General features: G+C 72.0%; 43 protein-coding genes (1 of these 43 running past the window's edge). 17 read left to right on the top strand and 26 right to left on the bottom strand.

Annotation, left to right across the window (positions count from 1 at the left end):
- The 3 genes from QOZ89_RS37315 to QOZ89_RS37305 all read right to left on the bottom strand — a co-directional run.
- A protein-coding gene (locus QOZ89_RS37315; protein ID WP_071047945.1) for a nuclear transport factor 2 family protein crosses the window boundary here: on the bottom strand, positions 1-127 show its 5' end (the start). It extends 293 nt beyond the left edge of the window; the window shows 127 of its 420 coding nt (coding positions 1-127); the start codon lies at positions 125-127; the stop codon falls past the left edge of the window.
- A 224-nt stretch (positions 128-351) separates the two neighbouring features.
- Positions 352-2,289: a CocE/NonD family hydrolase gene (locus QOZ89_RS37310; RefSeq protein ID WP_083418380.1), complete on the bottom strand. Its 1,938-nt coding sequence runs from the start codon at positions 2,287-2,289 to the stop codon at positions 352-354.
- A gap of 317 nt (positions 2,290-2,606) precedes the next feature.
- Entirely contained in the window at positions 2,607-3,878 is a 1,272-nt protein-coding gene (locus QOZ89_RS37305; RefSeq protein WP_131803870.1) for a PucR family transcriptional regulator, read from the bottom strand.
- Positions 3,879-4,350: 472 nt separating this feature from the next.
- Between QOZ89_RS37305 and QOZ89_RS37300 the strand changes: the two genes are divergently transcribed.
- Positions 4,351-4,833 (top strand): potassium channel family protein, encoded by a 483-nt coding sequence (locus QOZ89_RS37300; protein ID WP_312628646.1) that lies wholly within the window; start codon positions 4,351-4,353, stop codon positions 4,831-4,833.
- 77 nt (positions 4,834-4,910) lie between these two features.
- Here QOZ89_RS37300 and QOZ89_RS37295 read toward each other — a convergent pair whose 3' ends face one another.
- The 4 genes from QOZ89_RS37295 to QOZ89_RS37280 all read right to left on the bottom strand — a co-directional run bounded on the left by QOZ89_RS37295 (position 4,911) and on the right by QOZ89_RS37280 (position 8,623).
- A complete protein-coding gene (locus tag QOZ89_RS37295) occupies positions 4,911-5,693 on the bottom strand; it encodes a hypothetical protein (protein WP_071047950.1) in 783 nt (260 codons plus the stop codon).
- Positions 5,686-6,357 (bottom strand): SigE family RNA polymerase sigma factor, encoded by a 672-nt coding sequence (locus tag QOZ89_RS37290; RefSeq protein ID WP_083418381.1) that lies wholly within the window; start codon positions 6,355-6,357, stop codon positions 5,686-5,688. The genes QOZ89_RS37295 and QOZ89_RS37290 overlap by 8 nt, the downstream gene beginning before the upstream one ends.
- Before the next feature lie 126 nt (positions 6,358-6,483).
- Positions 6,484-7,086, bottom strand: coding sequence for an acyl-CoA-like ligand-binding transcription factor (locus QOZ89_RS37285; RefSeq protein ID WP_071047951.1), 603 nt, complete (start codon positions 7,084-7,086; stop codon positions 6,484-6,486).
- Positions 7,070-8,623 (bottom strand): MFS transporter, encoded by a 1,554-nt coding sequence (locus tag QOZ89_RS37280; protein ID WP_071047952.1) that lies wholly within the window; start codon positions 8,621-8,623, stop codon positions 7,070-7,072. Before QOZ89_RS37280 ends, QOZ89_RS37285 begins: the two co-directional genes overlap by 17 nt.
- 214 nt (positions 8,624-8,837) lie before the next feature.
- Between QOZ89_RS37280 and QOZ89_RS37275 the strand changes: the two genes are divergently transcribed.
- The 3 genes from QOZ89_RS37275 (at position 8,838) to QOZ89_RS37265 (ending at position 11,803) form a co-directional block, all read left to right on the top strand.
- Positions 8,838-10,253 carry an FAD-binding oxidoreductase gene (locus QOZ89_RS37275; protein WP_312628643.1) on the top strand — a complete coding sequence of 472 codons (1,416 nt, stop codon included), beginning with the start codon at positions 8,838-8,840 and terminating at the stop codon, positions 10,251-10,253.
- Between the two features lie 497 nt (positions 10,254-10,750).
- Entirely contained in the window at positions 10,751-10,897 is a 147-nt protein-coding gene (locus QOZ89_RS37270; protein ID WP_312628641.1) for a hypothetical protein, read from the top strand.
- A 111-nt stretch (positions 10,898-11,008) separates the two neighbouring features.
- Positions 11,009-11,803: a VOC family protein gene (locus QOZ89_RS37265; protein ID WP_312628639.1), complete on the top strand. Its 795-nt coding sequence runs from the start codon at positions 11,009-11,011 to the stop codon at positions 11,801-11,803.
- Between the two features lie 427 nt (positions 11,804-12,230).
- On the opposite strand, the gene QOZ89_RS37260 is transcribed toward QOZ89_RS37265, so the two are convergent.
- Complete coding sequence (locus QOZ89_RS37260) at positions 12,231-12,458, bottom strand: hypothetical protein (RefSeq protein ID WP_071047955.1); 228 nt, start codon at positions 12,456-12,458, stop codon at positions 12,231-12,233.
- Positions 12,459-12,610: 152 nt separating this feature from the next.
- Between QOZ89_RS37260 and QOZ89_RS37255 the strand changes: the two genes are divergently transcribed.
- Entirely contained in the window at positions 12,611-12,898 is a 288-nt protein-coding gene (locus tag QOZ89_RS37255; RefSeq protein ID WP_131803872.1) for a hypothetical protein, read from the top strand.
- Between the two features lie 101 nt (positions 12,899-12,999).
- Here QOZ89_RS37255 and QOZ89_RS37250 read toward each other — a convergent pair whose 3' ends face one another.
- Positions 13,000-14,319, bottom strand: coding sequence for an HNH endonuclease signature motif containing protein (locus QOZ89_RS37250; RefSeq protein WP_071047958.1), 1,320 nt, complete (start codon positions 14,317-14,319; stop codon positions 13,000-13,002).
- Between the two features lie 997 nt (positions 14,320-15,316).
- Here QOZ89_RS37250 and QOZ89_RS37245 point away from each other — a divergent pair.
- The 5 genes from QOZ89_RS37245 (at position 15,317) to QOZ89_RS37225 (ending at position 24,105) form a co-directional block, all read left to right on the top strand.
- Positions 15,317-16,234: an AAA domain-containing protein gene (locus QOZ89_RS37245; protein ID WP_071047960.1), complete on the top strand. Its 918-nt coding sequence runs from the start codon at positions 15,317-15,319 to the stop codon at positions 16,232-16,234.
- Positions 16,231-19,713, top strand: a complete 3,483-nt coding sequence (locus QOZ89_RS37240) for an ATP-binding protein (RefSeq protein WP_312628633.1) — start codon at positions 16,231-16,233, stop codon at positions 19,711-19,713. Before QOZ89_RS37245 ends, QOZ89_RS37240 begins: the two co-directional genes overlap by 4 nt.
- Positions 19,714-19,872: 159 nt before the next feature.
- The gene (locus QOZ89_RS37235; RefSeq protein ID WP_071047961.1) at positions 19,873-20,616 is read left to right on the top strand and encodes a class I SAM-dependent DNA methyltransferase; all 744 of its coding nucleotides are present in this window, start codon (positions 19,873-19,875) and stop codon (positions 20,614-20,616) included.
- A gap of 214 nt (positions 20,617-20,830) precedes the next feature.
- Positions 20,831-21,931, top strand: coding sequence for a phosphotransferase (locus QOZ89_RS37230; protein ID WP_312628631.1), 1,101 nt, complete (start codon positions 20,831-20,833; stop codon positions 21,929-21,931).
- Between the two features lie 494 nt (positions 21,932-22,425).
- Positions 22,426-24,105 carry an FAD-binding dehydrogenase gene (locus tag QOZ89_RS37225; RefSeq protein ID WP_312628629.1) on the top strand — a complete coding sequence of 560 codons (1,680 nt, stop codon included), beginning with the start codon at positions 22,426-22,428 and terminating at the stop codon, positions 24,103-24,105.
- A 96-nt stretch (positions 24,106-24,201) separates the two neighbouring features.
- On the opposite strand, the gene QOZ89_RS37220 is transcribed toward QOZ89_RS37225, so the two are convergent.
- The 3 genes from QOZ89_RS37220 to QOZ89_RS37210 form a co-directional block, all read right to left on the bottom strand.
- Positions 24,202-25,800: a toll/interleukin-1 receptor domain-containing protein gene (locus QOZ89_RS37220; RefSeq protein WP_312628627.1), complete on the bottom strand. Its 1,599-nt coding sequence runs from the start codon at positions 25,798-25,800 to the stop codon at positions 24,202-24,204.
- Between the two features lie 1,058 nt (positions 25,801-26,858).
- On the bottom strand, positions 26,859-27,599 hold the full coding sequence (locus QOZ89_RS37215; protein WP_312628625.1) for a maleylpyruvate isomerase family mycothiol-dependent enzyme: 741 nt from the start codon (positions 27,597-27,599) through the stop codon (positions 26,859-26,861).
- A gap of 519 nt (positions 27,600-28,118) precedes the next feature.
- The gene (locus QOZ89_RS37210; protein ID WP_071047967.1) at positions 28,119-29,372 is read right to left on the bottom strand and encodes a phosphatidylserine decarboxylase family protein; all 1,254 of its coding nucleotides are present in this window, start codon (positions 29,370-29,372) and stop codon (positions 28,119-28,121) included.
- A gap of 545 nt (positions 29,373-29,917) precedes the next feature.
- Between QOZ89_RS37210 and QOZ89_RS48430 the strand changes: the two genes are divergently transcribed.
- From QOZ89_RS48430 to QOZ89_RS37185, 5 genes are all read left to right on the top strand, one after another.
- On the top strand, positions 29,918-30,190 hold the full coding sequence (locus QOZ89_RS48430; RefSeq protein ID WP_241841614.1) for a hypothetical protein: 273 nt from the start codon (positions 29,918-29,920) through the stop codon (positions 30,188-30,190).
- Complete coding sequence (locus tag QOZ89_RS48425; RefSeq protein ID WP_241841615.1) at positions 30,151-30,519, top strand: hypothetical protein; 369 nt, start codon at positions 30,151-30,153, stop codon at positions 30,517-30,519. Before QOZ89_RS48430 ends, QOZ89_RS48425 begins: the two co-directional genes overlap by 40 nt.
- A 247-nt stretch (positions 30,520-30,766) precedes the next feature.
- Positions 30,767-34,993 carry a PDDEXK-like endonuclease domain-containing protein gene (locus QOZ89_RS37195; protein WP_071047968.1) on the top strand — a complete coding sequence of 1,409 codons (4,227 nt, stop codon included), beginning with the start codon at positions 30,767-30,769 and terminating at the stop codon, positions 34,991-34,993.
- A gap of 417 nt (positions 34,994-35,410) precedes the next feature.
- Complete coding sequence (locus QOZ89_RS37190; RefSeq protein ID WP_071047969.1) at positions 35,411-35,776, top strand: YciI family protein; 366 nt, start codon at positions 35,411-35,413, stop codon at positions 35,774-35,776.
- Between the two features lie 20 nt (positions 35,777-35,796).
- Complete coding sequence (locus QOZ89_RS37185) at positions 35,797-37,212, top strand: RNA polymerase sigma factor (RefSeq protein WP_397428914.1); 1,416 nt, start codon at positions 35,797-35,799, stop codon at positions 37,210-37,212.
- On the opposite strand, the gene QOZ89_RS37180 is transcribed toward QOZ89_RS37185, so the two are convergent.
- Complete coding sequence (locus QOZ89_RS37180; protein WP_312628620.1) at positions 37,163-39,277, bottom strand: hypothetical protein; 2,115 nt, start codon at positions 39,275-39,277, stop codon at positions 37,163-37,165. The genes QOZ89_RS37185 and QOZ89_RS37180 overlap by 50 nt on opposite strands.
- 460 nt (positions 39,278-39,737) lie before the next feature.
- Between QOZ89_RS37180 and QOZ89_RS37175 the strand changes: the two genes are divergently transcribed.
- On the top strand, positions 39,738-40,637 hold the full coding sequence (locus QOZ89_RS37175) for a LysR family transcriptional regulator (RefSeq protein ID WP_071048235.1): 900 nt from the start codon (positions 39,738-39,740) through the stop codon (positions 40,635-40,637).
- Between the two features lie 307 nt (positions 40,638-40,944).
- Here QOZ89_RS37175 and QOZ89_RS37170 read toward each other — a convergent pair whose 3' ends face one another.
- From QOZ89_RS37170 to QOZ89_RS37115, 12 genes are all read right to left on the bottom strand, one after another.
- Positions 40,945-43,083, bottom strand: coding sequence for a hybrid sensor histidine kinase/response regulator (locus QOZ89_RS37170; RefSeq protein WP_312628618.1), 2,139 nt, complete (start codon positions 43,081-43,083; stop codon positions 40,945-40,947).
- Positions 43,084-43,220: 137 nt separating this feature from the next.
- Positions 43,221-45,041 carry a sensor histidine kinase gene (locus QOZ89_RS37165; protein ID WP_312628616.1) on the bottom strand — a complete coding sequence of 607 codons (1,821 nt, stop codon included), beginning with the start codon at positions 45,039-45,041 and terminating at the stop codon, positions 43,221-43,223.
- 128 nt (positions 45,042-45,169) lie between these two features.
- Positions 45,170-46,780 carry a bifunctional aminoglycoside phosphotransferase/ATP-binding protein gene (locus QOZ89_RS37160; RefSeq protein WP_397428913.1) on the bottom strand — a complete coding sequence of 537 codons (1,611 nt, stop codon included), beginning with the start codon at positions 46,778-46,780 and terminating at the stop codon, positions 45,170-45,172.
- Positions 46,781-47,000: 220 nt separating this feature from the next.
- Positions 47,001-47,690, bottom strand: a complete 690-nt coding sequence (locus QOZ89_RS37155; protein WP_071048238.1) for a response regulator — start codon at positions 47,688-47,690, stop codon at positions 47,001-47,003.
- A gap of 193 nt (positions 47,691-47,883) precedes the next feature.
- Entirely contained in the window at positions 47,884-48,099 is a 216-nt protein-coding gene (locus QOZ89_RS37150) for a hypothetical protein (RefSeq protein ID WP_083418457.1), read from the bottom strand.
- A 443-nt stretch (positions 48,100-48,542) separates the two neighbouring features.
- On the bottom strand, positions 48,543-49,244 hold the full coding sequence (locus QOZ89_RS37145; RefSeq protein WP_198543198.1) for a TetR/AcrR family transcriptional regulator: 702 nt from the start codon (positions 49,242-49,244) through the stop codon (positions 48,543-48,545).
- 211 nt (positions 49,245-49,455) lie between these two features.
- Positions 49,456-50,505: a maleylpyruvate isomerase family mycothiol-dependent enzyme gene (locus QOZ89_RS37140; RefSeq protein ID WP_083418458.1), complete on the bottom strand. Its 1,050-nt coding sequence runs from the start codon at positions 50,503-50,505 to the stop codon at positions 49,456-49,458.
- Complete coding sequence (locus QOZ89_RS37135; RefSeq protein WP_071048240.1) at positions 50,502-51,086, bottom strand: RNA polymerase sigma factor; 585 nt, start codon at positions 51,084-51,086, stop codon at positions 50,502-50,504. The genes QOZ89_RS37140 and QOZ89_RS37135 overlap by 4 nt, the downstream gene beginning before the upstream one ends.
- A 292-nt stretch (positions 51,087-51,378) precedes the next feature.
- Positions 51,379-51,735: a VOC family protein gene (locus QOZ89_RS37130; protein WP_312628608.1), complete on the bottom strand. Its 357-nt coding sequence runs from the start codon at positions 51,733-51,735 to the stop codon at positions 51,379-51,381.
- A gap of 19 nt (positions 51,736-51,754) precedes the next feature.
- On the bottom strand, positions 51,755-53,020 hold the full coding sequence (locus tag QOZ89_RS37125; protein WP_071048242.1) for an amidohydrolase family protein: 1,266 nt from the start codon (positions 53,018-53,020) through the stop codon (positions 51,755-51,757).
- Between the two features lie 74 nt (positions 53,021-53,094).
- On the bottom strand, positions 53,095-54,147 hold the full coding sequence (locus QOZ89_RS37120) for a 2,3-butanediol dehydrogenase (RefSeq protein WP_312628606.1): 1,053 nt from the start codon (positions 54,145-54,147) through the stop codon (positions 53,095-53,097).
- Complete coding sequence (locus QOZ89_RS37115; protein WP_071048244.1) at positions 54,144-54,983, bottom strand: sugar phosphate isomerase/epimerase family protein; 840 nt, start codon at positions 54,981-54,983, stop codon at positions 54,144-54,146. The genes QOZ89_RS37120 and QOZ89_RS37115 overlap by 4 nt, the downstream gene beginning before the upstream one ends.
- Before the next feature lie 291 nt (positions 54,984-55,274).
- On the opposite strand from QOZ89_RS37115, the gene QOZ89_RS37110 reads away from it, so the two are divergent.
- A complete protein-coding gene (locus QOZ89_RS37110) occupies positions 55,275-55,727 on the top strand; it encodes a YdeI/OmpD-associated family protein (protein ID WP_071048245.1) in 453 nt (150 codons plus the stop codon).
- Between the two features lie 70 nt (positions 55,728-55,797).
- Here the strand turns inward: QOZ89_RS37110 and QOZ89_RS37105 are convergent, their stop codons facing one another.
- A complete protein-coding gene (locus QOZ89_RS37105; RefSeq protein WP_312623741.1) occupies positions 55,798-57,525 on the bottom strand; it encodes an IS1634 family transposase in 1,728 nt (575 codons plus the stop codon).
- Between the last annotated feature and the right edge of the window lie 146 nt (positions 57,526-57,671).

Genomic DNA, 57,671 nt, shown 5'->3' with positions numbered 1-57,671 from the left:
CCCAGACGGTCACGTCCTCGGTGAACACGTCCGCCCACTCGTCCCACTTCTTGGTGTCCAGCAGGCGGAAGTACCGCGCCTTCAGCTGCTTGATCTCCTCGACCGCGCCCAGCGTCTCGACGTCCACGCGTTCCGCCTCTCCCGCTTCCGCCCGCTATGCCCGCGGCGTCATCCCACCACAGCGACGGGCGGCGCGCGCCGGGCAGAACGCCTGGCGGTGCGGAAGGGCGGCGGCCTGGATCGCCGAGCGGCGTGCTCGGCTCGCCCGGTCCGCCGCCCCGCCGTCCTTCCGGGTCAGGGGTCCTGGGAGGTGTCGCCGGTCATCGGTGGGTCCTGGCCGCGCCGGTCAGGTCAGGGCGCCGGCTGGACCGTCGGGAGCTGGACCCGGACGTTGGTGGCGTAGGTCGTGCTGATGCCGTTGCTGGGCCGCGCGTACGGACCGGCGGATGACAGCAGTTCCAACCGGGGCCGATGGCCGGGGGTGAAGGTGTAGGCGTTTCCGCTGAGCTGGAAGGTCGCCGTGCCGGCCTGGTTCGCCGTCACCCGGTAGATGCCCTGGGTGACGAGAATTTCGTTTCCATTGGGGGCGACGTCCCACAGCCGGGCGTCCAGCTGGCCCTCTGGGCCGACGTGCTGAATGTTCACCGTCACCTGTGGCATGCCGGCCAGGGTGAACGCCTGTGCCCGCGTGGGCCCGGTGGCAATGATGGCGTTGGCGTGCGGGAAGGCCAGCGAGATGCGGCACGGGTTGGACTTCTGCAGAGCCTGGGAGAAAAGCGGGCCGAACTGTGACGAGTCGCCGCCCAGGATGCCGCCGAGGGTGGCCGGGTCCACCGTGCCGTTGATGAGGCCGGTGAGCACGTCACCCAGCGTTCCGGGCAGGATCCCCAGGACCGGGTCGCGGTCGCTCTCGCCGAAGAAGTTCACCCCGCTCGACGTCGTCGCCTGCAGTCCCGGCTGGGTGAAGGCGAGCGTCCCGGGATGCGCGGCGGCCCACGACGGGGCGGTGACGGGCGCCGGGGTGGCGGCGCCGGCGGGGCAGCTCATCGGTGAGAGGGCCACCGATCGCGGCGCCGGGCCGGCGCCGGTCCCGCGCAGCTTCGCGTCGAAGAACGCCGATCCCGCGTCGACCAGCCGGTCGACGATGTCGGCGCGGTTGCTGGCGCCCGGGTGGCCGGTGTCGCCCAGCTGCAGCGACACGTCCGCCGCGGGGCTCGCCGCCAGCGCCTGGTTGTAGAGGGCCAGGCCCTGCTGGGCGTTGAAGAGGTCGTCGGTCCAGCCGTTCTCCACCAGCAGGGGCGCGGGCACTCCCGGGATGGCCGTCGTGCCCTTGTACCGCAGCGCCCGGACAAGGCCCTGCACGTCGGTTCCGGTGTAGGGCTCTCCCCGCAGGAAGGCCTTGTACCAGGTGGTCAGGTCGGCGTCGGCATCGGCGCCGGCCGGTGCGATCTGCCCGAACAGTCCGGTGACCAGGTACAGGAAGGTCGTGTAGGACAGCTTGGGTATGCCCACGGGCGAGGTGTCCGTCGCATAGTTCGGCGGCGTCGTGTCGGTGGCCCGGCCGTTCGGGACCAGAGCGTTGGCGAGATCCGCCCATCCCCAGCGGGGGTACGACGCGGCGACGCTCAGGGGGGTGCCGTTCGGGCTGGTCCAGGGAGCGAACGTTCCGTCGGGCAGCGCGATCCGGTTCCTGAGAAAGGCCAGCTGCGCCGAGGTGCCGCCGCCGTAGGAGACCCCGGTCACGCCCACCGCCGCCGGGTTGGCGATTCCCTCGTCGACGAGCTTTCCTACGAGATGCTGGACGTCCCGGGCCTCGTAACGGACGTCGTCGAGGTGCACCCATCCTTGCGCGCAGCCGGGAGTTGTCTTGGTCTGGGCGCCGCAGGAACCTCCGAAACCGCGCGCGGTCGGCGTCACCACGGCGTAGCCACGCTTGGCGTAGTAGTTCGTGTTGTAGTGGTAGGTCAGCGCCTGCGATCCCTCGGGTGACGTGTCCTCGAATGCCGTCTTGTCCTCGCCGAGACCGTGCAGCAGGACGATTGTCGGAAACGGCCCGGATCCGGTCGCGGGTAGTGTGACGTCGACGTCCAGTGGTGTGCCGTCCCACGAGGCCACCCGCTGGTCGATGCCCGTCGTGGCGCAGAAACGCACGCCGTTCTGATCGGCGCATGAATGCCCGAACGGCGAGACGGCGGCTCGCGCCGTGGCGGCGTCGACTACGACCATGCCGCCCGCGAGCGCGGTCGCCATCCCGACCGCGCATAAGCTTTGTCTGAATCTACGGCTCATGAAGTTCCTCCTCGTGACGGAAGCTGGCCAGGCGCGCGAAGGTACCCGAGTCGCAATTTCTTTTCACCCCGGGCGGCGCCCATGGTGTCATCACCACCGGGCGCGGGCGCCCATGTACCCGTTCGAAGAGAATTGGTCTCTTACTCGCCTGCTCAGGCGGTCCAGAACACGGCTGGCGCCTTGGGCTGGGTGGCACGAGAAGCCTGTGAATGCCGGCGTGTCGACGATGAGAAATTCCGCGGGGGCGGGCGCGTGGACAATCCTTGCACGCCCCGCCCGTGATGTCCTCGGCGAGGAAGTACGAAGTTACGCGGGTGTTACTGGACCCGCGGTCCGAGGCCGGCGGCCCGGTCGGGGGGCGGCCAGGGCGGCGACAGCGACGGCGAGATCGCGGCGCCGGTCCGGGCGAGGATGAAGGCCATCCGCAGCACGAAGGCGTCGCGCCCGCGGCGGGGGTCGCGGCCGGTCAGGCTGATCACCTTCTCCAGCCGGTAACGCAGGGTGTTGACGTGGACCGGGAGGCTGCGTGCGGCGGCGTCCGGCGAGCCGTCATGAGCGAGCAGCGCGTCGACCGTCTCCACCAGCCCCCGCCCCGCCGCGAGCAGCGGGCTGTAGTACTCGGCCACCAGTTGGCGCGCGGCTTGGCGGTCTCCGCAGAGAACCCGTTCCGGTAACAGGTCATCGACCCCGACGACCCGGCCTGACGTCCGTTGGCCGACGACCGCCCGCAGCCCGAAAAGGACGGCGGCCGCGGCTGGGCGCGCGGCGACAACGGATTCGACCGGGTTGCTGACGACGAGGGTGTCGATCAGTGCCGCTTCGCCTGGCGCCGCGGTGCGAACCATTTCGTCCAGCGCGGCGAGCACACCGTCCTGGCCGCCCCCCATCGCCGCGGGCGCGATCAGCAGGACGGCCGACCCGCGCCGGGCGGCGCACGCCGGGGCGCCGTGCGCGTCCATGATCCGAAGCATCGCGCGCAGCACGGCCTCGGTGGAATCGACGGGCGGGACAGCCCCCGCGATACGGACCGGGACGCCCAGCGGGAAAACGCCGCCGGCCCGGTCCGTGATCTCCCGCTCGTCGCCCTCGAGCAGCGCGTCGACCAACAGCTTCTGGCGTTGGTCGCCGTCGCGGGCGCGATGTTGCGCGACCCGCGCGTAGACCGACGCCGCGGCGAAAGCGGCCTCGCGGCCGTATCGTTCGAGATCTCCTCGGAGCAGGGCGGCCGATGGCTCGCCCATGACGTCGTCGACGGCCGTGAGAACGGTCTCGACCGTCAGCCGGATGAGTTCGACGACCTGCCCCAGCGACAGCTGCTGCAGTACTCCCCTGGGGGCGTCCGAGAAGATTCCCCGCAGCGCCGGAGAACGCGGTTCCGTGATGTCCTCCGCCATCACCTTGAGCTCGTTCATCACCACTATCTTGATCCACGACTTGGTCCGCGCCGGCAGGCCGCGGAACCACGGCATCTCGCTGAACGCGTCGAGGGCGGCATCCGAGAGACTGTCGATCGATCGCCGGAGGCTCTCCAGCGCCTTGGCCTGGTCGGCCTGGTCGGCCAGGCCGGCCTGGTCTGCTGCCGTCCGCACCAGCGTCACCTCCACGGCGAGAGCGCCTCGGGCCGCCACAGATCCCGGATGGCCCGGATCCGAATGGCCGGGATCTGAGTGTGCCTGATCAACGCCCTCCGGGCTGCCAGACCGACCAGGATCTCCAGCCGGTCGGACCGTGAGAGGCCAGATGTGTCTCGGAGGGCCGTTGAGGCGCCGCGGGATGACGGGTCCGGACGCTGGCTGGCGCCCGAGAGGTAAACGCCGCCGCGCCCGCCGACGAACGGGCGGGCGGGCGCGGCGATGCTCGGCACCACGCGGCCAGCCCTGCCTGACCGCGCGGCACGCCCGGGACCTGGCAGCGCGGCACGCCTCGGACAACCGGGAAGGCGTCCGCGCCGGGCATGGCCCGCTACGGCGTGTGAGCATGGCCGCGGGCCTAGTGTGTCCGCGGACGATGCACATCCGGCGGCGCCGACCTCGACGGGCGGGACGGCGGGAGGGGACGAACATGCGGGTTCTGACCCGGATCCTGCGCAGCTACACGGTCCAACCGCTGTCGGCGCGGCGCGCGATGCGGGTCATGGTCGCCGCCACGACGCTGACAGTGCTCGCCGGCGGCATCGTCATCCGGATCGTCGACCCACGAAGCTTCCCGAACGTCGGGATCGGTATGTGGTGGGCCCTGCAGACCGTGACCACGGTGGGATACGGGGACGTGGTGCCGACGACAGCTGTAGGTCGGTTCATCGGATCGATGATCATGCTCGAGTCGATCGCCTTCCTCGCCATCGTGACCGCATGGGTGACGTCCAGCTTCGTCCGGCGCGCCCAAGCCGACCGGGGGCAGGCCGACGGGTCTGTTCGTCCCCCGGCCACCGAGGATCCACGCGGCCCGGGCGTCGACGCGCTGCTGCCCGCGATCGACGCCCGACTGCGCCGGATCGAAGCCGCCCTCGATGCGGGCACCGACGGACCTCCGCCGGCCGCCTAGCGTCGCGGACGAGTCCCGGCGCCGCACCGCCGCACCGCCGCGCCGCCGCACCGCCGCGCCGCCACACCACGGCCGCCTCAGGGCTCCAGGACCACGGTTCCCGTCGCGGCCGGTCGGTCCGTCGCGGCCGGGTCCGGTGCGCAGACCACGTCGTAGGTCCCAGCGGTGGCGGGCATTCTCATCGTGTCGCCACCACCCGGCTCGATCGGTCCAGTGAAGATCGCCACCGAGCCCCCGCGGGACAAACTGAAACGGCACGCCACGTCGCCGTTGTTCACGACCCTCACCCATTCCTCGACCTGGAAGGTCGACGGCGTCGAGCGGACGGTGGTTCCTTCGATCGTGAGCGTCCCGGGAGGGTTCGGCGGTGGTGAGTAGTACCCCGGCGGCGGCGAGTACAGGGGAACGCTCGTGCTGACGGCCGGCCTCGGTGACACCGGGACGGGCGGCTGCGACGTGTCCTGCCGCGGCGAGTTGGGCGTGCCATCGCGGGTCGGGGAAAGTGTCGGAGCCGGCGTCGTCGGAATCGACGACGCGGAGGGCGTCGGGGCCGTGGACGCGGCCGGAGCAGGTGTCCCGGTCGGGGAGCTCGACATCGCCGGGACCGTGACAAGGTCGTCCCTGCCATCCGTGCCACGGATCCCGGTCCCGGCCACGACGACGGTCACCGTCGCCGCGGCGATGGCTCCGACGACACCGGCGCCGGCACCGATCACGGACGTCCGGCGCCGGCGCAGCGCCGCCGAACGCCCGGCGACCCGGTCCAGCAGGTCGGGGGTCGGTCCCGCCAGCTCCGCCAGTTCCTTCAGGCGCTGCTCGACCACGACCTCCTCGCGGTCAGGAGCCAGGCGGTCAGCCATGGGAATCGTTCCTCTGCGTCCGGGGATGCGGCGGCGTCGGGCGGCTGGCCGGGCCTTCTGGCGCCGGCGGCCGCGGGGAGGGTCGCGGAGACGGTCGCTGGTCGTCGACAGCGACGCGCAGCTGCGCCAGCCCCCGGGAGGTCAGGCTCTTGACGGTGCCGATCCGGCAGCCCATCGCGGCCGCCGTCTCGGCCTCGGAGAACTGCAGATAGTGGCGCAGGACCACGGCGCAGCGCTGCCGGGCCGGCAGCCGCGCCAGTACCCGGGACAGCTGGTCCAGGCTCTCGGTACGGGCGAACGCGTCAGGGCCCGGCCGGTCCGGCAGCCGGGCGGTCGGCCGTTCCCGCGCCAGCACCTTCCACCCCGTCCGACGATGGGTGTTGACCATCACGCGGTAGACGTAGGCGTCCGGCTCGCCCCTGGCGGCGACCCGACGCCACACCAGCAGAACCCGCGCGAGGGTTTCCTGGACCAGGTCCTCCGCGGCCGCGCGGCGTCCCGTCAGGACGAACGCGGTACGGAACAGGACGTCGGACCTCGCCCGGACGAACGCCTCAAACGAGTCGCCGGCCGGTGTCCCCGATGGGCCGGTCTCCGTCAGGCCACCCGCCGGCCACGTCGCGTCGTCGGCGGTTCCCTGAGGTCTGGTCGACTTCACACCCATATCAGGCGTCCAGCGGCCAGGAGGTTCCGCGCCGATGCCCAACGCTCGCCCAACCGGGTACCGCGCCATGCGGCCGCCACGCGTCGGGCGGGAGCACCGTCAGCTCCCCGCGTTGAGACAGCCGCTTCAGACCGGTAGTCCGGCCTCAAGATGGCCGAGTGCCTGGTCGATGAGGGCGGGCAGGTCCGCGGCGGGGTTCTCGGCGAGGGCGGGCAGGGTGGCGAGCATGGCGCCGATGGCGCTGCCGGCGACGGTGCGCACGGCGAGGTCGTCCTTCGGGCGTCCCGTCCGCTCGGCGACCGCGTCGGCGAGCAGGAGCATCGCCTGGGAGATCTGGTCCAGCATGGCGGCGCGCAGCGGGCGCTCGGCGAGGATGAGCGAGGTGCGCTCCTGTATCGCCTGCCTCTGGTCCGGGGCGAGCGCGTCGAACTGCTGGCGGATCGCGGCGCGGATCGCCTGGATGGGCGTCAGATCCGCGGGCTGTTTCTGGAACGCCTCGACGATCAGGGGGTCGAGGTCGTCTTGGAGGACGACGTCCTCCTTCGTGCGGAAGTAGCGGAAGAAGGTCGTCTCGGAGACCTCCGCGGCGTCGATGATCTGTTCGATGGTGGTGGCCTGGTAGCCCTGTTCGTGGAACAGCCGCAGGGCATGGGTCTGGATGGTGGCCCGGGTCCTGGCTTTCTTGCGTTCTCGCAGGCCGGGCGTGGCCCGGTCAGTGGGCGGCGGCATCGGCGGTCCCCTCCTCGATCGGTTGGCCGGATTCCGTTCTACGGGATCGCCTGCCGGGCAGGAGGGCCAGGGCCGCGAACGCTCCGAGCGTGGCGATCGCGGCCGACGCCAGGAACGCGGCGCTCATGCCGTCGACGAACGCCGCCCGGACCGCCTGTTCCAGTCCGGGCGCTCCGGCTGCCCGCGCGGCGGCCGTGCCGTCGTAGAGGCTCCGGCGCGCGGGCGCGGCCATCGCCGCCGGCAGCGCGGCGCTGTCGAGCCTGGCTTGGTAGACCGCGACGAGGACACTGCCGGTGATCGCCGTGCCGAGCGGGCCGCTCGTCTTGTTGAACGCCTGCACGACGGCGGACTCGGTGCCGCTGCGTTCGGCCGACAGTCCGGCCAGCGCCGCCGCGGTCGACGCGGACAGGGCCAGTCCTGTTCCCGCGCCGACCAGTGCCGTCCAACCGGCCGTGAACGCGAGGCCGGAGGTGGGCGCGGCGGTGGCTCCCACGGCGAGACCACCGGCCAGGAGCACGAATCCCAGCGCTACCACCGACCGCGCGGTGACCGCCGGCGCGAGCCGGCCGGCGAGCCCGGCGCCGACGACCATGCCCGCGATGAGCGGGAGCAGGCGCAGGCCGCTGCCGAGCGTGCCGGTTCCCTGTACCCCCTGGAAGTACTGGGGCATCGTGAACAGCACGCCGATCATCGCCAGGCCCGCGACCGCGGCGAGCGCCGATCCCCACAGGAACGGGCCCGGCCGCAGAAGCCGCGGGTCGACCAGCGGCCGGCCGGTGGGCAGCCGGCCGAGCCGGTGCTCCCACCAGACGAACCCGGCCACCACCGCGACTCCGGCAGCCGTCGACAGCACCGCGTCCGGGCTGCCCCAGCCGCGCTCCCCGGCGCGCACCAGACCGTAGATCACCAGCGCCAGCCCGGACGCCGACGCCGCCGTGCCGACCGGGTCCAGGCCTGGGCGTTCCGCCGACCGGGACTCCGGAATCAGGATGAAGCCGATCACCGCGGCGAGCACGACGACCGGCACGTTGAGCAGGAACACCCAGCCCCACCAGAACCGCGACAGCATCCAGCCGCCGAGGATCGGTCCGAGCGGCAGGGCGAGGAAGGTCGCGGCCTGGTAGATCCCCACCGCCTTCGGGCGTTCCTCCTCGTCGAACAGGACGATCAGGGCCGACAGCGCCATCACCGTGATACCGGCGCCGGCCAGGCCCTGCAGCAACCGCCCCGCCAGGAACGCGCCGACCGATCCCGCGAAGGCGCAGAGAACGGAGCCGAGCGCGAACACGGCCAGGGACGCGAGCAGGACGCCACGGCGGCCGAAACGGTCGCCCGCCAGACCGACGGGCAGCACCGCCGCCGCTAGCACGAGCAGATAGCCGGCGGAGAACCAGACCAGGTCCGACTGCGACGCGTCGAGCGCCGTCGACAGCGTCGGCTGGGCCACCGACAGGACCGTCCCGTCCAGCCCGACGGCGAGCACGCTCAGGTTGACCGCTCCCAACGCCCACCACCGCCGCGTCCCCGATCCCCGCATACGACAGCCTCCCCCTAATAGGTGTTACCTCCAAAAGAAGGTAACACCCATTTATGCGGACGGGAGCAGGCGAGCGGTCGCTGGGCTGAAAGACCGCGCCAAGCGCGCCGCAAGGGCGGTGGGCCGGCCCCAAGTGGTGTCCAAGCGCCGGACGACATGGTGGCCACGTCCCGCCTCGGGTTTGCCCAGGTCATCACCGTTTCAGGGAGTCACCATGTCGACGCTCGCCCCCGACACCTCGTCCCTCGACGTGCCGCTCGCCGCCCTCGCCGGGAAGATCCGCGGCCAGGTCCTGCTGCCCGGCAACGACGCCTACCTGGCGGCCGCGACCCCGTGGAACGTGGCGGTGCCCGCCGCACCGGTGGCCGTCGTCGCGGTCGCCGACGCCACCGACGTCGTCGCGGCGGTCCGCTTCGCGGACGCCCACGACCTCGACGTCGTGGTGCAGGCCACCGGGCACGGGGCGCTCGCCCACACCCGCCCGAGCCTGCTGGTGCACACCGGCGGCCTCGACGAGATCACCATCGACCCGGTGCGGCGGCTGGCGCGGGTCGGCGCCGGGGTGCGCTGGCAGCAGGTGCTCGACGCCACCGCCGTGCACGGCCTCGGCGCGCTCGCCGGCTCCGCCCCGCACGTGGGCGTCGTCGGCTACCTCACCGGCGGTGGCCTGTCGCCGGTGGCTCGAAGCTTCGGCTACGGCAGCGACCTGGTGACGGCGTTCGACGTCGTCACCGGCGACGGCGTGGCGCGCCGGGCCACCGCGACCGAGAACCCGGCGCTGTTCTGGGGGCTGCGCGGCGGCAAGGGCGCGCTGGGCGTCGTCACCGCCGTGGAGTTCGAGCTACTGGACGTCCAGGAGATCTACGGCGGCTGCCTCTACTTCGACGGCGCGGACGCCGACCGGGTCCTGTCGGCGTGGAAGACCTGGTCGGCGGACCTGCCGGAGCAGGCGTCGACGTCGATCGCCGTGCTCCGGCTGCCGCCGATGCCGGCGGTGCCGCCCGCGCTGGCCGGCCGGTGCACCGTCGCCGTCCGGTTCGCCTGGGTCGGCGACCCGGCCGACGGTGAGCGGGTGATCGACCCGATCCGCGGCCTGGCACCGGTGATCTTCGGGGGTGTCGGCGTCCTGCCGTTCCCGGCGCTCGGCATGATCCACGCCGATCCGGTCGACCCGATGCCGGTCCACGAGCAGGCGGTGCTGCTGCGGGAGCTGCCCGACACGGCGGTGCGTGCCCTGCTCACGCTGACCGGCCCCGAGGCCGACTGTCCCCAGGTCATCGTCGAGCTGCGGCTGCTCGGCGGGGCGCTGGCCCGCGAGCCCCGCCAGCCGAGCGCCGTCTGCCACCGCGACGCGGCCTACTCGCTGCTGACGATCGGCATCGCGGCGCCACCGCTGGCCGCGGCGACGGCCGGCCACGCCACCGAGGTGATGGCCGCGATGGAGCCGTGGTCCGGCGGCCTCGGCGCGCCGAACTTCGGCGCGACCACCGACCCGGCGCTGGTCGCGCGCAAGTACGACGCGGCCGCCCTGTCCCGGCTCGCCACGCTGACCGCCAGCTACGACCCGAACGGCCGGATCGCGGCGGCGCACCCGGTACGCGCGGCCGCCGCCGCCCGCGCCCGGTCCTGACCACGCAGACGGCCGGCCGTCGCCCAGGCCGGCTGTCTCGGCCGGCCGTCGCCCGCTCAGCTCCCGCCGCGACTCCGCCGGTCCGCCGGAGCAGCCCGGGCACCGGCTGAAAGTGGCTCGGGCCAGGCCGCGAGGTGGTGCGTTGTCGGCGGTTTCTAGAACGGGTAGCGACTGTCGGTCATGGGTCGACTGCTCGGCATGTTGCGTGCCATGGGCTGGATGTCGGGTGCCGTGTCGGTTGGGTTGGTGCTCCAGGTGCGGTGGTGGGCTGTCGAGTTTCCAGCCCGCTTCGTGGTCAAGGACTACATTTGTGGCTCTGCGCAGACGACTGTGACCTGCGGGTTCGCCGCTGTCGGACGTTCAGCCGAGCCGATGCGTGCGGCGCAGACCGCATCGCACTGCCTGTCCGGGCTGTCCGCCGCGACGACGCGACAGCTGCGCGATCCAGATCGTGAGTATGGCTGGGACGAGACCCGGACGGCCGACGCAGCCTTTCGATGGCCCGCGCATCCGAGGCCGCTGACTGCTACTTTCCTCGCCCAACGCGGCGGCTCTGGTGCGACGAGGACCAGGACTGGCGCGCGGACCATGAGGACCCGCGCGCGGTCATCGAGCTTGCGCTCGGCACGCGCGCCGCGCACTGATCACCGCCCACCGGACGCCCGCCCGACGCCCGCCCGCCCGCATCGCGGCCCCACGATCGGCGTGCTGGACACTCATTCCTGCGGTTGGGGCGGATGGGAAGGCGTGATGACATGAGCGGCGCGACGGCATCCGGGGCGGGAAGCCCGGTAGGTTATCTGTGGATTCCGGCGGTCGACCTGTCCGCCGCCGCCTCGTTCTACCGGGACGTGTTCGGCTGGGAGGTCGACGAGCCTGGCCAGGGCGCGGGCGCGGTCGGCTTCCGCGCGCCGGGCCTCATCGGCCAGCTCACCACCGAGCTACCGGTCGGACCCGGCGGCCCGTTGCTGTGGCTCATGGCCGACGACCTCTACAAGGCGCTGCGCCTGGTCGAGCTGCGTGGCGGCCGGGTCCTCGGGCAGCCGCGGCGGCAGGGCGGCGCCCGCTACCTCGTCCAGGTCAGCGATCCGGCCGGCAACCGGCTGGGCATCGCGGTGCCGGTCGGGCCGCCGCGGCCGCAGCCGCTGGTCGTCGCGCGCGACGTCGAGGAGTCCAGCCGTTGGTACCAGGAGCTGCTCGGCCTGCGCTCCGACCACGGAGGCAAGGACTACGAGAGGCTCGTCACCGCCGACGGCACCCTCGTCCTGCAACTGCACCGCAGGGACGTCGAGCACGGCCACGGCCAGCTCGCCGACCCGGACCAGCCGGTCGGCAACGGCGCGGTGCTGTGGTTCGGCGACGTCGCCGACTTCGAGGGCGCCGTCGAACGGGCCGCGCGGCTCGGCGCGACGGTGGTGCACCCACCCATGCGCAACCCGCCCAGCGGCGAGGGCAACGGCCCGGCGCACCGCGAGATCTGGCTGAAGGACCCCGACGGCTACACCGTCGTGATCGCCAGCCCGGACGGCGAGGACCACGAGCCAGGCTGACCGCCCATGCCGGGCCCACACCGCCACGCCCGCAACTCCGTAACCCCTCGTCGACGGCTCCGCAACGCCAAAACCCCTGGCCAGCGTCACTTGATCTCAGACCGAGCAATCCAACAGTCAGCGAACGGGTGGTCGTCCGATCCCGGGTGACGGCTTGAGCGCTCGTCTGCGGAACTGCACGAAATGCAACCCTCAAGGGTGTTTGGCGGAATGGTGGTGACGCCAGAGCGGACCGAGGTTGTCGAGTTTGGTTCGAGGTGGAGGCCGCGGGCGCAGTCCAGGCTTCCTCGGCGTCACCAATCGGGAATCCGCTGGGTAGAGACGAGTCTTCAGAGCCGGAGCCGCCTCGTGCCGACCGACCATCTCGGCGTCGCGCACCGCGAGCCGCGAGTCGGCGGGCTCCTCTGACCGCGCAGCGCGTCGAGCGCTAGGCCGCGTACGTCCCGCCTGTCGGCCAGGTCTCCCGCTCCCGCTGCAAGCGCAGGATCTTCGTGAGCGCCGCCGCGTACGTCCGGTCCACCGTCCCGTCCGCCGGAGTGCCCTCCCGAGTGGATTTCTCGATCACCAGCAGCCGGTCCAGCTCCGGATGGCCGAACCGATACTCCACCCGAGCGCTGTCCTCGCGGGTTTTCTGGAAGTCGACCAGGATCGCCATCGCTGCTGTGCCGTCCGTAATCTGTACGTACCCATGCGTAGGGTACCGTCTCCTGAATGAGCGGCGACGAAGGCGCGGTTTCCCCAGCCTGCCCCGTGTGCGGGCGGACGGATGCCTACCCGGTCACCCATGGTCTTCGCTCCGACCGAAGCATGGGCCTGCAGGAGGACGGAACCTGGGCGAGCGGATCATGTTTCGGCGGACCGGAACAGTGGCGGTGCCGCGGCTGTCGTTGCGAATGGCCGACCAGGGGCTTCCGGTTCCACCTCTTCGTCGACGTCCGCGCCTGGGACCATGAGACGGCGCAGGACACTCTTGCCCGCATGCTCTACGCCAGAACTCCTGTCGAGGATGTGGACGTCGATCCCGTTGAAATCGGCGATGCCGTCGGGTATGTCGGGGTGGACGACGAGGGATTCCCGCGGTGGTCGTGGGACTGAGTGGGCCCTCCGCTCTGGGGCGAACCTCCGCACTGACCGGGCGGAGCGGGCAGCGCAACGCCGACCGACGGCCTTCGGCCTAACATGAATCTTCGTTGGTGTTAGAAGGGGCACGGATTTTCTTCGGACGGCTGCCTTCCGTCGTTGGCCCTGTTCGCGGTCGCGGTCGCGGTCACGCGGACGGCGGTCTTGTGCTTCCTGCTTTCGGTGGGAAATGGACCCTCTTCCTCGTTCGTATTGGTGTCGACCTGGTATGTCCGGCCGGCGGGACTCGTCCAGATGAAGAGGCCTGGTTCGGGCTGGTTTAGCGTCCAACCACCGCGATGCTTCATGACGTGGTGGCGGCGGCAGAGCAGGCCGAGGTTGTCCAGCGCGGTGCGACCGCCATGGGCCCAGGCCACTGTGTGGTCGAGGTCGCAGGCCGCGGCCGGGGTCGCGCATCCCGGGTAGACGCAGCGGGTGTCGCGGCGACGGACTAGGCGGGCCAGCGCCGGGGTCGGTATACGCCGGTGTCCCAGGTCCAGCACGGTGTCGGTCTCGGGGTCGGTCAGGACCCGGCGCCAGCGCGCGTCCGCTGCCAGCGCCCGGCCGACCTGGGCCGGGATCGGCCCGTAGCCGACCAGCTCGGCCGGGTTGTCGTCGAGCCCGGCCAGGGTGCCGACTGGGGCGATCACCTGGAGCTCGACCGTGACCCGTTCGCGCCGGTTCCCGAGGAGCAGGGCGGTCAGGACGTCGGCCCGCCGGGCGCCGATCGGGCGCCTGTCGCCGTCGCTGTGGGCGTCGTTCCTGGCGATCCGGTCGACCAGATCGAAGACCGCCCGTGCGTCCTCGGCGGGCAGGGTCGCCGACAGCAGCGCCATGCCGTCCTCGGCCGGCTCGATCGACACCTCCCGCCGCGTCTTCGCCTCCGCACGGCGCCGGGCGGCCGCGGCAGGGTCGAGCCGGCCGATCATCCGATGGATCTTGCGTCGCCACTGGGTGGGTGAGCTCAACCGGCTCCCGGCGAGCATCTGAGCCTCCACCACCGCCCGCTGCCCACCGGACAGGACATGAGTGAGCGCGTGCAGCGCACGCAACCGAGTCAGATCCAGATCACCGACCGTCAGCGCGTCCAGAGCGGCTGGAAGACGGTGGGCGAGGTCCCAGGCCTGGTCCAACCGGCCGGTCACCGTCCGCGGCGACTGCCCCAGCTCAGCCGCCAGCTCATCACCCAGATACGGCGAGAACGGCTCATCGTCCTCACCATCCAGACACCCCCCGACCACCGGCCGCAGCTCCGCCAACCGCACCTGCGCCCGGATCGTCAACCCCTCCAACCGCGACCCCAACCGCGCGAGCCCCACCACCAGCTCAAACGCCTCCGCCTCCGCACACGCCGCCAGACCCGCCAGCAGCTCATCGAAGACCCCACCTACCGCCACCAGCCGCGCCAGAAGCCCATCGGCAGCCTCGGGTCCCTCAGCGACAGGTCCATCGGCGGCCGACCCGTCAACGGCGAGACCGTCGGTGGCAGGCCCATCGACGGCGCATTCGTAGACGGTCGGCCCGACGATGTCAGCAGGGCACCTCTTGCCCGGGACTTCCGCCGAACCCGCGGCGCCCGCCGCCGGCCCCTTTCCTGCCCGCCGCGCCTGCGCGCCGGAATGTGGCGACGGACGTCGCGATGCCGCCCGCGGGACCGACCGGCAATGCCCGGAACCCACCGAGGCAGTCGCGACAGCGCCCGCAGGGGCGGTCGAAGAGCTCTGGGACAACGACACGGCGCCACCACCCGAACCGCCGACACGCATTTCGAACATGCGTTCACGATAACCCGGAGCGTGAAATAAGACAACCTGCCATCAGTTCCGCTTCACCCATAACAGGGGTCCCGGAATGCAGCCCTGTTACACCCACCATAAATCTCCCAAGAGACCGGATGGGGAGCCCCACCAAGAGTCAGCAACCGATATTCTATAACGTGCATGAAAGCACGCCACTTGGCCGCCGGACGCATGATGAAGATGATTTCCCGCCAGGATCCGTCGCAGCGAGATACGACGCCACACGGCGTCCAGCATCAGACCGGAGGCCATGGCCCGCCATGCCCGCCACCGACGTCCCGGCCGCGACAACCCGCGATCAGCGTCGACATCCACGCCGGGTGGCGAGCGCCGACGCCTGCCCGGCGCAGCCCGACGCCAGCCCGAAGTGGCCTACCGGTCCACGGCGTCGACCCGCCCCAGGCAACGATCACCCAACCCCGCAAGCCGGGTCGTTCGGCCAATGACCCAGGCCGGGTTGTGACCGTCGACGGGCTGAAGCACGCTTCGCTTGATCTTGATCCAGAGTCGATGCTCCACCCCGGCCACGTACGAGGGTGCTCCTGTCACAAACAGCCTTCTACGGCGACATACAGGCCTAAGACGTTAGCAGGCAGTGCTCCGTTCGATGCTGGAGGCGCTCGTGCGGCCGAGCTGGGTCGAGCAGGTCACCGCCGCCGCGCAGACCCTGGTACCGCCCGACCGCCGAGATCGGCCGCGACCGCGACCGGTTGCGCAGGCACGCCGCGTAGACGACGGCGTGTACGCCGTCTCGACGGCCCGGGGCCCGATCGGTGTCGACACCATGATCGACCTGCACCTCGCGCCCCGGGAACCGGACGCATCGGATCGGATGGCGTACCGGGTGACCGCGGTAGAGGAGGGGCGAAGCGAACTGCGTGTGCGCGTCGCTCCGCACGCGCCGCACACCGGTCTGTGGTTGTGGGGAACCGCAAGGGCCGCGGGTTACCTCGAGCGCAACCTCGTCGAGTGCTGGAAGAATCTGGGCGACCCTGGACTCGCCAGCCAGATAGTTGACGGCATTCTTACTCCAATACTGTCAACGGTGAACCGGGCCCCCGGCCTGTCCAGCGACCAGGCGCGCGCCTACCACGCCTGTACGACCAGCGGTGAACCGATGGTCTGGGGGCCTCCGGGCACGGGTAAGACAACCGTGCTCGCGAGAGCCATCGACGCCCTTCTCACTCGAGGAAAACGGGTGCTGCTGGTCTCCGCGACGAACATCGCCGTCGACAACGCACTGCTCGGCGTCGTCGTGGCACGCGACCCGCCGGCCGGAGAACTGGTCAGAGTGGGCCCGCCCGCCCTCGCCAGGATCGCTCAGGCGGGAGGGCGCCCTCGGCGCAGCCACCGCTGGCGGCGGCGCCTTGGCGCAGCGCCAACCCGGCCATCTCACCGACCCCGGACCAGACCCACCCCCCGCCATCCGGCCTCACCCGGGATCGGCGCGGGAGGGCGCCCTCGGCGCCCGACACGGGGCGAGCGCGTCCAGCGCCTCGCCCCGGCATCATGAGAGGCGTGCCGCTCTATCGCCTGTTCGGCCCGGTCGAGGTGGTCCGCGAGGGGCGGCCGGTCGCGCTGGGCGGGCCCAAGCCGCGCGCCGTGCTCGCGGCGCTGCTGCTCGACGCCGGCCGGGTCGTCTCCGTCGACCGTCTGGCCGACGCCGTCTGGGGCGACGAACACCCGCCGAGCATGCTGTCCAGCCTGCACGCCCATATCTCCAACCTGCGCCGGCTGCTGCGGGACGACGAGCGGGCGACGTCGCCGATCGTGCGCCGCAACCCCGGCTATGTCGCGGACGTCGCCGCCGACGAGATCGACCTGCGGCTGTTCGAGCGGGAATGCGACCGGGCGCGCGCCGCCGCCGATGCCGGTGACTGGCCGGCGACCGTCGAGGCCGCCGAACGCGCCGCTGCGCTGCGGCGGCGGGGACCGCTGCTCGCCGAGTTCGCGGACGAGCCGTGGGTGCTGTCGGCGTCGGCGTCGTTCGACGAGCGGTGGGCGCAGTGCGAGCAGCACGCGGTCATGGGCCTGCTCGGCGTCGGCCGGGTCACCGCCGCGGTCTCACGGTCCCGCGAGCTGCTGGTCGCCACGCCGCTCACCGAGCGGGCGTGCTGGCTGCGCATGGTCACCCTTTATCGAGCCGGCCGGGCCGCGGAGGCGCTCGACGTGTTTCGCGAGCATGCCCGGCGGATGGACGAGGAGCTGGGCCTGGACGTCGGCCCGGCCCTGCGCCAGCTGCAGGGCGCGATCCTGCGCCAGGATGGCACGCTCGACGCGTGGCCCGCAGCCCTGGCGTCGGCGGGGCCCGCCACCGGCGGGCTCGCCGTCGCCGGCGCCACCGCTGCCGCTGCCACCACCGCGGCCGGAACCAGCAGCAACGCCGCGACCAGGGGCAGCTCCGCTGGCCGCGCACAACCGGCGCCCGTCGACGACGATCTCGTCGGCCGGGGCCGGGAGGTGGCCGCGCTGGAGTCGGTGCTCGCGGAGGCGGTCGCCGGCGCCGGCCGCTGGGTGGTCCTCACCGGCCCGGCGGGTATCGGCAAGAGCCGGCTCGCCGAGGAGGCCGCGGGCAGTTGGCAACGGGCCGGCGGCGTCGTCTCGCGCACCGGATGCCCCGACGACGTGGTGCCGCCGTGGTGGCCGCTGCGCCAGCTGCTGCGTGACCTCGGCGCCGACCCGGACGACCTGCTGACCCCGCCGGCCGGTGTCGACGCCGACGCGGCCCGGTTCGTCGTCTACGACCGGGTGGCCGGCGCGCTGGCCGACGCCGCCGCCGCCCGGCCGCTGATGGTGGTGGCCGAGGACGTGCACTGGGCGGATCCGGCGTCGCTGCGGCTGCTCACCCATCTCGCGGGCGCGGCGGCGTTCCCCGGCCTCGCCGTCGTCGCCACCGCCCGGGACGTCTCCGGGAACCCCGAGCTCGACCGGCTGCTCGCCGCCGTGTCCCGCCGGCACGGCTCCCGGCGCCTGGCCGTCCCGCCGCTCACCGAAGCCGAGGTGACCGAGCTCGCCGGCCGGGTCAGCGGGCAGGCCATCGACGCCGCCGAGGCGGCCGAGCTCGCCGACCGCACCGGCGGCAACCCGTTCTTCGTCTGCGAGTACGCCCGGCTGCCCGCCGAGGAACGGGCCAGCGGCCAGGTGCCGGTGGCCGTGCGCTCGGTGCTCGGCCAGCGGCTCGCCGGGCTCGACCTGGCCGTGACGCAGGTGCTCCGGGCCGCGGCGGTCATCGGCGACACCCTCGACATCGACCTGCTCGGACGGGTCACCCGGCTCGACCGCGACGAGCTCGCCGACCTGCTGGACGAGGCGGCGGACGAACATGTCATCGTCCAGGCCGCCGGAACCGGGCGGTACATGTTCGCGCACGCCCTGCTGCGGGACGAGGTCGTGGCTGGCATCTCCGGCCTGCGCCGCCAGCGGCTGCACCTGCGGGTCGCCGAGGCGCTCGGCCCGACCGGCGGCGGCGAGGCGCTCCCCCGGCGGGCGGCGCATCTCGTCGCGGCCTGGCCGCTCGCCGACGCCGCCGACGTGTTCGACGCCTGCCGGGCGGCGGCGCTCGACGCGGAGCGCCGGTGGTACTCCGAGGCGGCGGCGCACTGGTGGGGGCAGGCGCTCGACGCGCTCGACCAGACCACCGGCGATCCCGGTGTCGACAGGGACGAGGTTGTCGTCGCCAGGGTGACGGCGCTCGCGAGGGCCGGCCGCGGGCAGACCCTGCTCGACGTGGTCGATGCGGGCCTGCTCGACGCGGTGCGCCGCGGCCGGCTCGACTCGGCGGGCAGGCTCGCCGCCGCGCTGCTGCGCACCAGCGGTTCGTGGCCGTGGGCTGTCTACGGCGACGACCCGGCGCCGTTGCTGGCCCGCCTCGCCGGCCTGGAGACGCTGGTCACCGCCGACCCGGTCGCGCGCGTCCGGGTGCTGGCCGCGCTCGCCGTCGGCAGCTGCTACGACCCGGACGGCTCGGTGCCCGACCTGCTCAGCCGGCGGGCGATCGACCTCGCCGAGCGGACCGGGGACGACGAGGCGCTGGCCGACGCCCTGCTCGGCCGGGCGCTGGCGTTCTCCGGGATCGCCGAGCGGGCCACCGAGTCCCTCGGCCTGCTCGCCCGGCTCGCCGCCGTGCCGCACGCCAGCGCCCAGATCGACGAGGTGATCACGCACGGCCTGCGGTACCTGGCGAAGACGGCGCTGGGCGACCCGACGGCGGCCGACCACGTCCGGCTCGGCGCCCTCGGCAGCGACCTGCTGCGGCTGCCGGCGAGCCGGGTGCAGTTCCGGTGGGCGCAGGGCTCACTCGCCCTGTGGCGCGACGACGACCTGACCGCCGCGGAGGCGACCTACCGGCACGCCTTCGAGCTGCACCGCGAGACCGAGCTGTACCAGAGCGGCGTGTACCAGGTGGCCATGCTGAGCCTCCGCTTCGAGCAGGGCCAGCTGGGCGAGCCGGCGGAGACGCCGCCGATCAGCATGTCCGCGCCGTGGACGGCGACGCTGACCGCGATCGCCCGGGGCGGACCCGGCACCGACGAGCTGATCGCCGCGGAGATCGCCCGGTTCGAGCCGGTCACCTGGGCCACCCACGGCCGGCTGGCCGTGCTCGCGCACGCGGTCGCCGACCGCGGGCTACGGGAACACGTCGAGACGCTGACGGCCCGGTTGGCTCCGGTCGCGCACTGCGTCGCCAACATTGGGCAGTGCGGCATGGTGGGCCCCGTCGCGCTCGGCCTCGCCCGGCTCGCCGCCCTGGCCGACGACCTGCCGGCGGCACGGGCCCACCTGGGCTCCGCCACGGAGCTGGCCATCCGAACGCAGGGCGCCGGTGCGCTGCTGCGCTGCCGGCTGTTCGCCGCCCAGCTCGCCGCGCGGACCGGCGAGCCCGTCGACGACGCGGAACTTCGCGACGTGGCCGAACGAGCGGCCAGGCGCGGCATGACCGGTGTCGCCCGGGACGCCCAGGCGCTCGTCACCCAGCTCACCGCCGCGCCCTGACCGCGCGCCGTTTCCATGACTACCGCTGCCGGCTCGGACTACCGCTGCTGGCTTGCCGCCTCGGCCTGACGGTCCACCTTCAGGCTGGCAAAAGGACCGGGCCCACGACGTGGCCGAAATTCGTTAGCGCGGCCAGAATCCCGCCGATACGGTTCCCGGATGCTTGATGAGGATGGCTACTTTCCGGAGGCGGTCGCGGCCCGGTACGACGCCGCGGAGGCGTCTCGATTCACGCCGGAGGCCGTCGACCCGGCTGTCGATGTCCTGGCCGAGCTTGCCGGCGATGGACACGCGCTGGAGTTCGGCGTCGGCACCGGACGAATTGCACTGCCCCTGGCCCGCCGAGGCGTACTGGTCCACGGCATCGACCTTTCCCGGGCGATGGTCGCCCAGCTGCGAGCGAAACCGGCCGGAGACACGGTTGACGTGACGATCGGCGATTTCGCCACGACAACCGTCAACGGCTCCTTCGCCGTCGCTTACGTGGTCTTCAACACGATCAAAAACGTGACCACGCAGGAGGGTCAGATCGCGGTCTTCCGCAATGCCGCCGCGCACCTCGAGCCGGGCGGCTGCTTCGTCGTCGAGGTCAATGTGCCGGCGCTGCGCAGCCTGCCGCCTGGGCAGAACGTCCTGCCCTGGGAGGTCGGCGCGCATGGCTGGTCCTACGACGTGTTCGACGTCGCCACCCAGCGGATGAGCTCCAACTACGTCGAGATCGTCGACGGCCACGGCACGTTCCGCTCGATCCCCTTCCGCTACGTCTGGCCGGCGGAACTCGACCTGATGGCCATGCTGGCCGGCCTCAGCCTGCGCGACCGCTGGGCCACCTGGTCCGGCGACCCGTTCACCAGCGAAAGCCGCCAGCACGTCTCGATCTGGCAGAAGCCGGCCGCACCGTAGCACCGCCCCGGCGAAGCAGGCCCGACTACGCTCGCCCGCCAACGCGCGACCGATGGATGGCCACCACCGTGTCGCCACGGTCGCCGATCCGGCCGCAAAGCGACTACGACGACACGTCCGCAGCGATCATGAAGATCGAGGTGGACAGACCCTTTGCCGCGCGATACCAGCTACGGTTGACCCGTCAAGATAAGTAAACGCATACTCCGGGCTCATGCCTTCTGGAGAGCGCAGCGCATCGGAAGGGCTCGCCCCGCTACTGGTACCCGCCGACTGGGCGGAGGTGACACCCGCGTGGTTCACGGCGGTCCTGGCCGAGAGCTGTCCAGGCGCAGTGGTCGAGGACGCCATCCTCGTGGCGCGGGATGACGGCACCAACCGGCGGGCGCGGTTCGACCTCACCTACGCGGCGGGCTCCGGCCCGGACCGCGTCTTTCTGAAGGCCGAGGGCGTCCACCGAGCGGTGCACGCCCGCAACGGCAACCTCTTCAACGAGCCGGACCTGTTCGACTCCGGTGTCCCGATCCCCGTCGACCACCCGCGCTCCTACAGGGTGATCATCGATCGTCCCGGGCTGGACTACCTCATCGTCATGGAGGACGTGACCAGGCGGGGCGGCGACCCGCGGGACTCGACCCGCCCGATGACGGTGGATCAGGTCGCGAACGGGCTGCGCGGGCTGGCCCGCCTGCACAGCCGCTACTGGGGGTTCTCCGCGGCCACCGAGCTGGACCTCGCCTGGGTCCAGACCTGGGCTCCGACCGAAGGCTTCCAGGCCGGGCTGCGGACCTACACGCCGAGAGGCCTGGAACGCGGCGCCGGCCGCCTCCCGGGCGCCGTGACGGCGTACGACGGCGACGGCCACGTCGACGTGTGGGCCCGCTACGTCGCCACGCTGAGCCGGGGACCGGTGACCTTGCTGCATGCGGACGCCCACATCGGCAACACCTACGTGCTGCCCGGCGATGACGTGGGCTTTCTCGACTGGCAGGTGGTGCGCCGCGGCGCCTGGCCGCAGGACGTCGGCTACTTCCTGGTTGGTTCGCTCACCGTCGAGGATCGGCGGCGAGCCGAGGCCGACCTTCTCAAGGAGTACCTCACTGCGCTGGACGTGCCGGACGCGACCCGCCCCTCCTTCGACGACGCCTGGCTCCAGTACCGGGCATCCACCGCCTACGGGCTGACGATCTGGCTGTCGACCCTCGGCACCGACGGGTACCAGAGCCAGGAAATCTCCCTGATCCTCGCCGAACGCTACGCCGCCGCCTACGTCGACCTGGACACCGAATCGGCCCTGGCCGCCATCGAAAGTTGATCATCAGCCGGTGATGCGGGGCCGGAGTCGCCTGCCGGGCCGCTACGGCCGTTCACGGAGGCGGAGACGAAGCCGCAGCGCCGCGACCAGACGCGGAAACTGGTCGCGATACCAGGCTTCAAGCCCTCGGCGGTCATCACACCTTTCAAAGCCCAGCGAGGTAGGGGACGTTTACCGTCCAGGGTTCTTCCACGTCGGCCGGGAGCCAGACCGATTCTGAAGCGCCACCGTCGGACCCAGCCACCACAGGAGCTGCCGGCTGCCACCGGTCCCGCCGGCCACCGGCGGGCCCACCGGATCCGCCCCCGGCCACGGACGCACCTCCCCCGCGCCCTGGCGTTCGCTCGACACAGTCAACTTCGCCGGTCAGGCCTCGGGTATGGCCCGGTTGACGGACCGATCGGCCGGGACGGAAGGTAGCCAGGGCGAACGATGCCGGTCGCGGGCTCACGGCGCGGCGAGCCAGCGATCGGGTGTGGACAGGGGTGGGTGTGGTGGACGGCCGAGGCGGCGGCGACGCGGATGTCATCGTCGTCGGGGCGGGGCTTGCCGGGCTGGTGGCGACGACGGAACTCGCGGACGCCGGGCGGCGGGTGATCCTCATCGAGCAGGAGAACGAGGCGAACTTCGGCGGGCAGGCGTTCTGGTCGCTGGGCGGGCTGTTCTTCGTCAACTCCCCCGAGCAGCGTCGCATGGGTGTGCACGACTCGTTCGAGCTCGCCTGGCAGGACTGGCTTGGCACCGCCGGCTTCGACCGGGAGCGTGAGGATCACTGGCCCCGGCAGTGGGCGCGGGCCTACGTGGAGTGGGCCGCCGGCGAGAAGCGCGCCTGGTTGCACGCGATGGGTGTCCGCTGGTTCCCGATCGTCGGCTGGGCGGAACGCGGCGGCTACGGCGGCGACGGGCCCGGGAACTCGGTACCGCGCTTCCACCTCACCTGGGGCACCGGCCCCGGGGTGGTCGAGCCGTTCGCCCGCCGGGTGCGGGCCGCGGCCGACGCGGGACTCGTCACGTTCCGCTTCCGCCACCAGGTCGACGAGCTGACGCTCACGGCCGGACAGGTCGACGGCGTGCGCGGCACCGTCCTGGAACCGAGCGACACCCCCCGGGGCGTCGCGTCCTCTCGGACGAGCGCCGGTGAGTTCGAGCTGCACGCCCAGGCCGTGATCGTCACGTCCGGCGGGATCGGTGGCAACCAGGAGCTGGTGCGCGCCAACTGGCCGGAACGGCTGGGTGAGCCGCCGAAGCACATGATCACCGGAGTGCCGGCGCATGTCGACGGCCGGATGCTCGCCATCAGCGAGGCCGCCGGCGGAAGCATCGTCAACCGCGACCGGATGTGGCACTACACCGAGGGCATCACGAACTGGGACCCGATCTGGCCGAACCACGGCATCCGGATCCTTCCCGGCCCATCGTCGCTGTGGTTCGACGCGACCGGCAAGCTGCTGCCACCACCGCTTTTCCCCGGCTTCGACACGCTCGGCACGCTCGCGCACATCCAGCGCACCGGGTTCGACCACACCTGGTTCATCCTCACCCAGAAGATCATCGAAAAGGAGTTCGCGCTTTCCGGCTCCGAGCAGAACCCAGACATCACCGGGAAGGACATCCGCCTGCTGCTGCGGCGCCGGTTCGGTGAGGGCGCCCCCGGCCCGATCGAGGCGTTCAAGAAGCACGGCGTCGACTTCGTCGTCCGCGACGACCTGCGTTCACTCGTCGACGGCATGAACGCGCTCACCCCGAGCCCGCTGCTGCGCTTCGACGACATCGAACGCCAGGTGCTCGCCCGCGACCGCGAGATGGCGAACCCCTACACCAAGGACCTGCAGATCGCCGCCCTGCGCGGAGCCCGTCGCTACCGCGGCGACAAGCTGATCCGCGTGGCCACGCCCCACCGGATTCTCGACCCGAAGGCCGGCCCGCTGATCGGCGTCAAGCTGCACCTGCTGACCCGCAAGACCCTCGGCGGCCTGGAGACCGACCTCGACGGCCGGGTGATGCGCCCCGACGGCCGCGAGCCGCTGCCCGGCCTGTACGCCGCGGGCGAGGTCGCCGGCTTCGGCGGCGGCGGCGTCCACGGCTACCGCGCCCTCGAGGGCACCTTCCTTGGCGGCTGCCTCTTCTCCGGCCGCGCCGCGGGCCGCGCCGCCGCGGCGGCCACCGCTACCTGAACGGCTGTCGACCTCGACGCACCCGGGCGAGCGGCGACGACGGACGCGTCCGCCGCAGTCCAGGAATCCACCGGGCAGCGGGCCCAGCGCATGCAGTCAGCTGCGCGGCGCAGGGAAGGGCGGGGGAACGCTAGGCCGGTACTTCCCCTGCACCGAGCGGCGGATCTGCTCGCCGAAGTACTCCTTGGCCTCGTCATCCGACCGGCCGACCAGGTCGATGTACCGGATACCGCGCATCAGGCCCTCAGGCTCGCACTTCTGGATTCGGACGGGAATCAGCCTGCGGTCCAGCCCATTGGGGTCCAGGTCCCAGGCATGTTGCCAGGCGGCATCGACCTTGGGGGATTCGAGGTAGGCACGGGAAAGGACGACGATGGTGCGCCTCGAGAACTTCACCGCGTCGTTGAGCGCCTTCGGGTCGAATCCTCCGGCCTGAACGTCCCATTCCTCCAGGCGGACCTTGTAGCCCTCTTCCTCCTCCAGATACCAGGTGATCCACCGGCCCCAGTCATTGTCCTCCTCGGCGACCGAGACGAAGAAGTCCCACTCGACGATGTTCGACGAGGCCCCGAGGTCGTCCGTGGCCGACGGGCCGGACGACCCGCTCGCGGTGGTTGACCTGCCATCAGCGGTCGACGGCCCGGGGCGCTGCGCCGACACATAGCCCGGCAGCGTGAGCCACGCGGTCCCGGTGAACGACTTCAGCTTCACCGGGACCTCACGGAAGCTCGCCGGCTCAAGCCCCAGGAACCGCTCCCGCACCACGTCGTCGAACAACGCCGACGAGACGATCAGCGCGAGGTTCGCCGCCGGGTTGTCCTTCAGCTCGTCGCGGATCGGCGCCGAGTCCACCAGCCGCGCCCCGACGATCACCGCGGGACCGACCCAGCCCGTCCGGTGACGCGCAGCCTGGCCCTGGTGCATCGCCAGCCGCAGCCGCATCCGCGCCGCGCCGTCATGAACCTGGTTGTAGTCGCTCAGCGCGATCCGCAGCCGGTGCACGAACTCCGCGACGATCACCGCCGTGGGGAACGACGCGTCGACGGTGATGACGAAGCCGTCCCCGGAGTCCTGCCAGCGCAGGACATCCGCCGGCACCTGAGCATCGGAGAACGCCTTCGACACCATCTCCTGAAGCCCGTCCCGCAGGGCCATGTGCACCCGCGCGGACCGCGAGCTGTAGTCGACGATGTCGACGACGACCACCGTCGTCGGCACTAGCAGCCCCGAGAACGCGTCCGAGCCGCCACCCGACGAGCCCGGCTCGAAGCCCCGCTCCTGGCGCGAGCCCCCCGCGAACGCGGACCCACCAGCCCCAGGTCCAGGCCCTGCCCCGGGCCCGAACGCGCTACCGACCGTCTGACCCTCCGCGGGCGTCCCGCCCAGCTCAGCCTCCCGCACCTCGGCGCGCACCGCCTCGTCGAGCCCCGCCTTGAACACATGGTTCGCCGGGTACCGGCTCAGGGCCGCGTCGAGAATCCTCCGCCGGCCCCCAGGCGGATCACCATTACCCAGGGACTGGTTGACGAGCGTCCAACGCTGCTTGGAGCTACTCGAAGGAGGCAGCTCACCCCTGGAGAAACCGGCCTCCATGAGGAGCTGGTCGGCCGAGATCTCCTGGTAGAAGACGTCGGAGAGCTCGCCGACATCCTCCTTGCGGAGTCGGCGGAGCTCCGTCAGCTCGTCGTCAGGCATCTTCCCCCCGGCACGTGCGCACGCATTGACCGTCCGAAGCTCGCGACGGGGCGTCGGCCGCGGCTGAGCCGGCAGCGTGACGAACCTGCTCGCGAATGGCGCGATCGTACCCGTACAAGGAACCCGGAGAGCCGTGGGAGCGCCGCGAAAACGCGGCGTCGGCTTTTGGACAGGGCGACGCCGCACGCGCGCCGCCATCAGGTGAGGAGATGCCCCGTGGTGGCGTCGACGTGGGCGGGGGCGGACTCGACCACTCCGCTCGTGCCCTGTGGCGACCACGGGCGGTTCCCACGTTCACTGCGCCATCGATCGGCCAGGGAGGCGCCCAGCTCCACTCCGACAGCATCGCCACGCCTACGCCGCAGACCTTCACCGTGACCTCCCCACCGGTTCCCTAAGCCGGCTTCGGAGCTGACCCCGCGCCTCGCGGCGAGGGTCACGCGCTGCATCCCGGCCCATATCCACCAGATTTGAGCCGGCAGAATCCACTACGGAGCTTCAGCCACCGGTTCACCTTCTGACCTCGCTAGACGAACCCGTGCCGTCTGGTAGTGCCGGCACTTCCCGCCGCTGTCGGGGCTGCTTAACACCCTCCCCGGCGTTCCCCGGGTCAGGCTGCCCCCAGCTTCGTCAGGCCGCTGCGACGGCCCGACGGTGGAGTCCTTTCACCTCCACTCGATGACACGGTGCTTCGTGGCGCACTAGGGATCGCTTCAAGATGAGCAGTCAGTCCTGGGAGTTCGCGCCTATCTGAGCAGCGCTGTGGGCTGTGTGGCCGGGATAGATGAACAGGCGTCGCGTGGTCTCGCGTCGATTCATGGCCCTCGCCAGCTACTGAACGTAGCCGCTTACCGGCGTTGATCTAGACGATCGAGGACGGGTTGGACGTCGCCAGCGTGGCCATTCAGCGAAGCGGCTGATGGCCCAGCCGCGACACGACGGCGACGACGAAGCCGCCCGTCGATCGTTCTCCAGTACGACGCCCGAGCCGGGTAGCAACGCGCGGTGGCCGCGCTACTGGCTGAGCCCCGCGGCCACCACAGCGTGCTGCCGAAAGATCAGAAGTTGGTGTTCGCGAGCCAGCTTGTCCAGCGCTCCTGCTCGCCGAGGACCTCCACCCGGCCGTCACCGCCAGGGATCCGACGCAGCAGCGCGAGCAGCAGGTCGGCGGCTGCGCCACGCACCGCCACGTCGCCCTTCTCATGAGCATGCTCCCAACCGATCCCGTCCGCGCCGCCGCGGATCGCCCACTCCCCTTCGATGCCGAGACCCTCGTCGGTGGCGTGCAGGTGGACAGTGGCCCCGTCCGGAAGAATCGCGGCGCCGGGCCGCGCGGCGAGCAGGCCGAGCCACTCCGAGATCCCGTCGGCGGCGAACGCGGCCTCAAGCGGGTGCCCGACGCCCAGCGCGAGCGCGGCGTCCACGCGGTGGATCATCGCCTCGTGCATCCGCCGCCGGACCCACCAGCGCGCCGGCCGCGGGCCGGTGAACGTCCATACCGGCACGTCCGGATCGACGGCGACGGCCTCCAGCAGCAGCCGCGGGCTCTCCTGAAGCCAGGCGAGCGCGGGGCCACGGTCCGCCGGCGGCTTGCCGTCCTCGACCGTGCGCGGGTCGAGAACCTCGATGGCCCGGGTCCGGACCATCGCGGCCGCCCACCGGTCAAAGCGCCCGACGTGGCGCATGAGCTGGGTCAGATCCCAGCCCGGGCAGGTCGGAACAGGCTTTGACAGGTCGGCCTCGCCGAGCAGATCGGTGAGGAGCCGGTTCTGCGCCAGCAGGCCAGCGGCGTAGTCCACAGCCGGACCATAACGTTCCTCAAGCCGCCGCGACGAGCGGTCAGCCACCTCGGGCCGCGACAAGCGCGCCGCGGTTGACCTTCGTCGCCTCGCTGCGCGGGATCGCGGTGACGAGCGGGAAGGCTCCTCGACGGGTAAGCGTCGGCTGCTGCCGGTAGGAAGCGGAGCAGGCGCCGCAGGCCGTGATCCATGTCAAAAGGGCGGGCTGACCCGGCCGACCGTCAGCCACCACCTGAAAGTCCCTTTCGACGCCGGCCTGATCAGCCGGGGCAGACGCGGTGTCTGGGCCTACTACCAGCCAGCGCCCGGCGCCTTGGATGAGCTGGCCGCCGTGTTCGGCCTGGCACGGTAGGGACGATCTTCACGTGGATGTCGGTGCCGCTGGCTGATCGCGGGGTGCGGTCAAGTGTCGGACGGCCGCGGCGGATGGTGATACCGACACGCTGAACTCCGTGGCCGTTCCGATCGCGGCAGCGGAGCCGGTGCCCCGCTGCCGCTCCGCCCGGTCAGGGTCCGTTCTCAGCGGCCAGCCGTAGCGATCTGCCTATTGATCTTGATTGGCGGCGTGTGGATGTCGAACGGTGGCTTGGGTACAAAGCTCCGAATGACGCCCGGCTCGAAGATCAGGCAGTGCGTGGAGCCGCCGTACTGGAAGTAGCCGATCTCGTCGCCCTTGTTCACGTGCTGTCCCTCCCGGACTTCGAGAACGCAGGACGAGATCTCGGCCATACCTACGAAGACGCAGGCCACGCTGCCCACGCGCTGGTCGTCGCAGGCGATCACGATCACCGCCCGGGTGGCCACCTCGGTGATGTAGCCCTGGGAGTCGTTGGGGCCGCTCGGGTCCAGGCCCTCCGCCTCGAGGTCGGAGTAATAAGTGCCGTCCACCAGATAGGTGGTGACGATGGTGCCGCTTACAGGTGCGTGCCAGCGGTGATAGTTGTAGGCGCTGAGGAATGCCTGATAAACGTCGCCGCCGACGAATTGTTCGGCCAGCGTCTGGTGTGCGTTCGTGAAGATGTCCCGTAGGGAGTACGGTTGCGCCTTGATCCAGAAGCGGTCCGTCAGCTGCGTGTTGTTCTGAATATTGTAGGGCGTGGCCTCGCAGGCGCTTACGATTACCGTGTTGTCGGTCGGCGCGTCCACTGGCCGGGCATCGGGTTTGAACTCCCGAGTGAAGAAGTCGTTCCACGACGCAAAACCCCAGTACCGCCTGGTGTCGTCGTACACGAATTCTGACATACTGATATAGCTGATGGCCTCGGGGCAGAACCATCCCGTGGGCGGTTCGGTGGTGAGGAAATTCCGCGAGTCGGGTCCGCTCAGAAAGTCGCACCAGTACCGCAGCACAGCCTTGAACTTCGCGTTGAGCTCCGGTGAGCGGAACAGCGCAAACCCGGCCGGCATGCACATGGGCCAGTCGAGCAGCGCGTTGAGGGGACAGCCCACCAGCTCCGTTTTGTCGAACGGCGGAGCGTAGGTCATGAGCGCGTCAATCATGACCATCAGTTCGTCGGCGTTGGTGTAGCCGAGCTGGTATCCGGCCTCCAGCGCTTGCTCGATGGCCTGGGTGAAGTACATGCGCAGAACAGGATCGGAATTCACGAGAGACGCGAGGTCCTGCACGGGGGGCGAGAGCCGTATGCCGGGCCCCCGCTTTTTGGCCTGCTCCGCCAGGTTGGTTCGAAAGGCCGCGAGTGCCGCTTCACTGACGGGCAGCCATCGCCCACGCCGGCTGGCACGGACCGCGATGGTGTCCACATCGTTATTCATGTGATGAGTCCTTCACCTTCCTGATGGTAAGGGGATGGCTTGTATTGCCCGCGACCGGGTGTGACCCCTGTTCCAGATGTCAGGATGGTCGATGATTGCGGTTTTCTCGATCGTGGCGATCTCGTCGCGCGGCGTCTGAGGCTAACATGGAATGATTGGCTGGCCGGGGATTCTGAAACTCGAAATGATGGTCGTCACCTGAGGGCGTACCCGCTGGGGTGAATTGCGACTGGTCAGGTGGTCTTCTGGGGCATCTAGGGTTTTCCGATGGTGAGCTGGGAATGTCGAAGACCTGGCGCCGCGTCGTCCCGACCATCGTGGCGGGGTCGAGTCCCCGACTACAGCCGGCGCACCACGACAGCTCGTGCCGCACGATCTCGTCCAGATCTGTCACCTGACACAACGTCCGCCCAGGGTGACCGTGTGCTTGCCGAAAATGTAATCCGCCCTGGTCAGGGCAGTCGAAGCGGTGGCCGTCGGCCGTGGGCCCTTCCAGCACCCACCCTGGTCCGTCGGGGCCTGCGATTGCGCGAGGATGCCGCTTCGTGTTGCTTCGGCTGACTTACCTCGGTGTCACGAGCACGTTCGCGCTGCTACGCCTGCTGCCCTGCAGTGATCGTGACAAGGATGTCGAGATTCTCACGCTGCGCCACCCGATCGCCGTGCTCCACCGTCAGCTCGACGGCCAACGGATCCAGTTCCAGCCGGCCGACCGCGCCCTGCTGGCGGCGCTCCTGTACACGTTGCCGCGGCCGACACTGGACCGCCTGAGACTCCGGTGCGCCCGGAGACCGTCCTGCGCTGGCACCGCAGCCTGATCGCCCGCCACCACGCCGCTGCCTCGCGCCCCAGGCGGCGCGGCCGGCCCCGCACCGTGCGCTCGATCCGCGCCCTGGTGCTACGGCTGGCCCGGGAGAACAGCGGCTGGGGCTACCGGCGGATACACGGAGAACTGCTGGTACTCGGGGTGAAGGTCGCCCCGTCCACGGTCTGGGAGATCCTGCACGAGGCAGGTATCGACCCCGCCCCCGACCGGGCCGTGACCACCTGGGCCGACTTCCTACGTTCCCAGGCCCACGGCCTGCTCGCCGCTGATTTCCTCGAGACGGTGACCCTGTTGGGACACGTCTCTACATCCTCGCGGTGATCGAGCAACTCCACCCGACGCATCCGGATCCTCGGCGCCACCGCGCACCCCACCGCCGCCTGGGTCACCCAGCCGCACCACCATGAACCACGATCATGCGCCACCGCACCTGGCGAGGAAACCGCAGGTCAACGGCCCGAAACCGAGTTCTGGCACGGTATACGCACATCTTGTTTCGCGTCTTAGGATATGTCCACTCGGAGGCGGGCAGGAGAGGGATGTACCTCGCCCCCTGGGAGGCCAGCGGATGTCCGAGTCCGTCGACGCGACCCGCGAACCAGCGGCGCCCGCCGAACCCACCTTTGATCGCAGGTCCCGGCTCGTCGGCATCGCGCAGCGGCGCTGGGTCGCCGCGCTGACCGACCTTGGTGGCCGCAACACGCTGCTCTACTACAAGGATCGCCGGGCGGGCACCCTCGACCTGGCGGGAGCCGATCCCAAGGCCCTCGAGAGGCTGCTGCGCTCGGGTTCCGTCCGCGTCACCCGGCTCTTCGCCGACGTCGACGCACGCGCCGACGCCATCCGTCGCGTCCAGACCATTCACCGAAAGGCCCGCGAACTGCTGGAGGAGCGTGGCATCCGGGCAGGCTATCTGGCGGCCGGCCTGGCCCGGTGGGATGAGCTGTTTCTGGAGCCCGCGGCGCCCGTGCTGCTGCGTGGACTCACCATCACGCCCACGCGCGCCCGCCACGATGACTTCGAGCTGAGCCTGGACGGCGACTGGGAACTCAACCCGGTCCTCCTCCACAAGCTCGCCACCGTCTACGGCGCCGCCACCGACAAGATCACGGAGAAGCTCGCCGGCAAGCTCGATGCCAAACTCGACGGGATTCCCGCCACCCTGCGCGAGGAGCTGACCCGGATCGCCGAGGCCGCCGAGGTGCCCGGTTTTGAGATTCGCGACCGCCGGGTTATCGGCACCTTCACCTACGCCAAGCTTCCGATGGTGCGCGATCTGCAAGCGGCAGGCGACCTGCTGAATGACAGCGACATCGTGGCCGCCATCGCCGGTGATCCGGACGCGCAGGCGCTGCTCGCCGCGGAGTCCGGCGCGGAAGGTGCGCTCAGCGACGCTCCGGAAGAGGACTTCTCCGTCCTGGACGCCGACTCCTCCCAACGCAGCGCGATCGATGCCGTGTTGTCCGGTCGCAGCCTGCTCATCCACGGCCCGCCCGGCACCGGCAAGAGCCAGACCATCGCCAACCTGATCGCCGCCCTCGTCGCCCGCGGCCGCAAGGTCCTCTTCGTCGCCGAGAAACGTGCCGCCGTGGACGCGGTGCTGTCCCGCCTCAAAGGCGTCGACCTCGGTGACATGATCCTCGACATCCACGACGGCACCCGCGACCGGGTCCGCATCGCCCGCGATCTTGGCGCGACCCTCGAGCTGGCCCGGCAGGCCGGCGACGCCGATGTCCGGGACCTGCACCGGCGTCTCGCGGACCGGCAGCGTCGTCTCACCGAGCACGTCGCCGCGCTGCACCGGCCGCACGAACCCTGGGGCTTGACCCCCTTCGCGATGCAGGCGGCGCTGCTGGGCGTCCCGCCCGCCGCCCGGACCACGGTACGGCTCGCCGCGCCGCACCAGATCGGCCGCGACGATGCCGACCGGATTCGCGACGACCTGCGCGAGTTCACCCACCTGGGCGGCTTCACGCTGCGCCCCGCCACGACGCCGTGGTACGGCGCGGCCCTGCATCGGCCGGAAGACGCGCGGATGGCCGGCGACCTTGCGGCCCGGCTCAGCGCGTACACGCTGCCGCGGTTCGCCGACCGGACGGCCGCGGCCTGCGCGGAGGCAGGCCTGCGCCAGCCCGCGACGTACGCCGAGCGCGCGGCCCGCATCCGGCTCTTCCATGCCATCGCGCGAACCCTGCGCATCCTCGGCCCAGACGCGTACGTCCAGCCGGCCCTGCTGGCCCGCGCCACCGGGGACGCGCCAGGCCTGGGTCGGCGCGAACGCCGCGGCCTGCGCCGCGAGGCCGAATCCCTGTGGCGCGGCCGGGAAGATGCGGCCGGGTCCCCCGAGGTGACCGGGCGCGGCGGCGACCGCCCGGGCCGTCAGGGTCAGGGAGGGCCGTCCCGGGAGGAACTGCATCAGGCGCTGCGGGACGCCGCCGCCCAGCGGGCGGCGTGGGACACGCTCGCGGCCGCGGGCTCCCTACCGCTGCTGCCGTCGCGGTTCGCGGACCTGGTCGAGTCGTACGAGGAGTGCGAGGCACAGCTCGCGGCCCTGACAGTGGCCGTGCCGCGGCTGGAGGACCCGGAGGTCGGCCTGGAGGCGCGGGTCGCGGCGCTCGCCGCGGACCTGGAGACGGCGTGGAAGCTCCCGCGGCTGTACGAGCTCGGGGCGCGGTTCCACGACCTCGGTCTCGTGCCGCTGCTGGACGAACTGGCGCGACGGGAAACCACGCCCGAGTTGGCGGCGGCCGCATTCGACCATGCGTGGTACTCGTCCATTCTCGACCATGTGCGGGTACGTGATCCGCGGTATCTGGCGGACCGCGGACGGTCGCTGGACGAGATCGCCGACGAGTTCCAGGCGCGCGACATCGAGCACCTGGCGGCCAACCGGCGACGGGTGCGCGGCGCCTGGGCCGAGAGTCTGCGCAGCGCCCAGGATCGGCACCCGCTGCAGGCGCGAGTGATCCGCAAGCAGGCGGCGCTACGGCGCGGGCACCTGCCGCTGCGCCGGCTTCTGGATCAGACCAGCGACGTGCTGTTCTCGCTGAAGCCGTGCTGGGCGATGTCGCCGCTGATGGTCAGCCAGGTGCTGCCGCCGGCACGGCTGTTCGACGTGGTCATCTTCGACGAGGCCAGCCAGATCGTGCCTGCCGATGCCATCCCTTCGATCGTGCGCGCCCATCAGATCGTCGTGGCGGGCGACGACCGTCAACTGCCCCCGACGAACTTCTTCCGCCAGGTCGACGACGGGGATGAGGAAACCGACCTCGAGGACGAGGGAGCCCCGCCCGACGATGCGGACGCGGGGGTGCGCTGGGGCGAGACGGACGCGGGAATTCGAGCGGCCGGGATGGCGGAGGTGTCTTTCGGGGTGGGCTTCGAATCGGTGCTGGACGCGCTTCGGCCACTGCTGCCGACCTGCCCGCTGAGCTGGCATTACCGCAGCCGCGACGAGCGGCTGGTCGCGTTCTCCAACACCCGCATCTACGGCGGGGCGCTGACCACCTTCCCCGGCGTCTTCCGCGACGACTGTCTGCGGCACGTCGTCGTCGCGCAGGACCCGACGCCAGGCCAGGAGGTCTCGGTCACCGCTGAGGTGGACAAGGTCGTCGAGCTCATCCTCGAACACGCCGCGACCCTCCCTCACGAATCGCTGGGCGTCATCGCGCTCGGGCGCAAGCACGCCGAGCGCATCGATGCGGCGCTGCGGGAGGTGCTGCGCCAGCGCCCGGACGTCGAGGGATTCTTCGCTGAGGACCGGCCCGAACCGTTTTTCGTGAAGAATCTCGAGCGGGTGCAGGGCGACGAGCGCGACGCCATCATCCTGTCGATCGGCTACGGCAAGCACCCCGACGGCCGGATGCGCTACCAGTGGGGACCGCTGCTGCGGGACGGCGGCGAACGGCGGCTCAACGTCGCCGCGACCCGCGCCAAGCACCGGCTCACCCTGGTGAGCTCGTTCTCCAGCCATGACGTGGACCCCGACCGGGTCACGAAGGCGGGCGCCCGGCTGCTCGCCGACTACCTGGAGTACGCCGGCTCGGGCGGAACCCCGACAGGCTCGTCGGGCGACCGTGAACTGGACGCGTTCGAGGCGGACGTCCGGCGGCAGCTCGCGTCGCACGGGATCTCCGTCGTCCCGCAGTACGGCGTCGGTGGCTACCGCGTCGACTTCGCCGTCACGCACCCCGACGACCCCGACCGCATGGTTCTCGCCATCGAATCCGACGGTGCCGCCTACCGCGACTCGCGCAGCGTCCGCGACCGCGATCGGCTGCGGCAGGAACACCTGGAACGCCTCGGCTGGCACTTCCACCGGCTCTGGTCCACCAACTGGTTCCACGACCCGAGATCGGAGATCGCCAGGCTCCGCGAGGCCTACGACGCCGCCATCACCGTGGACGGTCCGCCGCGCCCGGAGCCGGGAATCGAACCGGTTCCCGACGCACCGTCCGGAGCGCGATCCCAGCCGCAACCGGGACCACGATCCGCGCCGCAACCGCCGCAGCAACCGCAATCTGAGCCGCAGGATGGACCGCACGCCGCGGCGCGCTCCGGATCGCCTCCGGGGCCGAGCGGCGCGTCAGCCGCCGAACCGAGGCCCGACACGCCGGAAGTGCGGCGATCTCCGGGCGCCGCACTCGCCGAGGCGCAACCCGCCCGGTCGGCCGACCCTCGGCAGCCCGCCCCGGTAAGACGCCCTATCCCCATCGCTCCGGCGAGCGGCCCTGGCCACGAGCTGGAACCTCGTCGACCGCGCGGCCTGACGTGCCCCGAGCAGCCCCTGGAGTAGCACGCTCAATGCTTTGCTGGGCGAACTGCTCGGGAGTGACGTCGACGAAATCGATGGTGCGCCCGAGCACTTCGGCGAGGGTCTCAACCTCCTCGCGGGCTCCAGAGCTGGTCGAAGCTCGCGAGCGCCGCCGCGAGCTCGACAGGTTGGCCTGGCCCGGTGCTCATGCCTCCATCATCGCGGCGCCGGCCGCGCCGCGTCATCGGCCGAGGGCCAGGTGTGCGGCCGAAGTCGTCGATCGACGAGATCGGATATGTGACGTGCACCACACGAGCTGTGGGGAAGTAGAGAATGAGCGGGCGGCTCCGACCGGAGGGTGCCGGCGCCGGAAGGCGGCGCCGGGGTCAAGGGCTCGGAGGCGCGAGGATGGTTCTGCCACCCGCCCCGACGGCCCAGAGGTCAGCAGAGGAGCCGACGATGAAGTACCTGGTGACGATCTACGGGTCCAAGGAGACGTGGGAGTCGATCCCGGCGGAGGAGTGGCCGGCGGCGATCGCGGCGCAGGAGGCGTTCAACAAGAAGTACTTCGACTCCGGCGAGCTGGTCGGTGCCTACGGCTCGGGCACGGAGGCCGAGGCGAAGGTCATCCGGGTGCGCGACGGGGTGCCGGCCGTGACCGACGGCCCGTACCTGGAGACGAAGGAGTTCATGGGCAGCTTCTACATCCTCGATGTCGCCGACGAGGCCCGGGCGGTCGAGATCGCCGCGGACCTGCCGTGGGCGTCGCATGAGGCGGTGGAGCTGGTCCCGCTCCCCCACGAGTCGCCGGCGCCCCAGCGCTGACGGCACCGGGCGGCGGCGCGGTGGCGGACGGGACGGGACCGGCGGCCAGCCGGGACGGCGGCGCGGCGGCTGACGGCGCGGCGGGTGACCGGGCGGTGAGAGACCGCGCGGTGAGAGACCGCGCGGTGGGTGACCTGCTGCGCGGGCTCGCGCCCGCGGTGCTCGGCGGGCTGCTGCGCCGCTACCCGGGGCAGTTCGACCTGTGCGAGGACGCCGTCCAGGAGGCGCTGCTGGCGGCGGCGACCGGCTGGCCGCGCGACGGGGTCCCGGACAACCCGCGCGGCTGGCTCGCCGCCGTGGCCGCCCGGCGGATGATCGACACGATCAGGGCCGAGGCGGCCAGGCGGCGCCGCGAGGAGGGGCTCGCCGTCGCGACCCCGGCGAGCGAGCTGGTCGCCGGGGCCGCCGACGCCGAGCGCCCGGCCGACCAGGACGACTCGCTGCGGCTGCTGTTCCTGTGCTGCCACCCGGCGCTGTCCCCGCCCAGCCAGGTCGCGCTGACGCTGCGCGCCGTAGGCGGCCTGACGACGGCACAGATCGCCACGGCGTTCCTCGTCCCGGAGGCGACGATGGCGCAGCGGATCAGCCGTGCCAAGCAGGGCGTGCGCGCCGCCGGCGCCGAGTTCCGGATGCCGGCGGCGGGCACCGAGTTCGGCGACCGGCTGCGCGCCGTGATGCACGTGCTCTACCTGATCTTCAACGAGGGCTACACGGCCTCCGAGGGAACCGACCTGACCAGGCCCGGCCTGTCGGACGAGGCGGTCCGGCTGACCCGCTGGCTCGCCCGGCTGCTGCCCGACGGCGCGGCGGAGCACGCGGAGGTGCTGGGGCTGCTCGCACTGATGCTGCTCACCGACGCCCGCCGGCCGGCCCGCGCCGACGCCGACGGCCGGATGGTCCCGCTCGCCAGCCAGGACCGTTCCCGCTGGGACCGGGCGCTGATCGCCGAAGGCGTCGAGCTGCTCGAGCAGGCGCTGCCGGCGGGGCCTGTCGGGGCCTACCAGCTGCAGGCGGCGATCGCGGCGGTGCACGCCGAGGGGCCGGACACCGACAGCACCGACTGGCCGCAGATCCTCGGGCTCTACGACGTGCTGGAACGGATCGCGCCGAACCCGATGGTGGCGCTGGCCCGGGCGGTGGCGCTCGCCCAGGTCGCCGGTCCGTCGACTGCGCTGGCGGCCGTCGACGCGCTCGCCGAGGCGGACCGGCGGATGTCGACGCATCACCGCCTGCTCGCCGTGCGCGCGCACCTGCACGAGATGGCCGGCGACCCTGCCGCCGCCGGGGCCGCGTTCCGCGCCGCCGCGCGCCGCACCGCCAGCGAGCCGGAACGCCGCTACCTGCTGGACAAGGCGGCGAACCAGGGCGGCGGCGAGGCCGGCCGGGTCACTCCCGCCGCAGCGTCACGGTCACGGCGTCCCCCGGGCGGATCATGACCCGGGCGCGCGCGAGGTCGTCGCTGACCGAGCCGACCATCTCGATCCGGATCGCCCCCAGGCTGGTCGGCTCCGCGCCGCTGCCCCCGTAGAACGACCGGTCGGGCAGCAGCGCGCACCCCGAGGGGTCGGCGCCCGCCGGCAGCTGGGCGTCGAGCAGCAGACCGTAGACGTCGTGGGGATAGGCCGGGCCCGAGTCGTCGAGCCAGGTCGCCGGCGTCCCCCGGTAGCGGACGGGGCAGGTTCCCGACACCTCCATGGCGGTGAACCGCTCCTGGCCGTCGACTACCCCGTCGTCGACGATCTGCAGGCCGAAGCCGGCGCGGGGCTGGTCGCCGACGCCATGCCACTTCCCGACCCAGGGCCAGCGCGCCACCCGAGCCGACGCCGACGGGCTGTTCGTGGACAGCAGTGGGACGCCGTGGGTCGCCGCCGCGGACCCGCCGTCCTGCCCGGGGCCGAGGTCGCTCTCGGGCAGCTCGCTGACGGTACCCAGCGCGGCGAACGCCACCAGCGCCGCGCCGAGCAGACACAGCAGGGCCGCGCCCGCCCGTATCGCCCACCGCCACGGCGCCGTCCGCGAACGTGAGCCCGAACCCGAACCCGAGCGCGCGCGCCGACGGGCTTTCGGTATCTCCCGTGCCGGCGGGTCCACCGGGGCCGGCCCGGGCGGCACCGGCGCGCCCGGCGCCCGCGAGGTTCTGGGCGGGCCCGTGGCGGCAGCGGTGCCGGCCGCCGAAGCGGCGGCGCCGGCCGAGGCGGAGCCGGCGGCCGACACAGCGGTGCCAGCCGCCGCCGGTACGCCCGGCCGGGCAGGGGGCGCCGCCACCACAGACGTGCCCGGCGCCAGCGCCATCCACGACGCGGTGGGCAGCGCGGAAGGCGGTGTGACGGGTGTGGCGCGGGGCGCGCGCTGGCCGGTCTGCTCATCCAGGACACACCAGGGGCAGTACGGCAGGCCTGCCCGGAAGTGGTGCGTGGGGACGCGCGGGCAGCCGCGCAGGCCCGCGGCGAGAGCGACGAGCGCGTCGTGCCACTGCGTCGCGGTGGGCCTGGGATTCTGGCTGCCCGCGCCGGGGCCGAACGCCTGGCCGAACATCGCCCGGGGCCCGGGCGGGAGGATGTCCGCCGGCGGCAGGTCCAGCGGCGGGCCAAGGTCGCGGTGCCCGCCGAGGGCGTACAGGCCCCGACGGGCAAGCTCCACCTGCCCCGGCGGCACGCCGCCGCCGCGCCAGCGGCCCGTGTAGGGCCGGTGCCCGCCCATGAGCAGCGCGAACAGGTGGACGGCGAGCGCGTAGTCGTCGGCGGCGGGCCTCAGCGGCCGGCCGCGCTCCGCGAGCAGCTCCGCGGGCGTGAAGTCGGGCCGGCCGACCGGGGACAGGTGCACCCCCGCGTCCACGGTCACCTGCGCCGCGTCGCAGTCGACGAAGATGACCCGGCCGGTGGGGGTCACCTGGACGGCACCGTCGTGGAAGTCGCCGACGACATATCCGTGCTCGTGCAGCACGGCTGTCGCCGCGGCCAGGCGCGTGGCCGCCTCGAGGCGCACCCCCCAGTCGTCGAACCAGCCGGGGCGGGGCGACGCGTCCGGGTGGACGAGCGTGAGCAGCGGGACACCGTCGGCGGGGGTTGCCACGGTGTAGCCCGCGAGACCGCCGCTCCCGTCGACGACGAGCTCGCTCGGCCAGGCGAACGCGTCGAACCCGCCGGCCGGGTGTTCGGCTGCCCCGGGATCGGCTGCCCCGAGCTCGGCGGCGAGAGGCTCGGCGGCCGGGCGCTTGACGGCGGGCGGATCTCCGGCCGGGGGCTCGGCCGCCCGGGGCCCGGCAGCAGGCGCCCCAGCGGCGGGCGGATGGGCGATCATCCAAGTCAGCTTGGCCCGCAGTTCGGTGGCCGAGCGGAACAGGTGGGCCGGGTTGAACAGCTTGACGGCCGTGCCGGGGACGCCGTAGCGCTGGTAGAGCCGGCCCTGACCGGCGGCGCCGAGCGGGCGGCCGATGTGCATGCGCGACCCATCGAGGCCGAACAGATCGGCCAGATCCACCGAGTCCTGCTCGTCGCCCATGGATTCCTCTCAAGCGCGCTTCGTCAGGATCCCACAAACCGGTCCGAGGTGGGGGCGCATGGGAGGAACCGGCCCAGTCCCGGTAGGCGTGGCCTGCGTGGCCCGCCGGAAAGACCTGGTAGCCGGCGTCCCGGGCGATCGCGCGCCTTCTCCGGCGTGTCACCGAGGTGGCATGCGGTGGATCAGGTGGCGTGGTGCCCACGTCCTCGAAAAGGCGATCTTTCTGGACGACGGACACCGAGCGGCCCGGGGCGGAGGTGGCCGCGCCGCGCAACGCGGACCGGTGGAACGACGTCTCACCAGGCAGGCCACGACGTGGTGGCCTCCGTCGCGGTTGGGGTCGTGGTTGCGGCCAGGCCCCAGCCAGCGCGCGACCCATCATGATCGTGAATCGACCCCCGCTGACTTCAGCATGAATGGCGATGTCTGGCGGGGATCTGGAGCAGAACCGGGACGGGACGTGGAACCTCGCAGGCTGGAGCACTTCCTGGCAGTCGCCGAGGAGGGCGGCTTCACCAGGGCCGCCACGCGGCTGCACATGGTGCAGTCCGGCGTGTCGGCGTCGATCCGGTCGCTGGAGCGCGAGCTGGGCGTCGACCTGTTCGAGCGCACGACGCAGCACGTCGAGCTCACCGAGGCGGGCCGGGCGCTGGTCCCTGAGGCACGCCGGGTGCTTGGCGCGGTCCGCCAGGCTAGGCAGGTGGTCACCGAGGTGCGCGAGGGCGCGCGCGGCGCGTTCTCGCTCGGGATCCTCCACAGCCTCACCCCGCGTTCGGTGCTCGCGGCGCTCGCGGCCTTCCGTGCGGAGCACCCGCACGTCCAGGTACAGCTCGCCGCTCCCGACCCCGCGGCCGCCACGTCACACGCCGCGAGGGTCCGCGACGGCGAGCTGGACCTGGCGGTGCTGGTCATCACCGGCCCGACGCGGGACCTGCGCCTGCACGCGCTGCACACCGAGACGGTCGCGCTCGCCTGCGCCCTCGACCACCCGCTCGCCGCGTCCGGGCGCGCCGCCGTCACCCTCGAGGAGGCCGCCGGGCTCGACCTCATCGAGTTCCCCGCCGGCTGGGGCGTGCGCGCCGCCGTGGACCGGGCGTTCGCCGCCGCCGGCCTCGCCGAGCGGGCCACCTGTGTGGAGCTGGGTGACCTCTCGACGGTCATCGACCTCGTCCGCTATCGGACCGGCTGCGCCTTCGTCCCCGCGTCGCTGGCCGAACGCACCCGGGACCTCCGCTTCCTCGCCATCGAGCCGCACCCGCCCCGCTACCAGGTGGTGATCGCCACCCGCCCCGGCGGTCCCCCGTCCGCGACCGCCGCGCAGTTCCTCGACCGCTGCCTGCGCCTCGGCCGCGCGGCATAGCCGGCCGGGACACGGCCCCGTGCGCGAGACGCCGCGCCAGGCGGGCCGGCACTGAGCCGTTCCCGTGCCACGCCGTCCCCTGCCACCCAGGGGTATGGGAAGCCGGCGCCGGCGTCCCCATACCACCTGCCCCCGCGGTCCCCCGTATTCCCCCGTGCTGCCCATGATTCCAGCTCGGGCCTCCTCGTCGAGGGCCTGCCGGTATCTGTCCGGGAGCTGTCCGTCACGCCGTCCTGAACCACCGCAGCGGACAGTTCCTGGCCATCGCGTCCTTGGCAGTCCAGGACCACCGTCTGCAGCTTCCCTATCATGATCCTCCCGTCGAGCGGCCGGTGGGCGCGGGGCGCAGGTCAGGGACGCGGCGGGCGGCCGTGGCGGCGGCCAGCAGCTCGCCGACCTTCTCGGTGAGCACCGCCGGCGAGCACGGCTTCTCCACGTAGGCGACGCCGTGCGCCGCGACCGATGTCGGGTTGATCATGCCTCGGTGGTAGGCGGACACGTACAGCACCGGCAGGCCGGGGCGGGACGCGCGCAGCCGGTCGGCGAGCTGGCGGCCGTTCATCCTCGGCATCATCACGTCGGTGACCAGGATGTCGAGGGCGGCCGCGGCCCCGGCGAGCTTGATCGCGTCCGGGCCGTCGGCGGCGGTCAGCACGTCGTACCCCGCCATGAGCAGGATCCGCTCGGACAGCCGTCGGACCTCACCGTCGTCCTCGACCAGCAGGACCGTCCCGCGCCCGCCGGAGATCGGGGCGGTGTCGCGCCGGGGGGTGGCCGCGCCCGGTGCCGACGACGTGGCCGGCAGGTAGACGCGCACGTCGGTGCCGATGCCGCGCGCCGAGTCGACGAGCACCTGCCCGCCGGCCTGGCGGACGATGCCGTAGACGGTCGAGAGGCCCAGCCCCGTGCCCTGGCCGGGTTCCTTCGTCGTGAAGAACGGCTCGAAGATGAGGCCGCGGGCCTCTTCCGGGATGCCGACCCCGGTGTCGGAGACGGTGAGCAGCACATGCTGGACCAGACCGCCGGCGGCTCCGTTGACCCCGATGCCGACGCCGGCCGTCGCGGGAGTGGCCGGCGCGAGCAGGACGCGCGCCGTGCTGATCGTGAGCTGCCCGCCATCGGGCATGGCGTCCCGGCTGTTGACCGCCAGGTTGATGAGCACCTGCTCCAGCTGGCCGCGGTCGGCCCAGACGATCGCGTTCTGGGCCTCGGCCCGCACGACGATCTGGACGTCCTCGCGGATCAGCCGGCGCAGCATGTCCTCGATGCCGTTGACGAGCTCGTTGACGTCGACCGCCTGCGGCTGGATCGGCTGGGTGCGGGAGAACGCGAGCAGCTGGCGGGTGAGCGCCGAGGCGCGCGCGGCCGCGTCCCTGATCGCGATGACGTCGCGGCGGACCGGTCCCTCGACCTCGCCGAGCAGGAGGGCGGCGTAGCCGTCGATGACGGTGAGCAGGTTGTTGAAGTCGTGGGCGACGCCGCCGGCGAGCTGGCCGACGGCGTCCAGCCGCTGGGACTGACGCAGCTTCGCTTCCACGTTGCGCCGCTCGGTCACGTCGGCGACCATCGCCAGCGCCCCGCCGAAGCTGTCCGCGGGGATCCCGACGGGCAGCCCGTCCGCCGGGCTCGCCGGGCCCTTCGCGCTCAGAGGTGGCGCGGCCGCGCGCGGAGGTGGCGCGGCCGCGCGCGGTGTCCCCACCGGCGCGGTGTCGGTGTCGGCGCGAGCGGTGAGCGCGATCTGCGCGTGCACCGTGTTGCCGTGGCCGTCGTTGCCGTGGCCGTCGCCGCGCGGGCGGCCGGCGGGAGCGAGCTCGACCTCGATCCGCTGGGTGTCCCGGTCGCGGACCATCGCGAGCGCCGCGAGGAGCGGCTCCCGATACTGGGGCAGCACCAGGTCGGTGAACGTCATGCCGTGCACCTCGCGCGGGGTGTGACCGACGAGAGCGGCGAACTGGGCGTTGGCATAGTCGATAGCGCCGGTGGCGTCGATGAGAACGACGCCCTCGCTGGTCGTCTCGACAATTCCGCGGTATCGCTGCTCGGAGAGCCGCAGCTTGCGTTCCGCGGTCTGGCGCAGCCGCAGGTCCTCGAACACGGCCGCGCCGCGGACAAGGGCCGGGAAACGGCCGCGCAGCGACCAGTACCAGATGCCGACGAAGGCCGTGCCCACGTCCCAGACGGCGCTGGCGAGCCCGAGGCCGTTCAGCTCGCCGTGCGGCGCGTGGAACGGCTGGGCGGCCGACGGATTCGCGGCGGAGCTGAAGTACAGTACGGCGTGCAGGCCGTGCCCGAACGCGCAGGTGAAGAAGATCGCCGCCGTGGCGGTGCCCAGCTTGTTGTTGAGCCACTGCCGTGATTTCCAGAGGCCACGCGCGATCGTCAGTGAGATCGCGAAGTAGGTCGAGAAGATGACGGTGTTCGCGAACGCCGCGACCTGGTCGGTCATAGCGAATACTCCGTCGGCATGGCGACTATCCCGCTCCTAGTGACGCCCTTCCGGGAAGAACACGGTATTCGAAGGCTGTCGCTATTATCCGGGAACACCGGCTCCGACACGCCGACGCCGCGGGCGGACAACTGGCGTCAGGCCTGGCCGGGGATGGGCGGCGGCGGGGCGCAGGGCGCCGTCCACACGACGCGGGTCCCGACGCCGTCCGGGCCGGGGCCGATCTCGAAGGTGCCGCGCAGCTCCTCGGCGCGGCTTTGCATGTTCGCGAGCCCACTGCGCCGGCCAGGCCCGCCGGTCCCGAGTCCGATGCCATCGTCGACGATCTCAGCGCTGACCCGGCCGTCCGCGACGGTCACCGTGACCGACGCGCCCCGGCACCGGGCATGCCGGGCCGCGTTCGACAGGCTCTCCCGCACCACGGCGAACAGGTGGTCGGCGACGGCCGGGGCGACCGCGCTGTCCAGCGGGCCGTCCACGAGCAGGTGCGGCTCGAAGCCGAAGGCTCTGGTCGTCTCGTCGACGATGCCGCGCAGCGCCATCCGCAGGCCGGCACCGCCGGCCGCCGACCGGCCGCGCAGCTCGAACACCGACTGGCGGATCTCGCGGATCGTCGAGTCGAGGTCGTCGACATAGGTCGCCAGCCGCTTCGCCCGGTTCGGGTGGTCCTCCGCCTCGGACAGCCCCTGCAGACCGAGCGCGACCGCGAACAGCCGCTGCATGACGTGGTCGTGCAGGTCACGGGCGATGCGGTCGCGGTCCTCGAGCACCGTCAGCCGGTTCTGCGCCGCACGCGACTCGGCGAGCTGCAGGGCGATCGCGACATGCCCGGCGAACGCGGCCGCCATCTCCAGGTCCGCGTCGGTGAACGGCTCCGCGCCGCGGCGCCGCCCGAGGATGACCGCGCCCGCGCTGGTCCGCGAGGTGATCAGCGGTACGACCATCACCGGGCCGAGGTCGGGCTCGCCGGCGAGCAGCTCGGCGATCTCGGCCGGCGCCTCGCCGGCGAACAGCGGCGCGTGCTCACGGATCGCCCGCCCCGCCAGCGACTCGTCGACGGCGAGCACCCCGCCCGCCAGCCGCTCCGCCCCGTCGCCGGCGGTGATGTCCAGGCGCAGGTGCTCCGCGTCGTGCGCGCCGAGCGCGAGCGCGGCCGTGTCCGCGCGCGCGACCTCGCGGGCGCGCCGCACGATCAGCTCCAGCGGCCGGTCACCGTCGCCGAGCAGGTGACGGGTGATGTCGGCGGACGCCTGCAGCCACTGCTCGCGGTGCCTCGCCTGGCCGAACAGGCGGGCGTTGTCGATCGCGACCGCGGCGCTGGCGGCGAGCGCCAGCACCAGCTCCTCGTCCTCCGCGGTGAACACCCGGCCGCCGCGCTTCTCGGTCAGGTAGAGGTTGCCGAACACCTCGCCGCGCACCCGGATCGGCACGCCGAGGAAGGTGCGCATCGTCGGGTGGCCGGGCGGGAAACCGACCGCGCCGGGATGCCCCGCGATGTCCTCCAGGCGCACCGGCCGCGGGTCGTGGATGAGGGCACCGAGCACGCCCTCGCCGCGCGGCAGGTGCCCGATCTCGGCGACCAGCCGAGGGTCGATGCCGACGTGGATGAACTGCTCCAGCGCCTCGGCGCCCCTGGCGGTCACCCCGAGGGCCCCGTACCGGGCGTCGACCAGCTCGCAGGCGGCCTCGACGATCCGGCGCAGCACCACGTCGAGGCTGAGGTCCGAGGCGACGGTCCTGGTCGCGCGCAGCAGCCCGCGCAGCCGGCCCTGTGTGGCCATGACGTCCTGCGCCCGGTCGACGAGCTGCAGGAGCAGCTCGTCGAGCTCGAGCCGGGCGACGCCCGGGAACTCCAGCTCCTCGCCCGGCGGCTCGTCGTGCCGAGACCCCGCACGCGGCGCCGGCGCCGCGCCGTCAGGCGCCGGCGGCGTGGGCCGGGCGGTCGGTTCGGGTCCCATGTCCTCGACACCGTAGCCGATGCCCTCCCCTGGAGGTGGGGGTCAGTCAGCTCTGCGCGCATCACTTTCCCGGTGGCTGTCCGGGCAGGTCAGGCCACACGGGGGAACAAGGGAACGGAGGGGCGGGGCTAGCGCAGGCGGCGGCGGGCCGCGGCGGCGGACTCGGCGACCGGGGCGGCCGTGTGGATGACCGTCGCCGCCGGCCACGGGTCGGCCCGGGCCGCCATCGCCGTGTGCACCGCCGCCGTCGCGTCGGAGGCGTCCCGTCCCCCAGTCGCCCGGCGGGCGATACGGGCGGCCGCCACCTCGGGCGCGGTCACACAGCACAGCTCGACGAGGTCCGCCGCGGCGGTGCCGGCGAGCCGCGCCGCGGCGGCCCTGGCCGTGGCCGCCGACCAGGAGGCGTCCAGCAGCACGTTCTCCCCGTGCGCGAGCGCGTGCCCGGCGCGGCGCAGCAGCTCGGCGTAGACGGCCTCGGTCGCCGCCGGTGCGTAGAGCCCGGCGTCCAGGCCGGGGTTGAGCGCGGCCGGCGCCGGCGCGTCGGCTGGCAGGCCCGCGAGCTCCTTGCGCACCACGTCCGAGCGCAGCAGCACCCAGCCGTCGTCGGCCCCGGCGAGCTGGCCGGCGAGCGTCGACTTGCCGGTGCCCGGCAGGCCCCCGACCAGTACCAGGCGCACCCGGCCGCGGCGCAGGTGATCGAGCGCGAGCGCGGCCAGCCGGCCGGCGAGGTCGGCGGCGTCCGGGTCCCCCTGCCCGGACCGCAGGCAGCTCACCTTGGCCCGCACGAACGCCCGGTAGGCGATGTAGAGATGCGCCAGCGACGGCGGGTGCACCTCGCCGGCGAACTCCCGATACCAGCCGAGGAACCGCTCGGCCTCCTCCCGCGCGCCGAGCCGCTCCAGGTCCATCGCGAGGAACGCGACGTCGCCGAGCACGTCGCCGACCCGCAGCCGCTGGTCGAACTCGATGCAGTCGAGGATGCGCGGGCCGTCCGGCAGGCAGAAGATGTCGTCGGCCAGCAGGTCGCCGTGCCCGTCGCGGATCCGGCCGGCGCTCATCCGCTCCGCCAGCAGCGGGCCACGCCCGGCGAGGTACCGGGCCGAGAGCCGGTCTATCTCGGCGACGACCTGGCCGTCGAGGATGGCGTCGCGGAAGGGTGCGACCCCCTCGACGCCCTCGCGCCACAGGCCCGCGAGCGTGTCGGGGCTCCCGGCCGCCTCGATCCGCGGCGACGTCTCGCAGGCCGCGTGGAAGGCGGCGAGCGCGCGGGCGACGGCCCGCAGGACCTCGTCCACCCGCTGGGCGCGGCGGACCAGCGTGGACAGCCGGAGCCGCTCGGGCAGCCGGCGCATCACCACCGCGTGGTCGACGAGCCGGCCCTCGGCGTCGCGCAGGTCGGCGACGCCGAGGTAGACGTCGGGCGCGAGGCGCCGGTTGAGAGCCACCTCGTCCTCGCAGGCGGCGAGCCGGGCCTCGCGGGTTCGGAAGTCGAGGAAGCCCAGGTCGAGGGGCTTTTTGACCTTGTAGACGAGGTCCCCGACGAAGGTCAACGTCGCGCTGTGCGTCTCGACCGTCTCGCCTCGCGGTACGGCGTCCACGTCCCACCGGCCGCTGCGGGACCCCATGGCCAGCTCGGGCCCCCCAGGTCGCCCGGCTCCCCGGGTCCCCTTGCCATGCGCGGCCTGGGGCACGTTGCCATGGGCGGCCTGGGGCGCGGTGACGGCGTCAGGCCCGGGCATCCTGCCTCCTCGGCGCGGTCTGGTTGCCGGCCCGGCCGGCATCGCGGCCGCCCGGGGTGCTGTCGGGACGCCGGACCTGGCCCAGCGGCGGGGACATTCGAACCGCCGTCTCGGCTGGCGGAGTTCGGCGTGCCAGGCTCGGGACGGTTGGACACACCGGAGACTCCTGCCCGCACGCGCACCACCGCGAAACGGGCAGTCCGGCGTCGCCTCGGCCGGTTCACCCGGGCCGTGAGCGAGGGGGCGCGAGGGCGGCCGCCCCGTCGCCCCGGGGGCTGGCGTCGAGCCGCGCGGCGAAGACGGCGGCCTGGGTGCGGCTGGTCAGCCCCAGCTTCAGCAGGATCGAGGAGACGTAGTTCTTGACGGTCTTCTCCGACAGGTGGATCCGGCCCGCGATCTGCCGGTTCGTGAGGCCTTCGGCGACGAGCTTCAGGATCTCGCGCTCACGGACGCCCAGGGCGGCCAGCCTCGGGTCCTGCGCCGGCCCCTCGCGCAGGCGGGTCAGCACCCGCCGGGTGACCGCCGGGTCTAGCAGCGACCGGCCCGCGGCGATCGCGCGGATCCCGCCGACCAGGTCGGTCCCCTTGATCTGCTTGAGCAGATAACCGGACGCACCGCCCATGATCGCGGAGAACAGGGCGTCGTCGTCGTCATACGACGTGAGGATCAGGCAGCCGATCTCCGGATGCGCCGACCGGATCTCCCGGCAGACGTCGATACCGCTGCCATCCTCGAGACGGGCGTCGAGGACCGCGACGTTCGGCGACACCGCGGGGATCCGGCGTAACGCCTCGGCCGCGGTGGCCGCCTCGCCGACCACCTGGATATCACCGGTGTCCTCGAGCATCTCCCGGATGCCGCGCCGGACGATCTCATGATCATCCAGGAGGAACACCCGCACATCGCTCATGATCAAAACAATACGCGCGGACGAGGGTGTGCAGGTGGCGCGAGTGGTCTGCCGGCTCTGGTAGGTACGGACCACCGGGCCAGGACTTTGGTCCTAGCCGGCAGTCACTCGCTGGGACCGGCCGGGCGTCCGTCCGGCCGGGCAGGCGGGCGGCGAAAGGGCTGCCGCCCCGGTTGGTTGACGCGGGGAGGCCTCAGGGGGTGATGGGCGGGGCTGGCCAGCTGGCGGTCTCGGAGCTGGTCATCCAGGCGATGTCGTCGGCCCGGACGCCGAGCCGGCTGGCGATCTCGGTCGCGTCCTTGCCCTCGCTCAGCGCCGCGCGCAGAGCGTCCGCCCGCAGCTGGCGCAGCTGCGAGGGCCGTGGGTGGTTGCGCCAGATCAGGTCGTTCGCGTGGGCCGCCCGGTCCACGGAATCCTCGATCGAAGCAATCTCTTCACAGGTCGGCACATGGCCATGGTGGACGTAATGGGCCCGGAGGACAACAGCGAGATGGCTGGATCCGGGCCACATTGCCAACACACGTCAAACGACAACGGACCATCTGAATGCCGGTCGGTTACCCGCGATCGCCGATGGCGAGCAAGAGGGGCCGGCTCTGAGCCGGTGCGTGTCCGGCCGGCCGCGCTGACGAGCACGGGGCCGGGCCGGCCGCGCGCCGCTGTGACCAGGGCCACGCAATCGCGAGGCGAGGCCGCGACCTGCGCGGGACCGCCCGTGGTGCCGACGTCATCACGGTGGCGTGCGCCGACGCGCCGCGGTCGCCGCCCGCGGACCAGAGGCCAGCCCGCGCGCGGCCGCGAGGGAGCGAGTGGACACGCCGGCGACGGCGGGCCCGCCCTGGGCACGCCCGCCTAGGACCCGACCACTTTGGTGCCAGCGGAGCCCGAGGCACCCGGGACATTCGGGGCTGGGCCGGCGAGGCCGTGGCGCAGGAGGCTCGCGAGCTCCGCGTAGGCGTCGGCGTCGGACAGGCCCGTGGCGGCGGTGATGTCGCCGCGCTGGATGGCCGACATCACCGCCGTCGCCGCCTGGCCGACGAAGGCCGCGTCGACCCCGCGGAACACCCCCGCATCGACGCCCGCGGCGACCAGCTCGCGGATCCGGCGGGCGGCGATGCGGGTGTTGCGCTCGTACTCGGCGCGGGTCGCCGGGTTCGCGGCCAGGTCACGGCGGAACGCCGGCGAGGCGGGCCGCAGCTCGCGGGCGACGCCGCCCAGGTAGGCGCCGACCGTCTCGGCGGGGCTCGCCGCGGCCACCGCCGCGACGTCGCGCTCGATCCGTTCGGCGGCGACCCGGAAGAAGTGCCGGGCGACGGCGACCGCGAGCTGTTCCTTGCTGTGCGCGAGCGCGTAGAGCGTGCTCTTCGAGCAGCGCAGCCGGGCGGCCAGGTCCGCCAGCGTGAACTGGGCGAACCCCTCCGCCAGGAAGATCCCCAGCAGCGCGTCGAACAGGTCCGCCTGCCGCGACGTCCGCGCCGGGCGCATCTCCGGCGCGGGCACCGGTGCCGGGACGGCGGCCAGGTCGTCCACGTCGGGAGCCGGCCGCGCGCTCATGATCGAAAGACCGTCGGCGGCGGCGCTGTCCCGGCCGACGCCAGGTCGCCGGCGCGCCGCGCCAAGGCGTCACGAGCCTCCGGAGCTTTCCCGCGTGGCCACATCCTGTCCACGTTACGGGGATCCCGGTCCCGCGCCCGCCCGACAGGCCGCGAGCCCGGCGGCGCCCGGCCCCGCCGCTCGGCCGCCCCTCACCTCCGGGCGCGACCGGTCAGGGGCCGGCGAGCTGGGGGGCGATCGCGAGGAGCTCGGCGGCGAGGGCGTCGTCGCCGAAGATCTCGGTGTGCGGCTCAGTGGGCTGGCCACGGTCCGCGACCAGCAGGCAGAACTCGACGGTGTCGAGGGTGAGCTCGGCTTCGGGCAGGCCGACAGCCGCCGCCGCGGCGGCGGCGCCGGCGCCGCCGATCTGGACCAGCCAGGAGCCGCCGCCCGGGCCGGTGAGCGTCAGGCGCACGGCGCCGGCGGGCGCGGTGGCCGCGCGCGGCGGCAGGGTGCTCAGCAGCCGCGCCGCGAGGTCCGCCATCGCGCCGAGACTGTCGGCGGGCGGCGGGGGCACCCGCAGGCCCGCCGCGGCACCGATGTCGCGTGCATGGGTCCAGGTCTCGAAGGCCCGGATCTTCAGCTGGTCCGCGACGGTCGTCCGGACGCCGTCGACCTCGACGCGCAGCGAGGCGAGCTCCGGCTGGGTGCTCAGCCTCGCCGCGATCGCTTCGACGCCGCGGCGCCACAGCGCCTGGACGCGCTCGCGCGGCCAGCCGGCAACCCAGCTGAGCAGCCGCTCGGTATGGCTGACCAGGCCGGCGACCGGGCCCGGCGCGGGCTCGACCGCGACACCGATCGCCGTCGCGAGCAGGGCGTTGCCCGCGGCGAGGTGGGGTACCAGGTCGCCCACGCGCCAGGTCAGCACCGGGCTGGGCGTGCGCAGCGCGTCATCGCTCACCTCGGCCAGCACCGACTCGAGGATGCCGGCCGCGGCGGCGAAGGGAGCGGCGAACGCGGGCACCCGCGGTGCCGGGCGCCGGCGCGCGCGGGCCGCCGCCCGCAGCTGGGCCGGCGAGGGGGCATCGGGGAGCTCGTCGACGTCGCCGAGCGCGAGCAACAGGTCGTCGACCTCTCGCCGCTCAGCCTCGGCGTACGCGCAGGTCGGACACGAACGCGTGTGTTCGGCGATCAGCCGAGCCTCATCGGCGTCACACAGGTCCGTCGTCAGATGGGCGAGAAACGCACGTCGATGTCCCTCGGACTCATCACCCATGGTCATTCGCCGATGCCTTCCTCGGCGAGAGTTCGGGCGATACGCGCGAGGGCATTCCGCATCCGTGATTTCGCGGTGCCTTCCGGTATTCCGAGCTCGGCCGCCACCTCGCGGTAGGTCATTTCCCGATAAAACGCCAGCTCAACCGCGGTCCGTAAGGCGTCGGGCAGGTCTCGCACGATCAGGCGGACCCGGCAGGAGGTGTCTGCCGCCTCGACGGTCTCGTCCACGCCGGGCAGCTCGAACGGGCCGTGAAGCTCCGGCGCGGTCCGGCGGCGACGTCGCTCCTCGCCGCGCACCCAGTCGACCGCCCGCCGGTGCGCCAGCATCCCCAGCCACGTTCGCAGCCCGGCGCGATTGGGGTCATACGCCAGCGGATGTTCCCAGAAGTAGCCGAAAACGTCCTGGACTATGTCACTCGCGGCTTCTCGGTCTCGGGTCACCCGATGCGCGAGTGCGCGCACCAGGGTTCCGAACAACGCGTAAGCCTCGTCGAGTGCGCGCTCGTCACCAGCGACCAGCCGACCGTGCAGCTCCGCGTCTCGTACCGCGAGCGCGACCGCCGGTTGCGCGTTGTTCCCCGTCACAGCACGTCCACCTCCACGCTGGCGGGAGGTCATCGTAGCGCATGGTCCAAAGCTGTCCGGTCCGCTCCACGCGGTGAAGGGCCGTGCCGGAATGGAACCGACACGGCCCTTCACCGGCGCCGAGACGGAGACCGTCACCGGGCAAATGCCTCGTGGCAACCCCTGATGGTGTCACTGTTGTTCATGCGCGGCCTCCGCTCACGGTCCCCGCCTCGCGACGCGCGCGCGAGTCACGGCACATTCGCGCGCCCGCCGCGGGCAGATCACGGATCGGGGTATGACGTGGATCACGTCATGGTGTTTGCGAGTGGCGGCGCAGCTCCCAGTGGTTGCCAGCCGGGTCGGCGCAGAACACCACCGCCAGGTCGCCCCGGCCGCCGGACCGGTAGGCGATGCCGGCGGCGTCCAGCCGGCGTTCGACGTCCTCGTCGACCTCGATCGCCGTGTGGGCCCGCGCCGCGGGCCGGTGGTCGGGATCGACGCTCAGGTGGATCTGGCTGCCGTCGTCCGCCTCATACCACCGGGCGATACCGGCGAGGTCGGGCGGCACGTCCATCTTCCGGTAGCCGAGGACGTCGACGAGAAACGCGCCTTCGGCGTCGTCGAGGCCCGGCGGAACACCGAGGTTGGCGTGATGGAACCGTGGCATGGGTAGCGACCTCGCGATCTCAGAAGACGCCGATACCGGCTGCCTCGTTGCGCCTGCGCCATTCGTGCCGGGACATCCGGGTCACGTCGACGTCCTTGGCCAGCTCGCGCAGCGCGCCGACGTTCGCCTGCTCCTTGGGGGTGTGGGCGAACGGGTCCCAGCCGAAGAACCGGCAGGCGTTCCGCCAGGTGATCTTGTCGATCTCGGGGTCGGTGCAGCCCGCGTCCTGGAACTCCTTCCAGGCGAACTCGGGCGACGTGGGCCAGGTCGTGTCGGTGTGCGGGTAGTCGCACTCCCAGGCGATGGTGTCAATGCCGATGCGATCGCGCAGCGCGAGCCCGGAGGGGTCGGTGATGTAGCAGGCCAGGATGTGCTCGCGGAACACCTCCGACGGAAGCCTGCCGCCGAAGTCACTGTGCAGCCACGCCTGGTTCTGGACGTGCCGGTCGGCCCGGTCGAAGTAGAACGGGATCCAGCCGATCCCGCCCTCGGACAGCGCGACCTTGAGGTCCGGGAAACGCCGCAGCGTGGGGCCGAACAACAGGTCCTGCGCGATGATCGCGGAGATCTGGCAGGTCAGGATGATGAGGTGGTCGATCGGCGCCTCATCCGGCTTCTGGATCAGGCTGAAGCCCGCGCCGATGTGCAGCGACAGCACCATGTTCTCGTCGCACAGGGCCTGCAGCATCGGGTCCCAGTGGCCGGACAGGAAGCTCGGGAAGCCCTGGGCGTGCGGCGCCTCGAGGAAGCTGATGGACCGGCAGCCCTTGCGCCCGATGCGGTGGATCTCCTTCACCGCCAGGTCGACGTCCCACATCGGCACGATGCCCAGCGGGATGAACCGGCCGGGGTAGGTGCCGCACCACTCGTCGATGACCCAGTCGTTGTAGGCCTGGAGCATCACGAGCGCGACGTCCTTGTCACGCGCCTCGTGGAAGGTCCTGGCGTTCCAGCCCGCCATGGTCGGGAAGCACATGGACGCGAGCACGCCGTTCGCGTTCATGTCCCGGACCCGCTCGTGCACATCGAAACAGCCCGGGCGCAGCTCCGAATAGGTGCCCGGGTTGAAACCCCATTCCTCGCTCGGCCAGCCCACCGTGGCGGCCATGCCGAAGTTCGTCGAGGTCCCCTCACCCTGGAAGACCCACTGGTCCAGGCCCTGCTCGTTCCGCACGACCTTCGGAGCCTCGTCCCGCCACTTGGCCGGGACGTGCTTCTCATACATGTCCGGCGGCTCGATCATATGGTCGTCGATGCTCACCAGAATCATGTCGTCCATGCGCATGGGACCGCTCCTCTCACTGTGGTTGGCGTCCGGAGGGGTATGGAGGGTATGGAGGGTATGGAGGCGTTCGCGGATCAGGCAGCCGGCAGGTCGACCAGGACCTTGATCCGCCGGCCGGCCCGCAGGTCCAGCAGCGCGGCGCGAAGATCGTTCAGCTCGACGTGCTCGACCCACCCCGCCGTCGGGTACGCACCGCCCGCGATGAGGTCGATCACCCGCCGGAACACTCCCGGGGCGTACCCCAGCGATCCGGTGAGCTCGATCTCGCCACGTGACAGCACCCAGGGCGGGAAGCTCACCTCCCGGTCGGAGAAGGCGATCCCGACGTAGCGTCCCCTCGCGCGCAGCACGGCCGGGGCGAGCGAGAACGTGGCGGGCGCGCCGGCGCAGTCGACGACCGCGTCGACGCCGCGCCCCTTCGTCCGCCGGCGCACCTCGTCGGCGACGTCGACGAGGCCCGGATCGAGGACCTGCGCGACGCCGAGCGCCGCCACGGCCGCGCGGCGAGCCGCCACCGGCTCGACCACCAGGATGTCGTCCACTCCGACGGCGCGCAGGCCGAGAACGGCGCCGACCCCGATCGGTCCGGCGCCGAGCACGAGGGCGGACTGGCCCGGCTGGGCCTCGGAGCGCAGCACACCGTTGAACGCGACCGAGATCGGTTCCACCAGCGCGGCGTCGGCCAGGGACATCGAGTCGGGAATCGGGTGCGTCATCGCCCGGGGAACGACGGTGAACTGGGCCAGGCCGCCCCCGTGCGAACACAGCCCGTGTGTCATCACCAGGCGGCACAGCTGCGGCAGCCCGGCCTGGCAGCGGTCACAGTCACCGCAGGAGTAAAGCGGTTCCACGCACACCCGGTCGCCGGCCGCGACGTCCATGACGCCCTCACCGACGGCGGTGACCGTTCCGGCGAACTCATGACCCGGGATCTGGGGCAGCACCCCGCCGGTGAGCGGGTGCGGCGTGGTCGTGCAGGCCCGCGGGCCGGAGAAGTACTCGTGCAGGTCCGTGCCACACAGCCCGTTGTGGGCCACCGCGATCTTCACCTCGCCGGCGGCCGGCTCGGGCTCCGGGATCTCCTCGATCCGCACGTCCTCGTGGGCGTGTAATCGTGCCGCGATCATCCGGACACCTGGTCAATCAGAGCCTGTGCCCGGCCTTTGGCCAGCAGGGCTGCCTCGGTCGGGGCCATCGCCTCCGTGACGGGCGAGATGACCTCCGGACCCACCGAGCCGAGCGCCCCGATCCGCTGAAGCGTCCCGAACAGGCGGACGAGGTCGAAACAGCCGTCGCCGGGCAGCAGTCGATGGAAGGTGTCCTGGGCGAGAGTTCCCTGGAGGTCGGCTCCCCCGTCGGAGACCTGCACCGTGAAGATCCGGTCGCCGGGCAGGGCCTCCAGGGCCGCGTAGTCGGGATTGCCGCGGAAGAAGTGCCAGGTGTCGAGGACCAGGCCGCCGTTCGCGCGGTCGGCGTCCGCCACGACGGCCGCGGCGCCTGGCAGGTCGCTGATCGCCATCATCGCGAGGAACTCCAGCTGGACGCGGGTGCCGACGTCGGCCGCGCGGTCACACAGCCGGCCGAACGACGCGGCGACCTGCGCCGGCGGCAGGTCGCAGGTCGGCCGGGAGAACACCGTCAGCGACTCGGCCGGGAGCGCCTCGCACATGCGCAGCACCTCGTCGGCGGTGAACGCGACGGAGCGCGCGCCCGGTATCGGTGCGCCCTCGTACCAGTTCATGAACCCGTCGAGCACGATGCCCAGACCGGCGTCGCGCAGCCGTCCGCCCAGGTCCTCGGGCTTGGTGCCCGCCTCCTCGGCCAGCGCCACGTCGAGCGGGCTGATCGACAGCTGGTGGAACCCGCAGGCCGCGGCCGCGTCGATGCGCCGTTCGAGCGGACTGTTCAGGCCGAGCGTTCCCGACCACAGCACCCAGTCGATGCCGTCCGGCGCCTCGCGCATCCCGTGTTCCTCTACGTCGTGTTTCCCGTACGTCGAGTGTCGAGCCAGGCCGTCGACAAGCTGGCTGGCCGACCGGCCGGCCCCACTACCTGCGTCGCGTCGTCCGGCCGCGCGCGTCCGCCCCACAGCGCATCGGCACTCTACGCCCGACACGGCACCGAGTGCCACTCTTGATATCGGGCCGCGATCGTAGCACCGGGTATGCTGCGCGCCGCCCATCCCAGCGCCTTCTGATTGTCCCTCGCCGGTCTTCCGGCCGCCCGGGAATGCGGCTCGGTCATACTCGTACGGGTGAGATTCCGGGCGACCGTCGACCTGCACGGCACCACGGCGACGGGCATCGAGGTGCCCGCGGACGTCGTCGCGGAGCTGAACAGCGGCAAGCGGCCCAAGGTCACCGTGACGATCGGGCCGCACACCTACCGGACCACGGTCGCCCCCATGGGCGGCCGGTACCTCATCCCCCTTTCCGCCGAGAACCGCGGCGCGGCCGGGGTGTCCGCCGGCGACGAGGTCGACGTGGAACTGGCCCTCGACGCCGCCCCCCGGATCGTCGAGGTACCCGACGACCTCGCGGCGGCGATCGCGGGGGCGCCCGTGGCGCAGGCGACGTTCGACCAGCTCGCCTTCTCGCACCGCAAGGAATGGGTCCGGTGGGTGACCGAGGCGAAGAAGCCCGAGACCCGCCAGACCCGCATCACCAAGACCGTCGAGGCCCTGAGCGCCGGCCGCCGCAACCGCTAAACCGAACTTACTTGATCTAGGACGCGCTGCGGGCTCGTGACTTGCGGGTTCGCGGCAGCCATTGATCGTCTTACTGACTACCAACGGTCTTGGAGATAGGCGCGCCGATTAGCTGGAAGACCTTTCTCTGGGTTTCGGTGGCGTTCGTGAGTAGCTGAAGGCTGCCGCCGCCGCTGATGCGGATCTCGTCGCGGGTCAGGGTGGCCAGGTGCGCGAGGAGGCCCTGGAAGCTGTAAAGAGGCGTTCCGTCGGGCTGTTCCTTGCGTGTGGATTTCCGGTTGGCGGCCTCGGAACGGAGAGCGGGCGCGACCGGGTCGGTGCGGCCTGGCGGCTCCTCGTCCGTGAAGGTGAGGGGGGCGAGCCGTTTCCTCAGGTGCCAGGTGATGTAGGCAGCGAGGGAGCAGATCAAGAGATGTGCGCGGACCCGGTTTTCCAGGTAGTGGTAGATCGGTCGCACCTGAAGGTCGGTCGTCTTGATCGTACGGAAGACTCGTTCGACCTGGGAGAGGTTCTTGTACGCGGTGACGATCTCGTCTCCGCGCATTCCGCTCGCGTGTTTCTCCTCGGCGCGGACGACGTAGATGCCGTCGAGCGCCGCCTCGGCGGCGATGCTCTCCTCCCGCCGGGCGATGGTGACATCGGCGTCCGTGATCGTGATCTCGAGGTGCTTCGCCATCTTCCGCCTGTGGACAATCTTCCCGATCTTCATGCCGATGTCCGCGGCGCCGACGATCCGGCCTTCCGTGACGGCGGCGACGACTGGGGCGAGCGCCTTTTCGGTGGCATCGAGCAGTTCGTCACGCTTGCGGGCACGCTCGGCTGCCAGGAAAGGGTTCCGGCAGGCGATCAGCCGCTCTCCGGGAAATTTCGGGTGGCGGATCTCGGCGAGGTTGGTCTCGTCGAACAGGGTCGGCTGCAGCGGGCCGTCCACGGCCGCGAGCTGGGCGATCTGGGGCGCGCGCAGGGCGGTGATCCATCCCAGGTCGTCGGACTCGCGGAGCGCCCTGATACGCGCCGACGTGATCATCCCTCGATCGCCGACCATGATCACACTCTTCAGGTGGAACGTTTTCTGGACGGCGTGCACGGCTTCGATGAACGCGGACGGGTCGCCGGTGTTACCGGGGAAGACGCGTATCGCGACAGGCCGGCCGTCGGCGTCCGTGAGGACTCCGTACTCGATCTGCTCGAGCCCGCGACGGCCGTCACGGGAATAGCCATGGGACGCCAGCGGGCAGCAGTGCCCTTCCATCCAGGACGACGACAGGTCGAAAAGAACCTGGCCGCCGTCGACGAGATGCCGGCCCACGAGTTGCCTTTCGATGTCGTCCTGCCGGTGTAGCAGCCAGTCCATGGCGGCATAGATCTCGTCGGTCGACGCCGTGTCTATCCCCAGGTCCGCGCCGAGCGTGTTGTCGGACCACCAGGATCTGGTGGCGAGCTTCGAACCGGGCTGGATAATCCGGGCGACAATCAGCGCTAGGGCGATATCCCGCTGTCGCCCAGCCGGCCCCAGCAGTGCCGGCAGGCCGAGCTGCCGGGCGACCGTCATGACCGCGGCGACATTGCCGTGCTGAAGAGACCGAGCGATCTCGACATCTTTCTCGACATCGACCAGCGTCCGGCCCGCGAGCGCTTTCCTGAGCACGTCGATGGCCGCCGGCGGAAGGTGCGAGACGTTCGCAATGGTCTCGTTCTTGACCTTTCCGTCTTCCCGGAAGGTACGCCGCACCAGATGCGACACGTACTCCCGCGGCTCGCCGGCCGCGTTCGTCTGCCGACTGACAATCCGGTCCACGTGCATAGCACCCGTTTGCCTCGCCACGAGTCGATGATCCCATCCAGCAAGATCCCGATCAAGCAACCTACTGACTACACTTCGGACAACACAGGCCAAAGTGCCAGGCTGTGCGCGTAGCGATCTTCGAGCACTCGCAAGTTCGG

Origin of the sequence: Pseudofrankia coriaricola, from assembly GCF_032027725.1 — a bacterium.
Lineage (GTDB): Bacteria > Actinomycetota > Actinomycetes > Frankiales > Frankiaceae > Pseudofrankia.
Note: the sequence above shows the minus strand (reverse complement) of the source record. Positions and strands in the feature narration are given on the sequence as shown.

Bases quoted from the DNA above. Each gene is read 5' to 3' on its own strand.
- QOZ89_RS37140 (WP_083418458.1), bottom strand. From the start codon at position 50,505: ATGACCATGGGTGATGAGTCCGAGGGACATCGACGTGCGTTTCTCGCC.
- QOZ89_RS37280 (WP_071047952.1), bottom strand. From the start codon at position 8,623: ATGCGGGGATCGGGGACGCGGCGGTGGTGGGCGTTGGGAGCGGTCAAC.
- QOZ89_RS37210 (WP_071047967.1), bottom strand. From the start codon at position 29,372: ATGAATAACGATGTGGACACCATCGCGGTCCGTGCCAGCCGGCGTGGG.
- QOZ89_RS37295 (WP_071047950.1), bottom strand. From the start codon at position 5,693: ATGGCTGACCGCCTGGCTCCTGACCGCGAGGAGGTCGTGGTCGAGCAG.
- QOZ89_RS37145 (WP_198543198.1), bottom strand. From the start codon at position 49,244: ATGAGCGCGCGGCCGGCTCCCGACGTGGACGACCTGGCCGCCGTCCCG.
- QOZ89_RS37155 (WP_071048238.1), bottom strand. From the start codon at position 47,690: ATGAGCGATGTGCGGGTGTTCCTCCTGGATGATCATGAGATCGTCCGG.
- QOZ89_RS37130 (WP_312628608.1), bottom strand. From the start codon at position 51,735: ATGCCACGGTTCCATCACGCCAACCTCGGTGTTCCGCCGGGCCTCGAC.
- QOZ89_RS37220 (WP_312628627.1), bottom strand. From the start codon at position 25,800: ATGCCTGACGACGAGCTGACGGAGCTCCGCCGACTCCGCAAGGAGGAT.
- QOZ89_RS37260 (WP_071047955.1), bottom strand. From the start codon at position 12,458: ATGGCGATCCTGGTCGACTTCCAGAAAACCCGCGAGGACAGCGCTCGG.
- QOZ89_RS37125 (WP_071048242.1), bottom strand. From the start codon at position 53,020: ATGCGCATGGACGACATGATTCTGGTGAGCATCGACGACCATATGATC.
- QOZ89_RS37115 (WP_071048244.1), bottom strand. From the start codon at position 54,983: ATGCGCGAGGCGCCGGACGGCATCGACTGGGTGCTGTGGTCGGGAACG.
- QOZ89_RS37180 (WP_312628620.1), bottom strand. From the start codon at position 39,277: ATGGGCGACGAGCAGGACTCGGTGGATCTGGCCGATCTGTTCGGCCTC.
- QOZ89_RS37310 (WP_083418380.1), bottom strand. From the start codon at position 2,289: ATGAGCCGTAGATTCAGACAAAGCTTATGCGCGGTCGGGATGGCGACC.
- QOZ89_RS37255 (WP_131803872.1), top strand. From the start codon at position 12,611: ATGGGCCTGCAGGAGGACGGAACCTGGGCGAGCGGATCATGTTTCGGC.
- QOZ89_RS37230 (WP_312628631.1), top strand. From the start codon at position 20,831: ATGCCTTCTGGAGAGCGCAGCGCATCGGAAGGGCTCGCCCCGCTACTG.
- QOZ89_RS37285 (WP_071047951.1), bottom strand. From the start codon at position 7,086: ATGCCGCCGCCCACTGACCGGGCCACGCCCGGCCTGCGAGAACGCAAG.
- QOZ89_RS37170 (WP_312628618.1), bottom strand. From the start codon at position 43,083: ATGACCGACCAGGTCGCGGCGTTCGCGAACACCGTCATCTTCTCGACC.
- QOZ89_RS37300 (WP_312628646.1), top strand. From the start codon at position 4,351: ATGCGGGTTCTGACCCGGATCCTGCGCAGCTACACGGTCCAACCGCTG.
- QOZ89_RS37240 (WP_312628633.1), top strand. From the start codon at position 16,231: ATGAGAGGCGTGCCGCTCTATCGCCTGTTCGGCCCGGTCGAGGTGGTC.
- QOZ89_RS37290 (WP_083418381.1), bottom strand. From the start codon at position 6,357: ATGGGTGTGAAGTCGACCAGACCTCAGGGAACCGCCGACGACGCGACG.
- QOZ89_RS37275 (WP_312628643.1), top strand. From the start codon at position 8,838: ATGTCGACGCTCGCCCCCGACACCTCGTCCCTCGACGTGCCGCTCGCC.
- QOZ89_RS37270 (WP_312628641.1), top strand. From the start codon at position 10,751: ATGGCCCGCGCATCCGAGGCCGCTGACTGCTACTTTCCTCGCCCAACG.
- QOZ89_RS37190 (WP_071047969.1), top strand. From the start codon at position 35,411: ATGAAGTACCTGGTGACGATCTACGGGTCCAAGGAGACGTGGGAGTCG.
- QOZ89_RS37195 (WP_071047968.1), top strand. From the start codon at position 30,767: ATGTCCGAGTCCGTCGACGCGACCCGCGAACCAGCGGCGCCCGCCGAA.
- QOZ89_RS37160 (WP_397428913.1), bottom strand. From the start codon at position 46,780: ATGCCCGGGCCTGACGCCGTCACCGCGCCCCAGGCCGCCCATGGCAAC.
- QOZ89_RS37120 (WP_312628606.1), bottom strand. From the start codon at position 54,147: ATGATCGCGGCACGATTACACGCCCACGAGGACGTGCGGATCGAGGAG.
- QOZ89_RS37165 (WP_312628616.1), bottom strand. From the start codon at position 45,041: ATGGGACCCGAACCGACCGCCCGGCCCACGCCGCCGGCGCCTGACGGC.
- QOZ89_RS37265 (WP_312628639.1), top strand. From the start codon at position 11,009: ATGAGCGGCGCGACGGCATCCGGGGCGGGAAGCCCGGTAGGTTATCTG.
- QOZ89_RS37235 (WP_071047961.1), top strand. From the start codon at position 19,873: ATGCTTGATGAGGATGGCTACTTTCCGGAGGCGGTCGCGGCCCGGTAC.